Annotated in this window: 40 protein-coding genes, 1 pseudogene and 1 riboswitch (2 of these 42 running past the window's edge); of the genes and pseudogenes, 22 read left to right on the forward strand and 19 right to left on the reverse strand. The window is 69.7% G+C overall.

Features of this window, described 5'->3' with window-relative positions; all coding sequences use genetic code 11:
* Positions 1-191, reverse strand: the start of a protein-coding gene (locus GGR66_RS02560; protein ID WP_184447095.1) for a hypothetical protein. 1129 nt of this gene lie to the left of the window's left edge; the window shows 191 of its 1320 coding nt (coding positions 1-191); the start codon lies at positions 189-191; its stop codon lies off the left edge, out of view.
* A gap of 107 nt (positions 192-298) precedes the next feature.
* On the opposite strand from GGR66_RS02560, the pseudogene GGR66_RS02565 reads away from it, so the two are divergent.
* Positions 299-558: pseudogene (locus GGR66_RS02565) on the forward strand (DUF6434 domain-containing protein).
* Between the two features lie 209 nt (positions 559-767).
* Here GGR66_RS02565 and GGR66_RS02570 read toward each other — a convergent pair.
* Positions 768-1307 carry a hypothetical protein gene (locus GGR66_RS02570; RefSeq protein WP_237475246.1) on the reverse strand — a complete coding sequence of 180 codons (540 nt, stop codon included), beginning with the start codon at positions 1305-1307 and terminating at the stop codon, positions 768-770.
* Between the two features lie 255 nt (positions 1308-1562).
* Here GGR66_RS02570 and GGR66_RS02575 point away from each other — a divergent pair, with 255 nt between their 5' ends.
* The gene (locus GGR66_RS02575) at positions 1563-3590 is read left to right on the forward strand and encodes a sodium-translocating pyrophosphatase (RefSeq protein WP_160965314.1); all 2028 of its coding nucleotides are present in this window, start codon (positions 1563-1565) and stop codon (positions 3588-3590) included.
* Between the two features lie 56 nt (positions 3591-3646).
* Here the strand turns inward: GGR66_RS02575 and GGR66_RS02580 are convergent, their stop codons facing one another.
* Positions 3647-4135, reverse strand: coding sequence for a hypothetical protein (locus tag GGR66_RS02580; protein ID WP_184447096.1), 489 nt, complete (start codon positions 4133-4135; stop codon positions 3647-3649).
* 195 nt (positions 4136-4330) lie between these two features.
* Here GGR66_RS02580 and ppa point away from each other — a divergent pair, with 195 nt between their 5' ends.
* Positions 4331-4864 (forward strand): inorganic diphosphatase, encoded by a 534-nt coding sequence (gene ppa / locus GGR66_RS02585; RefSeq protein ID WP_160965310.1) that lies wholly within the window; start codon positions 4331-4333, stop codon positions 4862-4864.
* A 158-nt stretch (positions 4865-5022) separates the two neighbouring features.
* The gene (locus GGR66_RS02590; protein ID WP_184447097.1) at positions 5023-6138 is read left to right on the forward strand and encodes an HDOD domain-containing protein; all 1116 of its coding nucleotides are present in this window, start codon (positions 5023-5025) and stop codon (positions 6136-6138) included.
* A gap of 531 nt (positions 6139-6669) precedes the next feature.
* On the opposite strand, the gene GGR66_RS02595 is transcribed toward GGR66_RS02590, so the two are convergent.
* From GGR66_RS02595 to GGR66_RS02620, 6 genes are all read right to left on the reverse strand, one after another.
* The gene (locus GGR66_RS02595; RefSeq protein ID WP_184447098.1) at positions 6670-9525 is read right to left on the reverse strand and encodes a TonB-dependent receptor; all 2856 of its coding nucleotides are present in this window, start codon (positions 9523-9525) and stop codon (positions 6670-6672) included.
* Between the two features lie 49 nt (positions 9526-9574).
* Positions 9575-10471: a helix-turn-helix transcriptional regulator gene (locus GGR66_RS02600; protein WP_160965304.1), complete on the reverse strand. Its 897-nt coding sequence runs from the start codon at positions 10469-10471 to the stop codon at positions 9575-9577.
* A 120-nt stretch (positions 10472-10591) separates the two neighbouring features.
* Positions 10592-12907 (reverse strand): winged helix-turn-helix domain-containing protein, encoded by a 2316-nt coding sequence (locus GGR66_RS02605; protein ID WP_184447099.1) that lies wholly within the window; start codon positions 12905-12907, stop codon positions 10592-10594.
* 265 nt (positions 12908-13172) lie between these two features.
* Positions 13173-13838, reverse strand: a complete 666-nt coding sequence (locus tag GGR66_RS02610; RefSeq protein ID WP_184447100.1) for a two pore domain potassium channel family protein — start codon at positions 13836-13838, stop codon at positions 13173-13175.
* Between the two features lie 198 nt (positions 13839-14036).
* Complete coding sequence (gene thiC / locus GGR66_RS02615; protein ID WP_184447101.1) at positions 14037-15914, reverse strand: phosphomethylpyrimidine synthase ThiC; 1878 nt, start codon at positions 15912-15914, stop codon at positions 14037-14039.
* A gap of 111 nt (positions 15915-16025) precedes the next feature.
* A riboswitch (TPP riboswitch) is annotated at positions 16026-16126 on the reverse strand.
* Between the two features lie 215 nt (positions 16127-16341).
* Entirely contained in the window at positions 16342-18198 is a 1857-nt protein-coding gene (locus GGR66_RS02620; protein WP_160965296.1) for a methyl-accepting chemotaxis protein, read from the reverse strand.
* Between the two features lie 359 nt (positions 18199-18557).
* Here GGR66_RS02620 and GGR66_RS02625 point away from each other — a divergent pair, with 359 nt between their 5' ends.
* Complete coding sequence (locus GGR66_RS02625; RefSeq protein WP_184447102.1) at positions 18558-20135, forward strand: BCCT family transporter; 1578 nt, start codon at positions 18558-18560, stop codon at positions 20133-20135.
* Between the two features lie 58 nt (positions 20136-20193).
* Here the strand turns inward: GGR66_RS02625 and ggt are convergent, their stop codons facing one another.
* Positions 20194-21915: a gamma-glutamyltransferase gene (gene ggt, locus GGR66_RS02630; protein ID WP_160965292.1), complete on the reverse strand. Its 1722-nt coding sequence runs from the start codon at positions 21913-21915 to the stop codon at positions 20194-20196.
* Between the two features lie 492 nt (positions 21916-22407).
* Between ggt and ilvC the strand changes: the two genes are divergently transcribed.
* The 9 genes from ilvC (at position 22408) to leuB (ending at position 31593) form a co-directional block, all read left to right on the forward strand.
* Complete coding sequence (gene ilvC, locus GGR66_RS02635; RefSeq protein ID WP_184447103.1) at positions 22408-23415, forward strand: ketol-acid reductoisomerase; 1008 nt, start codon at positions 22408-22410, stop codon at positions 23413-23415.
* Between the two features lie 43 nt (positions 23416-23458).
* Positions 23459-25180 carry an acetolactate synthase 2 catalytic subunit gene (ilvG, locus tag GGR66_RS02640; protein WP_184447104.1) on the forward strand — a complete coding sequence of 574 codons (1722 nt, stop codon included), beginning with the start codon at positions 23459-23461 and terminating at the stop codon, positions 25178-25180.
* The gene (locus tag GGR66_RS02645; protein ID WP_184447105.1) at positions 25164-25412 is read left to right on the forward strand and encodes an ACT domain-containing protein; all 249 of its coding nucleotides are present in this window, start codon (positions 25164-25166) and stop codon (positions 25410-25412) included. The genes ilvG and GGR66_RS02645 overlap by 17 nt, the downstream gene beginning before the upstream one ends.
* Positions 25413-25607: 195 nt before the next feature.
* A complete protein-coding gene (locus tag GGR66_RS02650; protein ID WP_160965286.1) occupies positions 25608-26717 on the forward strand; it encodes a threonine dehydratase in 1110 nt (369 codons plus the stop codon).
* Positions 26714-28273: a 2-isopropylmalate synthase gene (locus GGR66_RS02655; protein WP_160965284.1), complete on the forward strand. Its 1560-nt coding sequence runs from the start codon at positions 26714-26716 to the stop codon at positions 28271-28273. The genes GGR66_RS02650 and GGR66_RS02655 overlap by 4 nt, the downstream gene beginning before the upstream one ends.
* Before the next feature lie 84 nt (positions 28274-28357).
* Positions 28358-29785 (forward strand): 3-isopropylmalate dehydratase large subunit, encoded by a 1428-nt coding sequence (gene leuC / locus GGR66_RS02660; RefSeq protein WP_184447106.1) that lies wholly within the window; start codon positions 28358-28360, stop codon positions 29783-29785.
* Positions 29782-29964 (forward strand): hypothetical protein, encoded by a 183-nt coding sequence (locus GGR66_RS02665; protein ID WP_167088034.1) that lies wholly within the window; start codon positions 29782-29784, stop codon positions 29962-29964. The genes leuC and GGR66_RS02665 overlap by 4 nt, the downstream gene beginning before the upstream one ends.
* Positions 29964-30542 (forward strand): 3-isopropylmalate dehydratase small subunit, encoded by a 579-nt coding sequence (gene leuD / locus GGR66_RS02670; protein WP_184447107.1) that lies wholly within the window; start codon positions 29964-29966, stop codon positions 30540-30542. The genes GGR66_RS02665 and leuD overlap by 1 nt, the downstream gene beginning before the upstream one ends.
* Complete coding sequence (gene leuB / locus GGR66_RS02675; protein WP_184447108.1) at positions 30532-31593, forward strand: 3-isopropylmalate dehydrogenase; 1062 nt, start codon at positions 30532-30534, stop codon at positions 31591-31593. Before leuD ends, leuB begins: the two co-directional genes overlap by 11 nt.
* A 211-nt stretch (positions 31594-31804) precedes the next feature.
* Here the strand turns inward: leuB and GGR66_RS02680 are convergent, their stop codons facing one another.
* Entirely contained in the window at positions 31805-34744 is a 2940-nt protein-coding gene (locus GGR66_RS02680) for a ligand-binding sensor domain-containing diguanylate cyclase (RefSeq protein ID WP_255421555.1), read from the reverse strand.
* Positions 34745-35060: 316 nt separating this feature from the next.
* On the opposite strand from GGR66_RS02680, the gene GGR66_RS02685 reads away from it, so the two are divergent.
* From GGR66_RS02685 to GGR66_RS02695, 3 genes are all read left to right on the forward strand, one after another.
* Positions 35061-35723, forward strand: a complete 663-nt coding sequence (locus GGR66_RS02685; RefSeq protein WP_184447110.1) for a TetR/AcrR family transcriptional regulator — start codon at positions 35061-35063, stop codon at positions 35721-35723.
* A 134-nt stretch (positions 35724-35857) separates the two neighbouring features.
* Entirely contained in the window at positions 35858-36517 is a 660-nt protein-coding gene (locus GGR66_RS02690; protein WP_160965272.1) for a protein-L-isoaspartate O-methyltransferase, read from the forward strand.
* A gap of 18 nt (positions 36518-36535) precedes the next feature.
* Positions 36536-37903: a TolC family outer membrane protein gene (locus GGR66_RS02695; RefSeq protein ID WP_160965270.1), complete on the forward strand. Its 1368-nt coding sequence runs from the start codon at positions 36536-36538 to the stop codon at positions 37901-37903.
* Between the two features lie 522 nt (positions 37904-38425).
* Here the strand turns inward: GGR66_RS02695 and waaA are convergent.
* Entirely contained in the window at positions 38426-39745 is a 1320-nt protein-coding gene (gene waaA / locus GGR66_RS02700) for a lipid IV(A) 3-deoxy-D-manno-octulosonic acid transferase (protein WP_184447111.1), read from the reverse strand.
* A 102-nt stretch (positions 39746-39847) separates the two neighbouring features.
* Here waaA and GGR66_RS02705 point away from each other — a divergent pair, with 102 nt between their 5' ends.
* Positions 39848-40789: an LpxL/LpxP family Kdo(2)-lipid IV(A) lauroyl/palmitoleoyl acyltransferase gene (locus tag GGR66_RS02705; protein WP_184447112.1), complete on the forward strand. Its 942-nt coding sequence runs from the start codon at positions 39848-39850 to the stop codon at positions 40787-40789.
* 4 nt (positions 40790-40793) lie between these two features.
* Here GGR66_RS02705 and GGR66_RS02710 read toward each other — a convergent pair whose 3' ends face one another.
* Genes GGR66_RS02710 through GGR66_RS02720 form a run of 3 tightly spaced genes read right to left on the reverse strand, consistent with a single transcriptional unit; the run spans position 40794 to position 43450 of the window.
* Positions 40794-42149, reverse strand: a complete 1356-nt coding sequence (locus tag GGR66_RS02710) for an O-antigen ligase (protein WP_184447113.1) — start codon at positions 42147-42149, stop codon at positions 40794-40796.
* Positions 42130-43242, reverse strand: a complete 1113-nt coding sequence (locus GGR66_RS02715) for a glycosyltransferase family 4 protein (RefSeq protein WP_184447114.1) — start codon at positions 43240-43242, stop codon at positions 42130-42132. The genes GGR66_RS02710 and GGR66_RS02715 overlap by 20 nt, the downstream gene beginning before the upstream one ends.
* A gap of 10 nt (positions 43243-43252) precedes the next feature.
* Positions 43253-43450 carry a zinc-finger domain-containing protein gene (locus GGR66_RS02720; RefSeq protein WP_010344507.1) on the reverse strand — a complete coding sequence of 66 codons (198 nt, stop codon included), beginning with the start codon at positions 43448-43450 and terminating at the stop codon, positions 43253-43255.
* A 180-nt stretch (positions 43451-43630) separates the two neighbouring features.
* Here GGR66_RS02720 and GGR66_RS02725 point away from each other — a divergent pair, with 180 nt between their 5' ends.
* Positions 43631-43891, forward strand: a complete 261-nt coding sequence (locus tag GGR66_RS02725) for a helix-turn-helix transcriptional regulator (protein WP_225851569.1) — start codon at positions 43631-43633, stop codon at positions 43889-43891.
* A 461-nt stretch (positions 43892-44352) separates the two neighbouring features.
* Here the strand turns inward: GGR66_RS02725 and GGR66_RS02730 are convergent, their stop codons facing one another.
* Together GGR66_RS02730 and GGR66_RS02735 are read right to left on the reverse strand one after the other, a co-directional pair.
* Positions 44353-46638, reverse strand: coding sequence for an NADP-dependent malic enzyme (locus GGR66_RS02730; RefSeq protein ID WP_048490875.1), 2286 nt, complete (start codon positions 46636-46638; stop codon positions 44353-44355).
* Between the two features lie 148 nt (positions 46639-46786).
* A complete protein-coding gene (locus GGR66_RS02735; protein ID WP_160965258.1) occupies positions 46787-48151 on the reverse strand; it encodes a dicarboxylate/amino acid:cation symporter in 1365 nt (454 codons plus the stop codon).
* 445 nt (positions 48152-48596) lie between these two features.
* Between GGR66_RS02735 and GGR66_RS02740 the strand changes: the two genes are divergently transcribed.
* Together GGR66_RS02740 and GGR66_RS02745 are read left to right on the forward strand one after the other, a co-directional pair.
* Positions 48597-49769, forward strand: coding sequence for a porin (locus tag GGR66_RS02740; RefSeq protein ID WP_160965256.1), 1173 nt, complete (start codon positions 48597-48599; stop codon positions 49767-49769).
* 324 nt (positions 49770-50093) lie between these two features.
* Entirely contained in the window at positions 50094-52739 is a 2646-nt protein-coding gene (locus GGR66_RS02745) for a NahK/ErcS family hybrid sensor histidine kinase/response regulator (RefSeq protein ID WP_184447115.1), read from the forward strand.
* Between the two features lie 735 nt (positions 52740-53474).
* Here the strand turns inward: GGR66_RS02745 and GGR66_RS02750 are convergent.
* Both GGR66_RS02750 and GGR66_RS02755 read right to left on the reverse strand, forming a co-directional pair.
* On the reverse strand, positions 53475-53825 hold the full coding sequence (locus GGR66_RS02750; RefSeq protein WP_184447116.1) for a DUF5713 family protein: 351 nt from the start codon (positions 53823-53825) through the stop codon (positions 53475-53477).
* A gap of 95 nt (positions 53826-53920) precedes the next feature.
* Positions 53921-54559, reverse strand: a complete 639-nt coding sequence (locus GGR66_RS02755) for a response regulator transcription factor (RefSeq protein WP_048490880.1) — start codon at positions 54557-54559, stop codon at positions 53921-53923.
* A gap of 303 nt (positions 54560-54862) precedes the next feature.
* Between GGR66_RS02755 and GGR66_RS02760 the strand changes: the two genes are divergently transcribed.
* Positions 54863-57671 carry the 5' portion of a ligand-binding sensor domain-containing diguanylate cyclase gene (locus tag GGR66_RS02760; protein ID WP_184447117.1) on the forward strand. The gene runs 326 nt beyond the window's last position, so only the first 2809 of its 3135 coding nucleotides appear in the window; its start codon is at positions 54863-54865; its stop codon lies beyond the right edge, outside the window.

Raw genomic sequence — 57671 nt, forward strand, 5'->3', positions numbered from 1 at the left:
AGGCCGAACGAGGCATCCAGATAGCGGCCATGCATGGCATCCTGCACGGATTGGTCGTTGGCGGCTTGAACACGCTTCGCTTCATCGGCCTCATCCGCCGCCGGCGAGGCCGCCGCGGAAGGCATCGCGGCCATACTCGCGGCTGACGCCGTCATCAGGAGCAGGCTGCCGACGATCGATTGAAACCGCATAATGGATGCTCAGGCTTCTGGCGCGTTCGTCACTATTGCGGGGAACCTCGCGGAAGGCAAGAGCGAAAACGGCGCACACGATCGGCAGGAACCGAGAAGGCAGCAGAATGCGCTTCGATTGGCACAACGGCCCGATCACCCGCGCAACGCCGGTGGACGACAGCTATCGCACGACGCAGGCCATGCGCCGCTTCCTGGCGCATGCGTGGCCAACGTCAGGTTCGATCATGTCTTCATGGCGTGGATCGAGGACGGCGCGCCCAAGAACAGGGGCGAGGTCGCCGACGAATGGCTGCGCCGGCGGCAAACAGGATCCGAACCGACTCGATCAGTCTGCATGCAACTGCATGCTGCATACGTTCGATGAAACCCAGAGACGGCCCACGGCAACATGCATCAGCGGCTGAGACACCTACGTTCGGCGACGCCGCTAACGGCGCCGATGATGGCGACCGAGCGTGCAAGCGATCAAGCCGGTCAGGGAAACTCGCCCGACCAGCCGATGTCACTGCCCCGCATCGGCAACGCGGCATCCGCAGCGGCTGATTCCGCAAGGAATGTCGCTACGCATCCGGCTCAACGGCAGGCATTGCCTTCCAGCGTCATCTGCGCAGTGAACTCCGGGACCTGCGGGACCTTGCCGGCGGCCGCCTGCTGCTTGGCCTCTTCCAGATAGATCCGCGACTGGCCCTGACCATCGCGCTCGGTGTTCAGCGCGACCGGCTTGCGCCAGACCCGCACCACTGCCTGCTGCGAAGGACAGGCCGCGCTGGGCACGCGGATCAGATCGTTGAACTTCCAGCCGGTGGCCTCGCTGGGCTTGGCCTGATCGAACTCGACCAGCTTGGCGCGCGGCTGGCAGGTGGGACTGCTGCGCACCGCGGAGAAGCGGTAGGGCTGCGCCGCATCGCCGGTGTACTGGCCCTCGAAGCGCACGCAGGCCTCGGGGATCTGGCGGATGGTGTGCACCACGCCCACCGCCTGCGGCGCACTGGCCGGGCGCTGCAGTTCCGGGGTCGGGTCGGCGGCTGCGGCGGCCAGCGGCGCCAGCGCGCACAGGGTGAGGGCCAGGATCGAGGCGCGGCCGCACGGCCGCCGGGAAATCGTCGAGTGCATCGGATGGCTCCTGGGAAGCGATGCGCCACGCTGCCACGCGCAGACTGAACCGGACGCCAAAGTGCGACGCCCTGCCTGGTCGCTGGCGGCATCACGGAGTCAGGCGCATACTCGCCGCGTTCAGGCCAGTCGACATTGCGATACGCACCAGCGGCGCGCGTTGTGGCCGCGGAGTCGTTGCATGCTTCAGCTCCTCCGGTGTGATCCCACGGTATGTCCAGCGCTTGGGCGCCATCCACATCCTTGGGAGGGGTCATGCTGGAACGATATGCAGTCACCGTGGCACTGGCGTGCGCGGCTCTGGCGGTGCTCTACGGCATCGTCTCCACGCGCTGGATCCTGGCGCAGCCCGCCGGCAACGAACGCATGCGGCAGATCGCCGATGCGATCCAGGAAGGCGCCCGCGCCTACCTCAACCGCCAATACCTGACCATCGCCATCGCCGGCGTGGTCCTGCTGGTGCTGGTCGGGATATTCCTGAGTTGGTACACCGCTGGCGGCTTTGCGATCGGCGCGGTGCTGTCGGGGGTCGCCGGCTACATCGGCATGAACCTGTCGGTGCGCGCCAACGTGCGCACCGCCGAGGCGGCGCGGCGCGGGCTGGCGCCGGCGATGGCGGTGGCGTTCCGCGGCGGCGCGATCACCGGCATGCTGGTGGTGGGGCTGGGCCTGATCGGCGTGGCCGGCTACTACGGCCTGCTGCAATGGCTTGGACACAGCGTGGGCGACAGCCTGCATGCGCTGGTCGGCCTGGCCTTCGGCAGTTCGCTGATCTCGATCTTCGCGCGCCTGGGCGGCGGCATCTTCACCAAGGGCGCCGACGTCGGCGCGGACCTGGTCGGCAAGGTCGAGGCCGGCATCCCCGAGGACGACCCGCGCAACCCGGCGGTGATCGCCGACAATGTGGGCGACAACGTCGGCGACTGCGCCGGAATGGCCGCCGACCTGTTCGAGACCTACGCGGTCACTGTGATCGCCACGATGCTGCTGGGCGGGCTGATGGCCGCCGAGGCCGGGCGCAACGCGGTGCTGTATCCGCTGGTGCTGGGCGGGGTGTCGATCGTCGCCTCGATCGTCGGCACCTTCTTCGTACGCGTGCGCCCGGGCGGCTCGATCATGGGCGCGCTGTACAAGGGCGTGGTGGTCTCGGCGGTACTGGCGGCGCTGGCGTTCTGGCCGGTGACCCAGCAACTGATGGGCGACACCGCCGCCGGCGCCGGCAAGCTCTACGGCTGCGCGCTGATCGGGCTGGTGCTGACCGGCCTGATCGTCTGGATCACCGAGTACTACACCGGCACCCAGTACAAGCCGGTGCAGCACGTGGCCTCGGCCAGCACCACCGGCCACGGCACCAACATCATCGCCGGCCTGGGCATCTCGATGAAGTCCACCGCGCTGCCGGTGATCGCGGTGTGTGCGGCGATCTGGGGCGCGTTCGCACTGTCGGGCCTGTACGGCATCGCCATCGCCGCCACCGCGATGCTGTCGATGGCCGGCATGATCGTGGCACTGGATGCGTACGGCCCGATCACCGACAACGCCGGCGGCATCGCCGAAATGGCGGAGCTGCCGCCGGAGGTACGCGCGGTCACCGACCCGCTGGACGCGGTCGGCAACACCACCAAGGCGGTGACCAAGGGCTATGCGATCGGCTCGGCGGCGCTGGCGGCGCTGGTGCTGTTCGCCGACTACACCCACAACCTGCGCGCCGCGCACCCCACCGAAACCTTCGCCTTCGACCTGTCCGACCACACGGTGATCATCGGCCTGCTGATCGGCGGCCTGATCCCCTACCTGTTCGGCGCGATGGCGATGGAAGCGGTGGGCCGCGCCGCCGGCGCGGTGGTGGAGGAAGTGCGGCGGCAGTTCCGCGAGATCCCCGGGATCATGCAGGGCACCGGCAAGCCGCAGTACGACCGCGCGGTGGACATGCTGACCCGCTCGGCGATCCGCGAAATGATCGTGCCTTCGCTGCTGCCGGTGGCGGTGCCGATCGTGGTCGGCCTGTTGCTGGGCCCGCGCGCGCTCGGCGGCCTGCTGATTGGCACCATCGTCACCGGCCTGTTCGTGGCCATTTCCATGACCACCGGCGGCGGCGCCTGGGACAACGCCAAGAAGTACATCGAGGACGGCCATTTCGGCGGCAAGGGCAGCGAGGCGCACAAGGCCGCGGTGACCGGCGACACCGTCGGCGACCCGTACAAGGACACCGCCGGCCCGGCGATCAACCCGCTGATCAAGATCATCAACATCGTCGCGCTGCTGCTGGTGCCGCTGCTGTAGCCACACGCGCAGTGGGCGCCGGCGACATACCGGCTCCCACTGCGCAGTTTCCGCCGCTACAGGCAGTCGATCAGCCCATCGTTGATGCTGCGTTCGCTGTGCGGCAGCGGCGCGAACAGCGGCCGCTCGCCCGACAGCGACGCGTACAGTGCGTGCAGCCGGGTCTGCGGCTGCAACGGCGTACGGCAGTGCCACAGCCGCGCATCGACCACGACCCGGCCGCTGTCCGGATCGACGCTGGCCTCGCTGGCGCCGAAGCTCCAGATGCACTCCCCGATCACCCCGTCGCGCTGGCGTACCGAACAGCGATAGCGCAGCGGCCGGTAGTCGCTGTAGTCGCCTTCGCAGAAGGTGTCGCCGCAGAGCTGGTCGAAGTCGTGCGCCAGCCGCCGCTCCAGGTCGGCGAACGCCTCCCAGCCCTCGCCGGGGGCGGGATAGTCCATCGCATCCACGTACGTCGGTTGCACCTGTTGCGCCTGCGCAGCGCCGCAGGCCAGGACCAGCACCGCCAGCAGCGGCAGCATTGATCGCCGGATTCCGTTCATCGCCTTGCTCCTTGGGGGACAGTGACCACAGGATCGCCGCCGCCCGATACCGGCACTATCGGAATGCGCCCCATGCGGGCAGGTATGGAGCCCGAAACCGCTGTAGGAATCCTCCGAACCGCCATGCGCTGCATTGCAACAGCCAAGCGACTAGAATGCCTGCCTCTTTAGAAGCCACTCCACTGGAGCTAGCGCATGGGTCTGGAACTGGTCACCTCCGGCAAGAACCTGCCGGAAGAAATCAACGTCGTCATCGAAATCCCCAAGGATTCGGAGCCGGTCAAGTACGAAGTGGACAAGGCCAGCGGCGCCATCTTCGTCGACCGCATCCTCTCCACCCCGATGCGCTATCCCTGCAACTACGGCTACGTGCCCAACACCCTGTGCGGCGACGGCGACCCGGCCGACGTGCTGGTGGTGCTGCCGCTGCCGCTGGTGCCCGGCTGCGTGGTGCGCTGTCGCCCGGTCGGCGTGCTGAAGATGAGCGACGAGGCCGGCAGCGACGAGAAGATCCTGGCGGTGCCGGTGGCCAAGGTGTTCGAAGGCTACGGCCACATCGAGGACATCGCCCAGGTCTCGGGCCACTGGATGGAGCGCATCGGCCACTTCTTCGAGCACTACAAGGACCTGGAAAAGGGCAAGTGGGTCAAGCTCGACGGCTGGGGCAACGCCGAGGAAGCCAAGCGCATCCTGCGCGAGTCCGTGGCCCGTTACGAAGCCGGCGCCTGAGCCGCGCCGCCGTGGCGGGGCACTGCCCCCGCCACGGCTGATCCGTTTCACGTTTTTGGCGTTGCCGGGCGCCGTCCTTCGGGGTTTGCGGTACATTGCGCCATGGCATCACCGAGCCGGGTCCGTCCGCGACCCGGCTCTTCTTGGGGGACAGTCTCTTGCGCATCCTGTTCGTCGGCGACGAAGCCAGTCTTCCGTCCGAAGTCACTGAATACATTCGCGATCTTGGCGAGGACTGGCAGGTCCAGAGCGTCGCTGACGGCAATGCCGCCATCGCTGCGGCGGCCACGGTGCGCCTGGATGCGGTGATCGCCGCGCCGACGCTGCCGGACCTGACCACGGCCACCCTGCTCGGCCAGATCCGCACCCTGAGCCCGGAAACCATCCGCATCGCGCTGATCGAAGCCGAACAGAGCAACCGCGCGCCGCCGGCGCGGATCATCGGCGTGGCGCATCGGTTCCTGCCGCTGCCGCTGTCCCCGGAAATGCTGCTGGAGGCGGTCACCAGCCTGGAGGAACTGCAGGAACTGCTGGGCAACCCGCGCCTGCGTTCCAGCATCGGCCGCATCGAGAAGCTACCCTCGCCGCCGCATCTGTACCTGAGCCTGATGCACGCCCTGGAGCAGGACGAAGGCAGCAACGCCGCCGACCTGGCCAAGCTGGTCTCGGCCGATCCGGCGATCGCGGCCAAGGTGCTGCAGTTGTGCAATTCGGCGTTCTTCTCCAATGGCCGCACCATTTCCGACCTGCGCACCGCCGTGACCCGCCTGGGCACCGCCACCCTGCGCGACCTGGTCCTGGCCAGCGAAGTGTTCTCGGTGCAGGCGCTGTCCAACGCCGAGCGCAACGCGCTGCAGCAGCGCTCGCTGCTGGCGTCCAAGCTGGCCGCGAAGATGCTGCCGACCTCCAGCGTCGAGCTGGGTTCGACCGCGGCGCTGCTGGCCGACATCGGCCTGCTGCTGCCGGGCGTGCGCGACGAGCGCGAGCCGCCCACCGACGCCGACGACACCCGGCCGGGCCACGCCGAAGCCGGTGCCTACCTGCTCGGCCTGTGGGGCCTGCCGATGCCGATCATCGAGGCGGTAGCCTTCCATCGCCAGCCGCAGCGCTCCAGCACCCGCAGCTTCTGGGTCACCGGTGCGGTGCACGTGGCGATGGCGCTGGCCAGCGGCTCGGAGATCGACGAGGAGTACCTGGCCAAGACCGGCATGCTCAACAAGCTGCCGACCTGGCGCGAGCACGCCGAGAATCTGATGGGGCTGACTTCGGCGTAAGCCCATCGTGGTGCACGCGGCCCGTTGCCGCGTGCGCAGACCCTGGCAGGCGCCGTGCGGCGGCGTCACATCGTTTCCGCCACTGCGCCGAGCGCTCTCGGATCACGGCGCCTCGGCATGGTGCCGCTGTGGCTGCCGGTGGCCGCCCTCGCCACAGGACATGCCGGTGGGCGCCCGAACGGCCACGCCTACGCCATGCCAGGTCGCGGCTGAGCCGCTCCTACGACGAGCGCCCGGCGACGGATGCCGGGGCGGCTCTTGTGCCCCTTCTTAAGATCAACCTCTGCCGCAGGGCAGCGGATGCCCGGCGCATGCCGGCACGGCCGCTCACCTTCGCCCGATGCTAACCGGGGCGCCTTGCATACAGCGATCCACAGTCCTCTCGCTGCGTCGCCGCCGCATCGGCCGCAACCAATTGGCTGGGCTGACGGTTCCAGGGCTTGCACAACCCACAGCCACGCTCCAATCGACATAAGGCACAAAAAAAGACGGGCCTTGCGGCCCGTCTTCGTTTTACGCAGTACAGCTGGATCAGAAGCGCTGGGTGTACTTCATGTACACGTAGCGACCGATGTCGAAGCCGCCGTAGTAGGCGAAGCTGCTGTCCGGGGCCGAGTACATCAGCGGACCGCGGTGATCGAACACGTTGTTCGCACCGATGGCGATCGTCGCGTCCCACGGCGCCTTCCAGTTGACCTGCAGGTCGTGGAAGGTGTTTGAGCCGGTGTGACGCAGCGGATCGGCTTCGCCGTTGGCGAAGTGGTCCGGCGCATCGCAGTAGTCCGCGGCACGCGAGATGCAGCTTTCCTTCATGCCGGAGTAGTAGCGCAGGGTGTAGTTCACACCGAAGTCGCCCATCGTCCAGTTCACGCCCAGGTTGGAACGCACGCGGAAGATGCCCGGCTCGCCAACGCGGCCGATCGTGATGTTGTCACCCGCCTGGTTCTGGCCGGCTTCGTCGTACTTGCTGACGTAGCTGGTCTGCCAGTCGATCATGATCTTGCCGAACGCCATTTCCGGCAGACGATAGCGGATGCCCAGATCGTAGCCTTCGGTCTCCATCTGGCCGAGGTTGGCCACGCCGTAGGTCATCGCCGAGATGTGGCCGTCGGCGGCACGGGTCACGCCGGCGCAGCGCTCGGCATTGCCCAGCACATAGCAGTCGCGCAGGATGCGGTCGACGCTATCGGCGATGATCATGTCCTTGATCTCGTAGCGGTACCAATCCAGCGAGATGTCCAGGCCCTGCACCCAACGCGGGCTCCACACCAGACCGGCGGTCTTGCTGGTGGAGGTTTCCGGCTTCAGGTTCGGGTTGGAGCCGCTGATGAACTCGTCCGGGGTCTGGCAAGGAAGGGTCGAACACGGCACATAGCCCTGGCCCACCTGGGTGTAGCCGACCGGCACACCGGCCGCAGAACACGCCGCATTGCCGTTGACGCTGTTCGGCGCGCCCACGCCGCACGGATCGACGTACGACTCGAAGCTGCTGTTCAGGCCGCCGTACAGATCGCTGATGGTCGGCGCGCGGAAGCCCTCGGCGTAGGTGCCGCGGACCAGCAGTTCGTCGATCGGCTTCCAGGTGAAGCCGAACTTGGAGTTCACCGTGTCGCCGAAGTTGCTGTAATCCGAATAGCGGCTGGCCAGGTTCAGGGTCAGCTGCTTGGCGAACGCCATGTCGGCCAGGATCGGCACGTTCAACTCGAGGTAGAACTCATCCAGATCGTAGTTGCCGGCGGTGGTCTTGGCGCCCAGGCCGGTGCTCTCACCCGACTGCGCGAAGGCGTCCGGCGCGAAGCGGCCTTCTTCCTTGCGGTGCTCGTAGCCGACCGCGATGCCGAGGTCGCCCGCCGGCAGCGTCGCCAGCGTGCCGCTCAGGTTGGCGGTGTAGCTGGTGGTCTTGGTCAAGCCGGTATCGGTGAAATCCGGGAACAGGAAGGTCTGGGTGTCCGCATCGGCCAGCGAGCCCGGGCCTGCCACGCCGTACGGCAGCAGCGGGTTCCACGGACGGCAGGCGCTCAGCGGCACCGGCGCGGCGGCGGTGCCGCACTGGGCGACGCCGCTGGCGTTGATGAAGGACGAGCCCAGCGCCTGGCGCGAGGCGATCAGGCTCATGTCGCCGTGACCGGTCTTGGTGCTCTCGTTGCGGTTCCATAGCGCACCGACGTCCCAGTCCCAGGTCTTGTCGGCGAACTCGAAGGAGCCGCTGATGGTCGGCGCGAAGCGCGTGGTCTTCAGCTTGCTCTCGGTGGTGCGCGGCACTTCCCACAGGCGGCGGCGGAAGTCGATGTCCTGGCCGATCGGGTTGAACGCGCTGTCGCCGGCCAGCGGCGTGCCGAACGCGGCGGACTGGTACGGATAGCCGGCGATCTGCTGATCGGTGGTGCGCTCGTTGTAGAGCACGTCGGCGTTGAAGACGATGGAATCGGTCAAATCGTAGTTCGCGTTGGCGAACACCGACTTACGCTCGATGCCGGTCTGCACCATCATCTGCTGGTTGGAGTTGGAATACTCGGCAGGGGTCAGCGGATGGTAGTCAGCCGGGTTGTTCGGGTTGCCGCCCTGGTTCAGCGTCTGCCACACCGCGACTTCCGGATCCGAGCAATCCACGGCCAGCGGGTTGCACCAGCTGCCGTTCTGGCTGATCGGGCTCCAGCCGCTCGGCGTGGAGTTCGGGCCACGGCTGCCATCGCGACTGAACCAACGGTTCTTGGCGAACACCGGATCCTGCTTGGAGTACTCGGCAGTCAGCGCCACGCCACCGCGCTCGCCCTGCGTGCCGATGGTGAAGGAGTACTGCGAGGTCTTGCCGTCACCTTCGCCGAACTGGCCGAACTCGGCCGAGACTTCCGCGCCGTCGAAGCGCTTGCGGGTGATGATGTTGACCACGCCGGCGATCGCGTCGGAACCGTAGATCGACGAGGCGCCGTCCTTCAGCACTTCGATGCGCTCGATCGCCGCCATCGGGACCTGGCTCAGATCCTGCAGGCCGGCGGTGGTCGCGCCCAGGCGCTTGCCGTTCAGCAGCACCAGGGTGCGCTCGGCACCGAGGTTGCGCAGGTCGACGTAGTAGCCACCGACGTTTTCGCCGGACGCCAGCGCGTCGGCGCGCGAGATGGCCGGGGAGCCGGCCGAGGTCAGGTTCTGCAGCACGTCGGCGACCGAGGTATAGCCCTGGCGCTCCAGCGCCTGGCGGTCCAGGGTCAGGATCGGCTGCTGGGTCTCGACGTCGGCGCTGCGGATGCGCGAACCGGTGATTTCGATCCGGTCCAGCGTGGTGGTGGACGAGGCGGCGGCTTCTTGCGCGCCGGCAATTGCCGGCGTCAACGCGATCGCGATGCTGGCGGGCAGCAAGCCCAGCCGCACTGCGGAAGTGCGAAGGTTCATCAATCTCTCCAGGGTAACGTTAGGGGCGTGTTAAGACGCCCTGGGCACGTTACGTTCCGGTGAGCGCGGCTGCTTTGCCGCTGTCGCCCGCAGACTTTGCCGATCCTGGCGGCACCGCCCTGCCATGGCGATATTGCGAGGCGGAGACACCGAAGCGCGCGCGGAATGCCCGCGCGAAGCTGCAGCAGTTGTCGAATCCGCTGGCGGCGGCCACCTCACCGATCATCATCGTGGTGTCGCGCAGCAGGTCCGCCGCGCGCTCCAGGCGCAGGCGCGCCGACAGCGCCTGCGGACTTTCCTCGTACAGACTCTGGAACGTCTTGGACAGATACCAACCGGAGAAGTTGGTCAGCTCGGCCAGTTCGCTGATCCGCACCACGCGGTCGCGATGGCCGTCCAGGTACAGCCGCGCGCGCTGCATGCGCCCGAACACCTGGCGCTTGCGCATCCGCGAGCGCCCGGGACAGCGTTGCACGCGGCGCGACAACTCGCCCTGCATGGAAGCCAGGTGCAGCAGTACCGGCCGCATCGCCAACGCATCGCCGGGCCGCGCCGCCGCCTGCCGCCACAGGCGCAGGGCGGTGCGCGTCTCGCGCAAGGACAACTCGCCGCGCCCCGCATACAAGGTCTCGTCGGCCATCCGGCCCAAAGCCTTCAGCGCCTCGCCGTCCAGGCTCAGGCCGATGCACAGCCCATCGCGGTCGGTCTGCAACAGCGGTCGCGAATCGCGTTCGAAGGCCAGCCACTGGCCGCGGCGCAGCACGAACCGCCCCTCCTTGGCCTCGATCCAGGCGCTGCCGCGCAACTGCAGCCAGACCGTGAAGGCGTTGCCCGACGCCTGCACGCTGGCTAGGCGCGCCGCGCCCAGACAGGCGGGACCCGCGGGCGCGTCGTCGGCGTCCAGCACCAGTTGTTGTCCATGATCGACCAGGAAAGATTGCCGCATCCGAGCACCTGCTTGACGTAAACCGGCGCGCAGTCTTTGCCGAATCTGGCGGCAGGTCAGGAAGGCTCGGCGATATTTGTCCGAAATCGCCACGATGCTCTTACGAACAACTTACGAAACCTATTTCTCTTTTTTGATCAACCAGTTGTGCGAGATCGTCGAGAACCATTCCGGCTGCTCGTGCATGCGGATGAAACCGATTTCACTGCCGTCCTCGACCGCCAGTGCCACATAGGCGTCGCCACTGCGCGGGTCGATGCTGAAACCGTTGATCGCGCTGAAATGATCGCGGTCCAGGCACACGCTGACGTCAGGGTCGCCGTCGATCCGCGCCATCCGGCTGGCGCATTCGCCGGTCTGGAACAGGTAATGCACCGCGCCATCGGGGCCCAGCGCCCAGCTGCGGTAGCGCCACAACGACGGCAGGCTGGCATCCACGGCCCGCACGCTGGCCAGGTCCAGGCTGGCGTCGGCGCGCCACAGGCCGCTGCGCGCGAGCCGGGTGAACAGGATCTGCCCATTGGCCGGATCGGTGCGGACCTGGGATACGTCCGGCAAGGTCGCCAAGGGCCGCCACGGCACCGCGCGCCGGTCGTACAACTGCAGGCGGGTACGCCCGTTCTCGCCCAGCAGCACCAGCAACTGCCCGGGATCGGCGGTGTACAGCGCCTGCAACGGCTCGCCGGCCGGCACCGGCAACGCTGCCACACTGCCGGACTGCGGCCGCACCTCATAGATCGCCGAACCGCCCTGCGCGTCGCGGCCGCTGACCAGCAGCGCCTGGCTGTCGGCCGACCACGCCAGCGGTTGCCGGGTCTCCGGCCGCACGCCCTCGATCAGCCGCAGCGAGGCCGGCTGGGTCACGTCGCCCCACCACAGCGCATAGCTGCCGTCGCGATCGGAGGTAAAGGCGAGCTGGCGCCCGTCGGGGGCGATGCTCGGCTGCCCATCGCGGCCGGTGGACGCGAACAGCCGCTGGCGCTCGCGCGGCGCGTCCGCCGCGCCAGCAGGGATGCGGTACACGGCGAATTGGGGACGCCGGTGCACGAACGCCAGGCTGCCGCCATCGCGGGCCAGCCGCGGCGCCTGCGCGTCGCTCAGGCCGAGGTCGCGCAGGCGCCGGGTCTGGGTGTCCAGCCGGTACAGCCGGGTCTCGCCATCGACCCGGCGCCCGAACACGATGCCCTGCCCGTCGCGCGCCCAGTCCCAGCCGCGGATCTCGGCGAATTCATGGGTCAGCGGCTCGGCGGTGCCGCCGGCGGCCGGCACCCGCCACAGCCCGCCCATCTGCGGATTGCGCACGAAGGCGATCCATTTGCCGTCCGGCGAATAGCGCGGTGCGTAATCGAAATCGCCGACGGCGACCGGATAGTCCAACGCCGTCCAGCGCCCGCTGCCCAGATCCAGCACGCGGATGCCACGCGCCGCCAGTCGCCCGCTCATGCTGCCGAACACCAGGCCACGGCCGTCCGGCGTCCAGTCGAAGCTGAGCAATTCGCTGTCGTCGCAGCGCGCGACCTCGCGCGCGGGCGCGTGCCCATCCACCTGCACCAGCATGATCCGGCACTGCCGCTCCGCACCGAGCCGGACGAACGCGATGCGCGTGCCGTCCGGCGACCAGGCCGGCAGGCGGTCGGACTCGCCTCGGGCGGGGACACCCAGCGAGCGCGGGGCGGTACTGCCGGCGGCACCGCTGGTCGGCTGCACCAACAATTGCGTGCCGTCGCTGCCGGTGGTGCGTGCGGCATAGGCCACCTGCGCGCCGTCCGGAGACAGCGCCGGCTCCAGCTTGAACCCGGACAGCGCGGTGATCAGCCGATAAGGCCGCTTGGGGCTGCCCAGCACACGCTCCTGTTCGGCGCTGTCGGCGGGCGCGGCCGGATCGCGCGCGAACCACCACCAGCAGGCCAGCGCCAGGACCAGCATGGCGGCCGCACCGGCGGCAGCGGCCAGCCACGACGGCGGACGCCGCCGCGCCGCCGTGACGCCGGCCGGGGCGACGATGGCGGTCGTCTCCGCTGCCGCGTCCGTTTCGACGGATGAGGCCGACGCCGCGCCCGCCTCGGCCTCGACATCGGGCAAGGCCTGCACCGGCGCCACCAGGCGGTAGCCGGTCTTGGCCAGGGTCTCGATGTACACCGGCGCCTCGCCGCGCACGCCGGCCGCAAAGGCCTTGCGCAACTGGGTGATGGCTTGGGTCACCACGTCGTTGGTCGGCTGCGTGTCCGGCCAGACCTGCGCCAGCAATGCCTCGCGTTCCACCACTTGGCCCGGTTGCGCCAGCAACACCCGCAGCACGCCCATCGCCTTGGGCGTGAGCCGTTGCGGCCGGCGCGCGCGCGGCGCGTGCACTTCCCGCAAGGACAGCAGTACCAGGCACTCGCCAACCTGCATCCGCTGCGGAAGCGTCGGTGTGGCGGACGATGAAAAAGACATGTTGGACAACGAAGAAAACGCCGTGACGGAAGTGTCGCAGATGCGGCGGCGACGCAACCGCGTGTGGCCCCGCAGCAGGAGCCAACGAGCAAACTCGGCAAAGCGAGGCAGCGGATGCCGCCAAGCGCTGCATGTCACCTGATTCTACTCTAGTCGTCGCCGCCGCCAACCGCGACGACGCATTCAGGCCCTCTCTCCGCCGACGAAACTCACATAATCGCTTCATGATTGCGCGTCTTCTGGCGCGCTTTTTTTTGAGAGCGCCTCACACTTTCATGTTGCGCGTCACGCTGAGCCCAATCAGCCGCGACACCACCAAGGCGATGTACATCACGCCGGCGAACTGTTCGATCATCACCAGCGCGCGCGCGAACGGCTGCACCGGCACCACGTCGCTCAGGCCCACGCCCGAGAGCACGCTGAAGCTCAGGTACAGCAATTCCATCCAGGTCCGCGGCGAGGTCGGGTCCACGGCCGCGGTGAAGCTGCCCGGCAGCCATTGCTGGCACACCGCGAACACGAACGCGAAGGCCCAGGCCAGCAACGTGAAGGTGGCGCCGGCCGCGTAGAGTTCGTCGCGGGTGACCACGTGGTCCTGCAGCATGTAGGCGATCAGGCTGGCGGCGGTATAGAAGTACAGCAGGCTTTCCAGCAGTTGCGCCCAGGCGGTCATCGCCGGATTGCCGAGCAGGGCAGCGGCGATCGACAACGCCACCGACGGCAGCGCCAGGCAACAGGCGATCCATAGCGCCGAGGGTCCGCGGTTGACCACCCACAGCGCCAGCGCCAGTACCACGATGCCGAAGGCACCGAACAGCGCACGTCCGGCCGCGGTGTCCTCCATCCAGGGATACAGCAGCACGCCCAGCAGTTGCACCGCAAGCAACAGCGCGGACGGATGGCGACGCAGCGCGAACGCATAGCGCAGCATGAGACATTCCCTGTGGCGACCCAACGCGCATCATAGACGTGCGTGCGCATGGCGCCGTCGTGATGGCCTCGCACGCCGGCAGCACCTGCGTCGCGTTCGCCTTGGCGGCAGGTGCCGCATCGCACCGCACAAGCGCGCGCGCTGCTAACTCCACGTCGGCAGTGGCGGTCGGCGCCCTGCGCGCCGACCGCCATCCGCTCACTCGGCGCGGTACACCTGCGCGCCGGCCGCCAGGAACTGCGCCGACTTTTCCTCCATGCCGGCCTGCAAGGCCGTTTCCGCATCGACCCCATGCTCGGCGGCGTAGTCGCGCACGTCCTGGGTGATCTTCATCGAACAGAAATGCGGTCCGCACATGGAACAGAAGTGCGCCAGCTTGTGCGCATCCTTGGGCAGGGTCTCGTCGTGGAACTCGCGCGCCTTCTCCGGATCCAGGCCCAGATGGAACTGGTCGTCCCAACGGAACTCGAAGCGCGCCTTGGACAGGGCGTTGTCGCGCACCTGCGCGCCGGGGTGGCCCTTGGCCAGATCCGCGGCGTGCGCAGCGATCTTGTAGGCCATGATGCCGTCGCGCACGTCGGCGCGGTTGGGCAGGCCCAGATGCTCCTTCGGCGTGACGTAGCACAGCATCGCGGTGCCGAACCAGCCGATCATCGCCGCGCCGATCGCCGAGGTGATGTGGTCGTAGCCCGGCGCGATGTCGGTGGTCAGCGGCCCCAGCGTGTAGAACGGCGCCTCCCCGCACTCGCGCAACTGCTTGTCCATGTTCTCCTTGATCAGGTGCATCGGCACGTGACCGGGACCTTCGATCATGGTCTGCACGTCGTGCTTCCAGGCGATCCTGGTCAACTCGCCCAGCGTCTCCAGTTCGCCGAACTGGGCGGCGTCGTTGGCGTCGGCGATGCAGCCCGGGCGCAGCCCGTCGCCCAACGAGAAGGCCACGTCGTAGGCCTTCATGATCTCGCAGATGTCCTCGAAGTGGGTGTAGAGGAAGTTCTCGCGATGGTGCGCCAGGCACCACTTGGCCAGAATCGAACCGCCGCGCGAGACGATGCCGGTGACGCGCTTGGCGGTCAGCGGCACGTAGCGCAGCAGCACGCCGGCATGGATGGTGAAGTAGTCCACGCCCTGTTCGGCCTGCTCGATCAGGGTGTCGCGGAAGATCTCCCAGGTCAGCTCCTCGGCGCGACCGTCCACCTTCTCCAGCGCCTGGTAGATCGGCACGGTGCCGATCGGTACCGGCGAGTTGCGCACGATCCACTCGCGGGTCTCGTGGATGTGCTTGCCGGTGGACAGGTCCATCACCGTGTCCCCGCCCCAGCGGATCGCCCACACCAGCTTCTCCACTTCCTCGGCGATGCCGGAGCTGACCGCGCTGTTGCCGATGTTGGCATTGATCTTGGTGAGGAAGTTGCGGCCGATGATCATTGGCTCGCTTTCGGGATGGTTGATGTTGCACGGCAGGATGGCGCGGCCGCGGGCAATCTCGTCGCGCACGAACTCCGGCGTGATCACGGACGGAATCGCGGCGCCGAAGGCCTCGCCGGGATGCTGCGCGCGCAGTTGCGCATCGCGCAGCTCCTGCAGCCGCTGGTTCTCGCGGATCGCCACGAACTCCATCTCCGGCGTGACGATGCCACGCCGCGCGTAATGCATCTGGGTGACGTTGGCGCCATCGCGGGCACGCCGCGGCAGGCGCCGCGCCGGAAAGCGCACCGCCTGCAGGCGTGCGTCGTCCTCGCGCGAACGGCCGAACTGCGAACTGAGCCCGGCCAGCGCCACGCTGTCGCCGCGTTCGGCGATCCAGGCGGCGCGCAGCGGCGCCAGGCCGGCACCGAGATCGATGCGTGCCTGCGGATCGGTGTACGGCCCGGAGGTGTCGTAGACGGTGATCGGCGCGTTCTCCTCGCCGCCGAACACGGTGGGCGTGCGGGTCAGCGCGATCTCGCGCATCGGCACCTGCAGGTCGGCGCGCGCGCCCTGCACGAAGATCTTGCGCGAGCCGGGGATCGGGCGGGTCACCGCCGCGGACAAGGTATCGGTCTGCTGCTGCAGCGGATTGGGTACGGCGTTCATCGGCGTTCGTCCTGGTTCAAGTGACCCGCGGCAAAGGCGGGACGGGTGCGAGCGGACTCGCATCTCGGACGAAGCGGCGGCGCGGGCCCGCCACGGACGCACAGGCGCCCGCGGCGGACTTGCGAAGCTTCCCTACGCCGGTATCAACCGGATCAGGTTCGAAGGGACTGTCTCAACCGCAGCCTGCGCCAACGGTACCCCCGCTTCTGCGGCTATTAGACCCGTTTCCGCCGCTGGCCGCCAACCGACGCGGCTGAACGCCGGCACAGCCGCCGTGCGCATGTGGCGACGCCGCCACACGCCGCGCCGCCGGCGACACACCGCGACCACGTGACCGGCCTAGCCTGGACGCACAAGAATCAGAGCTCTCTCCCTCATCGCCGTCGGCACTGTCGACGGCATTTTTTTGCCCGCGTGCCGCGCTCGCTCACTCGAGCACGTAGGCCACGCGCAAGCCGCCCCAGTGGCGTCCGCGCACCTGCACGGGCACCGACAGGTCGAACAGGATCTGCCCGGTATCGCGTCGGTACACCTGCAGCAGGTACGGTTCGGTGTGACGGCCGACATTGCGGCCGACCCGGTCGCTGAAGATACGCTTGGTGCGGTTGCCGACCAGATCGCGTGCGCGGTCGCCGCTCAGCGGCTGGCTGAAGCGCAGGTTGTGGGTCGGCACGTAGCCGTCGACGTTCGCGCAGATCGCGAACACGATCCACGGATGCGCGGCCAGCAGCGGCTCCTGCAGCGGCGGCAACAGCTCGTCGCACAACGCGTCGAAGGCGGTGCGGTACTTGGGCGGGTCGATGCCCGGGATCGGGACGTAGTCGGTGGCGAACAGCGCGTCCTCGGCAATGCGCCCGCGCGCGAGCGCGGCCTCGAACGCCAGGCCGATGCTGGTCGCGGCTGCCTTGGCCAGATCGCGCACCCGCGCATGCCGCGGCTGCCGCATCGGATCGGCGGGCAAGCGGAACAGGTTCACGCAGTCGTGCAGGGTGTCGCTGCCGGCCGCCAGGTCGGCGCTGCGTTGCACCACGCGCGCGGCGTGCTCAAGATTACTGCGGCTGAGCCCGACCACGTGCTCGACGGCGCGGTCGATGCCGCCGATCTCCCCGCTCTGGGTGGCGATGCGGCCAGCCACCGCGTCCATCGCCGCGCTGGCGCGGCCGAGCAGTTCGCCGATGCCGCCCAATACCTGTTCGGTGCGCTGCGCCGAGGCCGCGCTGTCCTGCAGGGCCGCACCGGTCTCGCCGATGATACCGCGCACGTCGCGCGCCGCGGTGGCGGCGCGTTCGGCCAGCTGCCGGATTTCGGTGGCGACCACCGCGAAGCCGCGCCCGGCCGGGCCGGCGTGTACCGCCTCGATGCTGGCGTTGATCGAGAGGATATTGGTCTGGAACGCGACCGCATCGATCACCTCGATGACCTGGTTGGCGCGCGCCGAACGTCGCGCCACCTCCTGCATCGCCTGGCCGAGCGTGCGCGCCGCCTCCACGCCCTGGCGGGCGCTGTCGTCGGCGCTGGCCGCCACCGCGATCACCGCGCGCAGGTCGCGATCCATCTCGTGCAGGCCCTGCAACAGTTGCCGGGTGGTGGCGAGCACCGTCTGCAGCGCTTCCAGCTGGGTCTGCGACTGCCGCGCCAGTTCATCGTTCTCGGCGACCACGTGCGGCACGTCGGCGGCGATCTGCAGCGACAGCGCTACCGCCTGGCGGATCGCCTCAGCCAGGTTGCCGAACCCAGCCGACAGGCGTCGCCCCGGCATCGCTTCGGTGTCCTCCACCGACAGCGGCGTATGCAATCCCAGATCCAGATCGCAGCCGGTCAGCCGCTCGCCGACCCGATCCAACAGCGCCTGCGCGGCCGTGCCCTCGTGGACCCGTTGCGCCAGCGCCTGCAGCGCTGGACTGATGGCGCCCTGCGCCTGGCCGGCACTCAGCAGCGCCACATCGCGCAGCAGCGCCGCGGTTTCCGGATGCGGCAGCGACAGCAGCCAGCCCTGGCCGCCGCGATCGCGGTCGCGCTGGTAGCGCACGCGGCGCGAGGGATCGGCACCGGGCGCCTGCCAACTGCCCTCGGCGTCGACCAGGGCGGTCAGCGGCAGACCCCAGACCGCCTCGCTGGCGGCGCCGAGCAGGCTCTGCGCCGTCACCCCCAGCAAATCCAGGGCGGCGCGGTTGGCGGCGCTGACGCGGCCATCCTGCTCCAGCCGCAACAAGGCGATCGGGGCATCGGGCAAGCCGGCAGCGGGCGCGGCATCGGCTTCCGGACTGCGTGAGAACAAGGCCATCGTCGTCTCCCTCGGTGCTGCACCCATGGTATCGGCTCCCACCCTGCACTCGCAGTTGCGGCCAACGCAACCGGAATCGCCATCCATCCCGGCGGGGTGTCTGGCAGACACGATCACGACGCGGCCGTGACGCCGCCTTCGCGAAGATGCAGACCATTGCAAGGCGCAACCCGACCCCACATCGGGCGTCTGGGGGCCGGCGTGATGCCACCTCGCGTTGAGCTGGCACCCACGCCGCGGGCCACATTCGCAGCACGCCCGGTGCCGGCCTGATGCGCCGTCCTCCCTGCCCGCTTGCCCTGGATGCGTACCGCGACAGCCGGTGCCCCCTCTGATCCACGACTGGAGACGCTCCCCCCATGGTGTTCCGCATTTCCATCGCCCTGGTGGCGCTGCTGGTCCTGATCGCCGGCGTCGCCCCCGGCCCCTTCAATGCGGTGGTGCAGACGGCGCTGACGGACGTGATCCGCAGCGCCGGCTGGCTGTACCTGCTGATCGTGTTCCTCACCCTGACCTTCCTGCTGTACCTGGCGTTCGGCCGCTTCGGCAACCTGCGCATCGGTGGCGAAGACGCCGAACCGGACTTCTCCCGCGCCAGTTGGCTGTCGATGCTGTTCGCCGCGGGCATGGGCATCGGCCTGGTGTTCTGGGGCGCGGCCGAGCCGATCTCGCACTTCCTCAAGCCGCCGGAAGGGCTGGCGCCGGAAAGCATGCAGGCGGCCCGCGCCTCGATGCGCTACGCCTTCTTCCACTGGGGCCTGCACCCGTGGGCGGTGTATGCGCTGATCGGCCTGGCGATGGCCTGGTTCCAGTACAACCGCAATGGTCGCGGCCTGATCAGCGACATCCTGCAGCCGGTCATCGGCCGCCATCATCGCGGCTGGATCGGGCAGAGCGTGAACATCGCCGCAGTGGTCGCCACTGCGGTCGGCGTGGCGACGACGCTGGGTTTCGGCACCATCCAGATCGCCGCCGGCATACAGCGCGTGTTCGGCGTGCACGCGGGACTGCCATTGCAGATGACGGTGATCTGCGTGGCCTTCGTGCTGTACATGATCTCCACCAGCACCGGCGTGGAACGCGGCATCAAGTGGCTGTCCAACATCAACCTGGCGCTGGCGGCGCTGTTGCTGGCGACGGTGCTGGTGCTCGGCCCCACCGGCTTCATCTTCGATACCTTCACCACCACGCTGGGCACCTACCTCAACCAGCTGGTGACGATGAGCCTGCGCATGTCGCCGTTCTCCGGCGACCGTTGGGTCGCCGACTGGACCATCTTCTACTGGGCATGGTGGATCGCCTGGGCGCCGTTCGTCGGCGCGTTCATCGCCCGCGTCTCGCGCGGTCGCAGCGTGCGCGAATTCGTGGTCGGCGTGGTGCTGGCGCCGACCCTGCTTGGTTTCCTGTGGTTCTCGGTATTCGGCGGCACCGCGCTGTGGTCGCAGCTGTTCGGCCACGTCGACATGCTGCAGGCACTGCACAACGGCTACGAAACGGTGCTGTTCACCCTGTTCGACAGCCTGCCCGGATCGCTGCTGCTGTCGAGCGTGGCGCTGCTGTTGCTGATGATCTTCTTCGTCAGCTCCGCCGATTCGGCGGTGCTGGTGCTGGCCAGCATGTCCACCGACGAAGCCGGCGACCCGCCGCTGTCACGCAAGCTGGTGTGGGGCGTGGCGGTGGCACTGATCGCGGCGGTGCTGTTGCTGGCCGGTGGCCTGGACGCGCTGCAGGGCGTGATCACCATCGCCGCGCTGCCGTTCGCGCTGCTGATGGTGTTGGTGATCGTGTCGCTGTACCGCGTGCTCGATGCCGAGTCCAACCGCCAACGCCGCCAGGCGCAACGCGCGCGGCACATGATCGAGGCCTGGATCGCGCGCGAACAGGCGGCGCAGGACGCCACCGGCGATGAGGCGGCGAACGCGCCGAAGCCGCGCTGATCCAGCCACCACGGGCGGCCGCAGCAGTGCGCCGCCTGCGGCGGCGGGCCAGCCGGCCTCAGTAGCCGGCGGCCTGCCCGTCCTTGCGGCTTTCCGAGGCGCCGTAGTACACGCCGCTGTCCGGGTCGCGCGCGATCGCCTGGTAACCGCCGTAGGGGCCGTCGGCGAAGATCACCCGGTGGCCCTTGCGCATCAGTTCGCGGATGGTGTCGTAGGCAAAGCCGGTTTCCAGGTTCAGCTCGCCGCCGTCGCGCATCGCCGTGGCCTGCCCGGTCGGCTCGGTGGAGCCGTCGTGCTGGATCCGCGGCGCGTCGCCGGCCTCCTGCAGGTTCATGTGGAAATCGATCAGATTCATCAGGATCTGCACATGGCCCTGCGGCTGCATCGCCCCGCCCATCACCCCGAAGCTCAGCCACGGCTTGCCGTCCTTGGTCACGAACGCGGGAATGATGGTCTGGAACGGCCGCTTGCCCGGTGCGTAGCCATTGGGGTGGTCCTTCTGCAGCACGAACATCTCGCCGCGGTCCTGCAGGATGAAGCCCAGCCCCGGCGGCGCCATGCCGCTGCCCATGCCGCGGTAGTTGGACTGGATCAGCGACACCATCATGCCGTCGGCATCGGCCACGGTCAGGTAGATGGTGTCGCCCTCCTCCAGTTGCTTCGGCGTGCCCGGCTGCACTTCCTTGAGCGCGCGGTCCATCGAGATCAGCGCGCGCCGCTGTGCGGCGTAGTCCTTGGAGATCAGCCGCGCCAGCGGCGCCGGCTGGAACGCCGGGTCGGCATAGAACCGCGCGCGGTCGGCGAAGGCCAGCTTCTTGGCCTCGGTGAACAGGTGCACGTGCTCGGCCGAGCCGAACGGAATCTTGGAAAAATCGTAGCCTTCCAGGATGTTGAGCATCTGCAGCGCGGCGATGCCCTGACTGTTGGGCGGCAGTTCCCACACGTCGTAGCCGCGGTAGTTGGTGGACACCGGCTCGACCCATTCGCCGTGGTGGCTGGCCAGGTCCTCGTAGCGCAGGAAGCCGCCGTTGGCCTTGAAGTAGGCATCGATGGTGCGCGCGATCGGCCCCTTGTAGAACGCGTCGCGGCCGCCGTCGGCGATCTGCTGCAGGGTGTTGGCCAAGTTCGGGTTCTTCCACAGCTCGCCCTTGCGGGGGGCGTGGCCGTCGATGGTGAACTGCTCCTTGAAGCCGGGGTACTGCGACAGCCGCGGCACCGAGCGGTCCCAGTAGTAGGCGATGGTCTCGGCCACCGGATGGCCGTCGCGGGCGTAGCGAATCGCCGGTGCCAGGTTCTGCGCCATGGTCCTGCGGCCGAAACGCTCGTGCAGCGCGAACCAGCCATCGACCGCACCGGGCACCGACACCGGCAGCGGGCCGGTGGCCGGGATCTCCTTGAGTCCGCGGCGCTGGAATTCGGCCAGGGTCAGCGCCTTCGGCGAGCGCCCGGAGCCGTTGTAGCCGTAGAGCTTGTGCGTCTTCGGATCCCAGACGATGGCGAACAGGTCGCCGCCGACGCCGTTGCCGGTCGGCTCCATCAGTCCCAGCGCGGCGTTGGCGGCGATCGCCGCGTCCACCGCCGAGCCGCCGTCGCGCATCGTCTCCAGCGCGATCTGCGTGGCCAGCGGCTGCGAGGTGGCGGCCATGGCGTGCGGGGCGATCACTTCCGAGCGGGTCGCGAACGGCTGGCCGGTGATGCGGTCGGCGGCCTGCGCCGGCACCGACGTCGCCAGCGCCAGCGCGAGCGCCAGGCGCGCCAGGGAAGGAAGCGAAACGGACATGCGCGACTCTCCGGGGAACAGGGGAGGCCCACCGTACCCGAGTGCGGCCAATGCCGCCGCGCACGCGTGCACATCGCGTCATCGGCAGAGGCCGGATTTCCGCGCAATTGGCGATATTCGCCGCCTGCGCCGCCTCCGTTTCATGCGTAACCATGCAGCGCTGGCGCGGCTTTCGGCATATTCGCCGGTGCAGGCCCGCAACACAGTTGACAGTCGCGCAAAGCCCATGGTTATCTCGCTGCATGTTGCAGCGCCACACCCGCCCGAAGTCGACCTGCCAGCCCGCCGCGTTGCGCGCGGACGCTGCCGCGTCGCTCCTCGTACTCGTGCTTATTACCTCGCCCACAAGTGCGGGACGAACCGGCGTGTAAGCGACAAGCAGCCAGGATTCGATCAGACCCCGCACCGGCAACGGCGCGGGGTTTTTCGTTTCAGTGACCCGCAAATGCAAGAACCCCCTCCACTCCAACACCGTTCAAGGACATCCGCCCCATGACCAGTTCCGCCCAGCCCACCACCAAGATCGCCATCGTCGGTTACGGCAGCCAGGGCCGCGCGCACGCGCTGAACCTGCGCGAGTCCGGCTTCGACGTCACCGTCGGCCTGCGTGCCGGTGGCCCGACCGAAGCCAAGGCGCAGGCCGACGGCTTCGTGGTGAAGAGTCCAGCCGAGGCGGTCAAGGACGCCGACCTGGTCGCGGTGCTGACCCCGGACATGGTGCAGAAGAAGCTGTACGAGGAGGTACTGGCGCCGAACATGAAGCAGGGCGCGTGCCTGCTGTTCGCGCACGGCCTGAACGTGCACTTCGACATGATCAAGCCGCGCGCCGACCTGGACGTGGTGCTGGTCGCGCCGAAGGGCCCGGGCGCGCTGGTGCGTCGTGAATACGAGATCGGCCGTGGCGTGCCGTGCATCTGGGCGGTGTACCAGGACAAGAGCGGCAAGGCCGAGCAGTTCGCGCTGGAGTACGCCGCCGGCCTGGGCGGCGCGCGCGCCAACCTGATCAAGACCACCTTCAAGGAAGAGACCGAGACCGACCTGTTCGGCGAGCAGGCCGTGCTGTGCGGCGGCGCCTCGTCGCTGGTGCAGGCCGGCTTCGAAGTGCTGGTGGAAGCCGGCTACCAGCCGGAAATCGCCTACTACGAAGTGCTGCACGAACTGAAGCTGATCGTCGACCTGTTCTACGAAGGCGGCATCACCCGCATGCTCGAGTTCGTCTCCGAGACCGCGCAGTACGGCGACTACGTCAGCGGCCCGCGGGTGATCGACGCGGCGACCAAGGAGCGCATGCGCGACGTGCTGACCGACATCCAGAACGGCACCTTCACCAAGAACTGGGTGGCCGAATACGAAGCCGGCCTGCCGAACTACAAGAAGTTCAAGCAGGCCGACCTGGACCACCCCATCGAAACGGTCGGCAAGCAGCTGCGCGCCAAGATGGTGTGGCTCAACGGCGACGCCGCTGCCGCGCCGGCCGCCGGCGGCACCAAGGCCGCGTAATCCGCGGCTCCCCCACCCGCTTCCACCGAAAGGTCGCCACCGTATGAACACCTCCGCTCACGGCACGCCCCGCAACGGCGCGCGCTGGCTGACGCAGGCCCTGGAAGCCGAAGGCGTGGACACGCTGTTCGGCTATCCGGGCGGCACCATCATGCCGTTCTACGACGCGCTGGTAGACAGCCAGCTCAAGCACATCCTGGTCCGCCACGAGCAGGGCGCGGCGCTGGCCGCCAACGGCTACGCCCGCGCCAGCGGACGGGTCGGAGTGTGCGTCGCCACGTCCGGCCCGGGCGCGTCCAACCTGGTCACCGGCATCGCCGATGCGATGCTCGACTCGGTGCCGATGATCTGCCTGACCGGGCAGGTCGCCACGCCGCTGTTGGGCACCGACGCGTTCCAGGAACTGGACGTGTTCGGGCTGACCCTGCCGATCGTCAAGCACAGCTTCCTGGTGCGGCACGTGGACGACCTGCCGCAGGTGCTGCGCGACGCGTTCCGCATCGCCCGCGAAGGCCGTCCGGGCCCGGTGCTGATCGACCTGCCCAAGGACGTGCAGCTGGCCGATGCCTCGCATCTGCCCGCGCACGTGCCGGCCGCGGTGCCGACCCCGCCGGCGCCGCAGGACGCGGTGCTGGCCGAGGCGCTGGCGGCGATCGCCGGCGCCGAGAAGCCGGTGATCTACGGCGGCGGCGGCATCGCCCTGGGCGATGCGGTGGACGCGTTCCGCCACTTCGTCGAGGCCACCCGCATCCCCACCGTGCTGACCCTGCGCGGCCTGGGCGCACTGCCGCATGCACATCCGCATTACCTGGGCATGCTCGGCATGCACGGCACCCGCGCCGCCAACATGGCGGTGCAGGAGTCGGACCTGCTGATCGTGGTCGGCGCCCGCTTCGACGACCGCGCCACCGGCAAGCTGGCCGAGTTCGCACCGTTCGCGCGGGTCATCCACCTGGACGCCGACGCCTGCGAGATCTCCAAGCTGCGCCAGGCCGACATCGCCGTGCCCGGCGACGTGGCGCAGGCGCTGCGCGCGCTGGCCGCGGCGACCAGCACCTGCGAGGCCTGGCACGCGCGCTGCGTCGGCCATCGCGAGAAGTTCGGCGCGCGCTACGACGCGCCCGGGCAGGACATCTACGCACCCGGCCTGCTGAAGCGGCTGAGCGAACTGGCCCCGGCCGACACGGTGATCGCCTGCGACGTCGGCCAGCACCAGATGTGGGTCGCCCAGCACTGCCGCTTCAACCACCCGCGCAACCACCTGACCAGCGGCGCGCTGGGCACCATGGGCTTCGGCCTGCCGGCGGCGATGGGCGCGCAGTTCGCCTGCCCGGACCGCACGGTGGTGCTGGTCAGCGGCGACGGCAGCTTCATGATGAACGTGCAGGAGCTGGTGACCATCGCCCGCTGCAAGCTGCCGGTGAAGATCGTGCTGCTGGACAACAGTTCGCTGGGCATGGTGAGGCAGTGGCAGGAACTGTTCTTCGCCGAGCGCTACAGCGAGATCGACCTGTCCGACAACCCGGATTTCGCCGCGCTGGCGCAGGTGTTCGGCATCCCGGCCAAGCGCATCACCGCGCGCGGCCAGGTCGAGGACGCGCTGGCGGAACTGCTGGCGCAGCCGGGCCCGGCGCTGCTGCACGTGGCCATCGACGCCCGCGCCAACGTGTGGCCGCTGGTGCCGCCGAACACCGCCAACAGCACCATGCTGGAAAGCAATCCCGCTGCCCAGCGCCAGGAGACGACACATGCGTTACCAGCTTGACCTGGTGCTGAAACCGATCGACGGCGCACTGCTGCGCGCGATCGGCATGGCCGAACGCCGCGGTTTCGCGCCGATCTCGATCAGCGGCGCGCCGGTGGCCGAGGACGCCGGCCGCTGGCACCTGCAAATGGTCGTGGACGGCAACCGTCCCGGCGAGACCCTGCGCCTGCAGATGGAAAAGGTCTACGACTGCGAATCGGTGCGCGTGACCGCGCTGGATGGCGTAGCGTGATGGCGCCGGGATTCGGGATTGGGGAGTCGGGATTGGGCGCGCCCCCCAACGTCCCGGCGTGCGCGGCAGCCCTGCCGCGCCAGCGCCGTACCGCCATGCGGAGGCATCTTCTTCCACGGAGGTCGCTTCTTCGCGTCAGCCCACCGGATTCCCGCCACGAATCCCGACTCCCCAATCCCCACTCCCGGCTCCACCATGTCTGATGCCGGCCGCCCCGCTGCCCCGCAGGAGCCGGATGTAGGCCACGTCGCCGTCAGCGTAGCCGACGTCCTGGCCGCGCAGGCGCGGCTGCGCCGCTATCTCTCGCCGACGCCGGTGCATTACGCCGAGCGCTTCGGCGTCTGGCTGAAGCTGGAAAACCTGCAGCGCACCGGCTCCTACAAGGTCCGCGGCGCGCTCAACGCGCTGCTGGCCGGGCTGGAACGCGGCGACGAGCGGGCGGTGATCTGCGCCTCCGCCGGCAACCATGCGCAGGGCGTGGCCTGGGCCGCGCACCGCCTGGGCGTGCAGGCGATCACGGTGATGCCGCACGGCGCGCCGCAGACCAAGATCGCCGGCGTCGCCCACTGGGGCGCCACCGTGCGCCAGCACGGCAACAGCTACGACGAGGCCTTCGCCTTCGCCCGAGACCTGGCCGAGCAGAACGGCTACCGCTTCCTGTCCGCCTTCGACGACCCGGACGTGATCGCCGGCCAGGGCACCGTCGGCATCGAGCTGGCCGCGCACGCCCCGGACGTGGTGATCGTGCCGATCGGCGGCGGCGGCCTGGCCTCCGGCGTGGCCCTGGCGCTGCGCTCGCAGGGCGTGCGCGTGGTCGGCGCCCAGGTCGAGGGCGTGGATTCGATGGCGCGGGCGATCCGCGGCGACGTCCGCGCCGTGGATCCGGTGCCCACCCTGGCCGACGGCGTCAAGGTTAAAATCCCCGGGTTCATCACCCGCCGGCTGTGCGCCAGCCTGCTCGACGACGTGGTGATCGTGCGCGAGGCGGAACTGCGCGAAACGCTGGTCCGCCTGGCGCTGGAGGAGCACGTCATCGCCGAGGGCGCCGGCGCGCTGGCCCTGGCGGCCGGGCGCCGCGTCGCCGGCAAGCGCAAGTGCGCGGTGGTGTCCGGCGGCAACATCGACGCCGGCGTGCTGGCGACGCTGCTGTCGGAGGTGCGCCCGCGCCCGCCGCGCAAGCCGCGCCGCCGCAGCGCCGAGCGACTTCGCAGCCAACGTCCCGCCCCACCCGCTCCTGCCCGCACCATCTCGCCCACGCATCCCCATCCGCAAGCCACCGCCGCCGTAGAGGAACCCATCTGGTGAACACTTCCGTTTCTTCCCAGACCCCCCGCATCCGCATTTTCGACACCACCCTGCGCGACGGCGAGCAATCCCCCGGCTGCAGCATGACCCCGCCGCAGAAGCTGGTGATGGCGCGCGCCCTGGCCGAGCTGGGCGTGGACATCATCGAGACCGGCTTCCCGGCCAGCTCGCAGTCCGACCGCGAGGCGATGGCATTGATCGGCCGCGAGCTGCGCACGCCGACCCTGGCGGTGCTGTCGCGTTGCCTGACCGCCGACATCGAGACCTCGGCCCGGGCGCTGGAAGCGGCGGCCAATCCGCGCCTGCACGTGTTCCTGTCGACCAGCCCGCTGCACCGCGAGCACAAGCTGCGGATGAGCCGCGAGCAGGTGCTGGAGTCCGTGCGCAAGCACGTGTCGCTGGCGCGCCAGTACGTGGACGACGTGGAGTTCTCGGCCGAGGACGCCACCCGCACCGAGGAGGATTTCCTGGCCGAGGTCGCCAGCGTGGCGATCGCTGCCGGCGCCACCACCATCAACCTGCCCGACACGGTCGGCTTCACCACCCCGGAAGAGATCCGCGGCATGTTCTCTCGGATCATCGCCAGCGTCCCCGGCGCCGACCGGGTGGTGTTCAGCGCGCACTGCCACAACGACCTGGGCCTGGCCGTGGCCAACTCGCTGGCCGCGGTGGAAGGCGGCGCACGGCAGGTGGAATGCACCATCAACGGCGTCGGCGAGCGCGCCGGCAACTGCGCGCTGGAAGAGATCGCCATGGCACTGAAGGTGCGCAACGCGTTCTACGAACTGGACACCGCGATCAACACGCCGCGCATCGTCGCCACCTCGCAGTTGCTGCAGCGCCTGGTCGGCATGCCGGTACAGCGCAACAAGGCGATCGTCGGCGGCAACGCCTTCGCCCACGAATCGGGCATCCACCAGCACGGCATGCTGCGTCACCGCGGCACCTACGAGATCATGCGCCCGGAAGACGTGGGCTGGGAGTCCTCGCAGATGGTGCTGGGCCGCCACAGCGGCCGCGCCGCGGTCGAGCAGCGCCTGCGCGCGCTGGGCTACGTGCTGGACGAGGCCGAACTGAACATCGCCTTCGACGCCTTCAAGGCGCTGTGCGAACAGCAGCGCGTGGTCAACGACGCCGACCTGCAGGCGATGATGCAGGACGCACCGGAGAGCCAGGGCTACCGGCTGTCGTCGATGACCGTCAGCGATCGCGGCCAGCGCGCCAGCGCGCAGGTCGAACTGTCCGATCCGGACGGCCAGCGGGTCAGCGAGCGCGCCGAGGGCGACGGCCCGGTGGACGCGCTGTTCGCCGCGCTGTCGGCCGCCACCGGCGTGCAACTGGTGCTGGACAGCTACCAGGTGCACAGCGTCGGCATCGGCGCCGACGCGCGCGGCGAGGCCAATCTCAGCGTGCGCCACGGCGACATCGAATACGACGGCACCGGCACCAGCCGCGACATCATCGAGGCCAGCGCGCTGGCCTGGCTGGACGTGGCCAACCGCGTGCTGCGCCAGCGCCAGGGCGCGCCGGTCGGCGCCGCCGACGCACTGGCCTGAGCCGCCACGCCGCGGTCATCGTCGTCGTGCACGCTCGCCTTCGCTCCCCTTCCCCGCCCAGCTTTCCTGCCAGGTAGTTCCGCAATGTCCGCCACTCCCCGCACCCTGTACGACAAGCTGTGGGACGCGCACGTCGTCGTCCCCGAAAGCGCCGCCGCCCCGGCGGTGCTGTACATCGACCTGCACCTGATCCACGAAGTGACCTCGCCGCAGGCGTTCACCGAGCTCAAGGCGCGCGGCCTGAAACCGCGCCGGCCGGACCGCACCAAGGCGACGATGGACCACTCCACGCCGACCCTGCCGCGCGGCGCCGACGGCAAGCTGCCGTACTACACCCCGGCCTCCGAGGCGCAGGTGGACATGCTCGCGCGCAACTGCGCCGACTACGGCATCGAACTGTTCGACATGGGCTCGGACAACCGCGGCATCGTCCACGTGATCGCGCCGGAGCAGGGCTTCACCCAGCCCGGCATGACCATCGTCTGCGGCGACAGCCACACCTCCACGCATGGCGCGTTCGGCGCGCTGGCGTTCGGCATCGGCACCAGCGAGGTCGGCCACGTGCTGGCCACGCAGTGCCTGCTGCAGCGCAAGGCCAGGACCATGGCGATCACCGTCGACGGGCCGCTGGCGCCGGGCGTCGGCGCCAAGGACGTGATCCTGCACATCATCGGCGTGATCGGGGTCAACGGCGGCACCGGTCACGTGCTGGAGTACCGCGGTTCGACCATCGAAGCGATGGACATGGAACAGCGCATGACCCTGTGCAACATGTCGATCGAGGCCGGCGCGCGCGCCGGCATGGTCGCGCCGGACCAGGTCACCTTCGACTGGGTCGCCAAGACCCCGCGCGGGCCCAAGGGGGCCGACTTCGACGCCGCCGTGCAGCGCTGGTCGCAGCTGCGCAGCGATCCCGACGCGCGCTTCGACGCCGAGGTGCGCATCGACGCGCGCGACATCCGCCCGACCCTGACCTGGGGCACCCACCCCGGCACCGCGATCGCGGTGGACGTGCCGATCCCGGCCGCGCAGGATCCGGCGGCGCAGAAGGGCCTGAACTACATGCACCTGGAAGCCGGGCACGCGCTGATCGGCACGCCGGTGGACGTGGTGTTCGTCGGTTCCTGCACCAACGGCCGGCTCAGCGACATGCGCGCCGTGGCGCAGGTGCTGCGCGGCCGCAAGGTGGCGCCGCACGTGCGCATGCTGGTGGTGCCGGGCTCGGAGATCGTCAAGCGCCAGGCCGAGGCCGAGGGCATCCATGAAGTGGTGCGCGCGGCCGGTGCGGAATGGCGCGAGTCCGGCTGCTCGATGTGCATCGCCATGAATGGCGACCTGGTGGCACCGGGGCAACTGGCGGTGAGCACCAGCAACCGCAACTTCGAGGGCCGCCAGGGCCCGGGCTCGCGCACCCTGCTCGCCTCGCCGCTGACCGCAGCCTGGGCCGCAGTGAACGGCCAGGTCAGCGATCCGCGCGCGCTGTTCGCCGGCGCGGTGGAGAGCGCGGCATGACCTCGCACATCGGCGCGTTCGCCGCCACCCTGACCTTCATCGCCGCCACCACCCGCGCCTTCGCGCACCGCCACAAGCCGCTGCTGCCGCCGCACGCGCCCCCCGCGGCACTGCCGCCGGCGGCCGACGCCGCGGCGGCGCCCGCCCCCGACTCCGTCGCTTCCCAGGAGACCCCGTGATGGCCGGCTTCGCCACCCTCACCTCGCGCAGCGTGGTGCTGCGCCAGACCAACATCGACACCGACCAGATCATCCCGGCGCGGTTCCTGTCCACCACCGAACGCGCCGGCCTCGGCCGCCACGCCTTCAACGACTGGCGCTGGCAGGCCGACGGCACGCCGAACCCGGAGTTCGCCTTCAACCAGGCGCACAACGCCGGCCGCCAGATCCTGCTGGCCGGGCGCAACTTCGGCTGCGGCTCCTCGCGCGAGCACGCGCCGTGGGCGCTGACCGACCTGGGCCTGCGCGCCATCGTCAGCAGCGAGATCGCCGACATCTTCCGCAACAACAGCCTCAAGAACGGCCTGGTGCCGATCGTGCTGGCCGAGGACGACGTGCAGACGCTGATGCAGCGGCCGGACGACGAATTGACCGTGGACGTGGCCGCGCGCGAGCTGCGCACGCCCGACGGCCGCGTCTACGCCTTCCCGCTCGATGCGTTCTCGCAGACCTGCCTGCTCGAGGGCGTGGACGAGATGGGCTATCTGTTGCTGCGTCAACCCGACATCGAACGCTACGAGGCCACCCATGCACGCTGACATCGTCGTCCTGCCCGGCGACGGCATCGGTCCGGAAGTCGCCGCCGCCGCGGTCGCGGTGCTGCGCGCCGTCGCTGCGCGCCACGGCCACGACTTCCAGTTCCACGAACACGACATCGGCGGCATCGCCATCGACCGCCACGGCGAACCGCTGCCGGCAGCCACGCTGACCGCCTGCCAGGGCGCCGACGCGGTGCTGCTGGGCGCGGTCGGCGGGCCGAAGTGGTCCGATCCCAACGCCAAGGGGCGCCCCGAGCAGGGCCTGCTGGCGATCCGCCGCGGCCTGGGCCTGTTCGCCAACCTGCGTCCGGTCAAGCCGCATCCGGCGGCGCTGGACGCATCGCCGATCAAGCCGCACCTGCTGCAGGGCGTGGACATCGTGGTGGTGCGCGAACTGACCGGCGGCATCTATTTCGGCGACAAGACCCGCAGCCCCAGCGACGCCAGCGACCTGTGCCGCTACACCGTCGCGGAGATCGAGCGGGTGCTGCGCAGCGCGTTCCGGCTGGCCCAGCAGCGCCGCAACCACGTCGTCTCGGTGGACAAGGCCAACGTGCTGGAGACCTCGCGGCTGTGGCGCGACGTCGCCGCGCGGATCGGCCGCGAGGAATTCCCGGACGTGCGCCTGGAACACCAACTGGTCGATTCGATGGCCATGCACCTGCTGGCCAAGCCGCGCGAGTACGACGTGATCGTCACCGAGAACATGTTCGGCGACATCCTCACCGACGAAGCGTCGATGCTGGCCGGCTCGCTGGGGCTGCTGCCGTCGGCCTCGCTGGGCGAAGGCCGCATCGGCCTGTACGAGCCCATCCACGGCTCGGCGCCGGACATCGCCGGCAAGGGCATCGCCAATCCCTACGCGACCATCCTCAGCGCGGCGCTGCTGCTGCGTCACTCGCTGGGCCTGGAAGCCGAAGCGGCGGCGATCGAGCAGGCCGTCAATGCCGCACTCGACGCAAAGGCGTTCACCGCCGATCTCGCCGCGCCCGGCCAGGGCATCTCCACCGAGGCCGCTACCCAGGCGGTGTTGCAGCACCTGCAAGGCTGATCCGCGGCGGAGCACCGGCGCCGACCACCTCCTGCCCGCCGCAACGATGCGGCGGGTGCGGAATGCCCCTCTGTTCGCCGCGCCTGCTTGGCGCCTGCGCCTTCACTCCACACGCAGGTCTGCGCAGTCGCATGGCCGACCGCCGCGTCTGCTCGTTGCCGCAGCGGCACAACGCGCGGACGACGTGCGGCGTCTGTGCCGCTGCAGCGACCTAGCCGATCACCCGATCGCGCCCCTCGCGCTTGGCCTGGTACAGGCGCTTGTCGGCCTGCACCAGCAGGTCGCGGCGGGTGCGCAGGGTCGGCGACAGGCAGGCGAAGCCGATGCTGGCGGTGAAGCACACCGCGCTTCCGTCGTCGTCGTGCAGCACCAGCTCGGCCAGGTGCGCGCGCAGCGCGTCCAGGCGCGCGCGTGCCTGTTCCTGATCCAGGCCCGGCAGCACCAGCAGGAACTCCTCGCCGCCGTGGCGCGCGGCAAAGGCCTGCTCGCCGAGGCTGGCGCGCAGTGCCTCGCCGACCCGGCGCAGTACCTCGTCGCCGATCTCGTGGCCGTAGGCGTCGTTGATCTTCTTGAAGTGGTCGATGTCCAGCAGCGCCACGCACAACGGCGAGCGCGTGGCCAACGCCCGCTCCAGCGCCGAGTTGAGATAGGGATCGCCGGTGCGCCGGTTGGGCAGGCCGGTGAGCGCGTCGTGTCCGGCCTGGTAGGCGAGCTTGCGCACCAGGTCCTCGCGTTCGAGGTTGGCCAGCTTCAACGCCAGATTCTTCGCCTTCAGTTCGTGGGTGCGCTCGGCGATGATGGTGTTGAGCCGGCGCTGGCGGCGCCGGTAGCGATAGCTGCGGCCGCGGTACCACCACAGGAGCAGGCCGGTCACGCACAGCGCCACCAGCATCACGAACGGCCAGCGTTCCCAGAACGGCGGCACCAGTTGCAGGCGCAGCGAGGCGCTGCCGATGCGTTCGCTGCGCGACCAGTCCAGCGGGCTGCTCATCGCCTGCACGTCCAGGCGGTAACTGCCCGAAGGCAGGTTGGTGTAGACCGCTTCCTCGCTGCTGCCGGCGTCGACCCACTGCCGATCGAATCCCTGCAGGCGGTAGCGGTAGCGCACCTTGTCCGGCGAGCGGAAGCTCAGCCCGGCATAGCCGATCGCGAGCCGGGCGACGCCGCCGGGCAGGCGATAATCGCCGCGCAGCGGCTGCGCCACACCATCCACCTGCACACGGGAGATCACCAGCGGCGGCGCACGCACATTGCGCCGGCTCGGCAGCGCCGGATCGATCAGCGCCAGCCCGGCCGAAGTGGGGATCAACAGCACCCCGTCGCGGCTGCGCCAGCCGGCCGGCGCGCTGCTGCCGTTGCCCTGGCCGCCGGGCATGCCGTCGCTGCGGTCGACCACGTCCACCGCCAGCGTGCTGCGCTGGCCGGCGTCCAGTTCCGCCAGGCGCGCGCGCGCGATGCGCAGCACGCCGCGATTACTGTTCGCCCACAGGTTGCCGTTGCCGTCGTCGAGCAGCCGGAACAGCTTGTCGCGCGGCAAGCCGACGCTGTGGTCGTAGATGCGCCATTGCCCGTCGCGCAGCCGCAGCAGGCCGCGGTCGCTGGCGACCCACAGGGTGCCGTCGGCATCTTCGAGAAAGTCGAAGGCGTTCTGCGCCGGAAAGCCATGCCCGCTCGGCCGCGCCTGCAACGTGCCGTCGGCCGCGAGCGTGGCGATGCCCTGGTTGGTGCCGATCCACAACACGCCGGTGTGATCGCGGTACAGCGTCTGTACCTGCCGCCCGGGCAGGCCGTCGGCGGTGCCGTAGGTCCGCGTGCGATCGCCCTTGCGATACAGCAGTCCTTCGTTGCCGCCGATCCACAGGCCGCCGTCGGCATCGGCCAGCAGCGCGCGCACCATGCTCCGCGGCACGCCCGCAGCCACGCCCAGGCGTTGCCGGATCGTGCCATCCGCCGCCAGCAGCAGCACGCCCTGGTCGTAGGTGCCCACCCACATGCCGCCGTCGCGGGCCGCAGCCAACGCCAGCACCGACGGATCGCGGCCCGGGCGCTCGCTCAGCCGCAGCGGGCGGATGCGGCCGCCCTGCCAGCGATCCAGGCCGGCGGCATGGCCGATCCAGATCGTGCCGTCGGCGTTCTGCTGGACCACGCGCACATAGTCGCTGCCGAGTCCGTCCTGGCGGGTCAGGCCGCCGGCGTCGCCCTTGGCGACACGGAACAGGCCGTCGGTGCTGCCGGCCCACACCAGGCCCTCGCGGTCCTCGATCAGCGCCGGGCTGACCACGCCGGAGATCGACAGCACCTCCTCGCTGGCGCCGTTGGAGTCGCGCCGCAGCAGTTGCCCGCTGGACAGGCTCATCCACAGCTGGCCGTCCTGGTCCTGCAGCGCCGCATCGACGCGCTGGCCGCGCCGCAGCCATTGCAGGCCGCCGTTGCCGCCGAGCCAGAACACGCCCTCGTCGCTGGCCACCAGCAGGCCGCCATGGCGGTCGGGGGTCAGGCGCCGGATCGACGCCGTGCGCATCGCCGCCGCGCCCCAACGCTGCGCCCGCGTGGCGTGCGCGGTCAGCCGGAACAGTCCCTGCGGGGTGCCCACCAACACCGCATCGCGGTAACGCAGCAGCGCGGCGATACGGGTCCTGCCCAGCCCCGCGGCGGCGCCGGCGTCGACCAGGCGGCCGTCGGCCTCGATCCGGAACAGGCCGTCCTCGCTACCCACCCACAGCCCGCCGTCGGCATCGCGCAGCATCGTGGTGACCCGCAGCCGCTGCGCGCGCGCATCGCCCAGATGCTCCCAGCGCCCGGCGGCGTAGCGGAACACGCCGTCGTAGGCGGTGCCGACCAGCATGCCGCCATCGGCTTCGGCGAGCAGCGCGAACACCCCCGACAGCTCCATGCCGGGAGTATTCTGACGATCGAACACGGTGAAGGCGCGGCCGTCGAAGCGCGCCACGCCCTCCCAGGTGCCGACCCAGATCATGCCGTCGCGGTCCTGCGCCAGCGCGTGCACCAGGTTGTGCGGCAGCCCCTCTTCCATGGTCCAGCGCGCGATCACCGGGCGGTCGAGCACGGTGCGCTCGGTCAGCGGCGCGGCCGGCTCGGCGGCGCGCGTGGCGGTGCTGGCGCAACACAGCGCCAGTAACAGGCACAACATCACACCCACGCGGTGACGCAGCGCATGCGCACCGTCGCGACTACCGTGACGCCGATCCCCCTGTTCCATCCCTTTCCGAATCACACCGGCTACGGCGCGCGGCACCCCCTGTGGGCAGTTGACTAATCTATCACCGCCTGTTCGCTGCCGATGTCAGGGACTTCCTGACGGCTTGGAGTCGTCCAGGCCAGGCGCGCGAGGCCACCGAGCGCACGCATCACCTGGCCCCTGCGCGACGCCGGCCGGACGCACCGTCACAATAATGAACCCATGGGTCTAGTATAAATATCGAACCGACTGGTCTAGTATTGCCGCCATGGTCAGCAAATCGCCCGCCGTCTCCGCCAAATCCTCCTCGCGTCCCGCCGGGCCCGGCCGCCCCAAGGACATGGGCAAACGCGCCGCGATCCTGGAGGCGGCACGGGAGATGTTCACCGAACTGGGCTTCGGCGGCGTCAGCATGGACGGCATCGCCGCCCGCGCCGGCGTCTCCAAGCTCACCGTCTACAGCCACTACGGCGACAAGGAAACCCTGTTCGCCGAGGCGGTGCGCGCGCAATGCCAGGCGCTGCTGCCCGACGACCTGTTCGGGCACGCGCTGAAAGGGCCGCTGCGCACGCAGCTGGTGGAGATCGGCCTGGCCTTCTTCGCCATGATCAGCAGCGAGGCGGCGATGGCCACCCACCGCATGATGCTGACCCCCGGCACCGGCGACGACCACGTCCGCGAGATGTTCTGGAACGCCGGCCCCAAGCGCACCCAGCAGGACCTGGCGACGTTGTTGCAGGCCCACGTCGCCGCCGGCGAACTGGACATCGCCGACCTGAACCTGGCCGCCTCGCAGTTCTTCTGCCTGGTCAAGGGCGAGCTGTACTCGCTGATGATGTGCGGCCTGTGCCGCGATGCCGACCAGGACCGGATCCGCGCCCATGTCGAGGCCAGCATCGACTTCTTCCTGCGCGCCTATGCGCCGCGCTAGCCCGGCCGCGGCGCCGTCCGCCTACCCCGATGACTTCCGGCACTGCGCGCCGGGGCGCCCGGCAGCGATGCTGCGGCATACGCCCGGCCTCCGTGCCGGCTAAAATGCCCGGCCCTCCGCGTTGGATGCCCGAAATGACGATCGACTACTCCCAAGCCCGCGAAAAGATGGTGGAACAGCAGGTCCGTCCCTGGGACGTGCTGGACCTGCGCGTGCTCGACGTGCTGTCGCGGCTGCCGCGCGAGACCTTCGTGCCGCCGGCCCACCGCGCCGTGGCCTACGCCGACCTGGAAATTCCGCTGGGCCACGGCCAGTACATGATGAAGCCGGTCATCGAAGGCCGCATGCTGCAGGCCCTGGACCTGCAGCCGGGCGAGGACGTGCTGGAGATCGGCACCGGCAGCGGCTTCGTCAGCGCCTGCCTGGGCGAGCTCGGCCGCGAAGTGGTCAGCCTGGAGATCGAACCGGCCCTGGCCGCCGCTGCGCGCGCCAACCTGGATGCCGCCGGCCTGGGCAGCAACGTTCGCATCGAGACCGCCGACGCCTTCGCCTGGAACAGCGAGCGCCGCTTCGACGTGGTCTGCGTCACCGCCGCGGTCACCGAGATCCCGGCCCAGTTCCTGGCCTGGCTGCGCCCCGGCGGTCGCCTGTTCGCGATCCGCGGCCGCGCGCCGGTCATGGACGCGGTGCTGGTGCATGCCGAGGCCGGCGCGCCGCGCACGGAATCGCTGTTCGAAACCGACCTGGCGTACTACCTGCGAGGCGCAGCGCCAGTCCCCCAGTTCACATTCTGATCCATCAAGGAAGCCGCAATGATCCGCCGATCCCTCGTCCTGGCGCTGGCCGCCGCGCTGTCTCCGCTGGCTGCTAACGCCACGGACCTGCTGCAAGTCTACGAAATGGCCCGCAACAGCGACCCGCAGTTGGCCACCGCGGAATCGACCCGGCTGTACGACAAGGAAGGCGAGGTGCAGGCGCGCGCCGCCCTGCTGCCGCAGATCAACGGCAGCGCGTCGCTGCAGCGCAACCATAGCGAAGTCGAGCGCGGCGGCGGCGAACTGGCCGGCACCGGCAAGAGCCGCAGCTATGCCGTGCAGGGCCAGCAGACCCTGGTCAACTTCGCGCAGTTCTCCAACCTGCGTGCGCAGAAGGCGCGCAGCCTGGCCGCCGACTACACCCTGGACTCGGCCAACGACGACCTGATCGTGCGCACCTCGGCGGCCTACTTCAACGTGCTGGTGGCGATCGAATCGCTGGTCGCCGCCGAGACCAACGAAGCCGCCGCCAAGAAGCAGTTCGACTACGCCGACAAGCGCCTGGAAGTGGGCCTGGCGCCGATCACCGACGTGCACGAAGCGCGCGCCGAGTACGACCAGGCCCGCGCCGACACGATCACCGCGCGCAACTCGCTGCAGGACCTGTACCAGGCCTTGACCGAGATCACCGGTCAGCCGGTGCGCGACCTGCGCGGCCTGCCGGAGGACTTCCGCCCGCAGCTGCCGGCCACCGGCGGCGACATCGACAGCCTGATCGCCTCGGCGCTGGACAAGAACCCGTCGCTGCGTTCCTACCAGTACCAGGTGCAGGCAGCCGAAGCCAGCGTGTCGGCGGCGCGCGCCGGGCACCTGCCGACGCTGAGCCTGTCGGCCAGCGCCGGCCGCGACGCGAACTGGGGCGACAGCGTCTCCGGCAGCGGCAGCACGCCGCGCGCCGACAGCAACACCATCGGCCTGACCTTGAACATCCCGATCTTCGCCGGCGGCGCCACCCAGTCGGGCGTGCGCCAGGCCCTGGCGCAACGCGACATCGCCCAGGACACCTACGAACTGCAGAAGCGCGCGCTCGACCGCAACACCCGCAACGCCTACCAGACGGTGGTGGCCGGGATCAGCGAGATCGAGGCGCGGCGCCTGGCGGTGGTCTCGGCGCAGGCCGCGTTCGACGCCTCGCAGGTCGGCCTGGAAGTGGGCACCCGCACCGTGCTGGACGTGGTGCAGAACCAGCGCACCCTGTACCAGGCGCAGCTGGCCTACGCACAGGCGCGCTACAACTTCCTGCAGAACCGCCTGCTGCTGAGCCAGGCGCTCGGCTCGCTGGACGTGGCCGAGGTGCAGTCGATCAACGCGCTGCTGACCCAGAGCGCCGAATCCAAGCTCAACTCGGCCAACAGCACGCAGTAAGCGCACGCACACGCGCTTGCCGCCAGAACGGCGGGCCTTCGGGTCCGCCGTTTTTGTTTTGGGTAAGGCTTCGCGGAAGCTCCCCTGTGGGAGGGACTTCAGTCCCGACGCGCTGCGCGATGGGATGAGAGGGGCGGCGAGTGCCATGCGTCGCAACTTGAAGAGCACTTCGAGTAACGACGCATGTCATTCGTAGGAGCGGCTTCAGCCGCGACGAAGCGCTACCGCTAACGCCTCGTCGCGGCTGAAGCCGCTCCTACACCTGTGCGCATTGCACTGCGATATGCGCCATGCTGCGTCGAACCATCCTATGTGGCGCAGCGAACGCCATCCTGTGCAATGGCGCAATGATCCGGACGCTCCCAGTGGGAGTGACTTCAGTCCCGACGCGCTGCGCGGTGGACTGGACGGAATGGGCCCACGCAAAGTGTCATGCGTCGCGACTGAAGTCGCTCCCACAAGGGGGCTTCTGCCCGTCTGCAGGCACTCCTCCAGGCACGCACACCTCGACGCGCCGGTGCGCTACTCCTGCACACTCACGTCGTCCGCCAACGGCGGCAGATGCGGCGCGATCAGCTGCAGGGTCCGCTGCAATGCGCCGCGGCCGTTGGCGACCAGCGCGCAGCCGGCCTCGGCCATGCGCTTGCGCGCCTCGGCGTCGGCCAGCAGGCTCTGCAGCGCCGCGCACACGGCGCCGGCGTCCTCGCAGATGGCCACCGCGCCGGCTTCGCGCATGCGCCGCGAGATCTCGGAGAAGTTGTGCAGGTGCGGACCGGTAACCGACGGCGTACCGACCGCGGCCGGCTCCAGCAGATTGTGCCCGCCGATCGGCTGCAGGCTGCCACCGACGAAGGCCACCTGGGCGCAGGCGTAGAAGCCCATCAGCTCGCCCAGCGTGTCGATCACGAATACCGCATCGTCGGCGCCCGGCCACTGCTGCTGGCGGCGCGTGGCCACGCGCCAGCCCTGGTCGCGCGCCAGCGCCTCGACCTTGGCGAAGCGCTCCGGATGCCGCGGCGCCCACAGCAGCAGCAGGTCCGGCCACTGCCGACGCAGTTGCCGGTGCATCTCGATCACCGCCGCTTCCTCGCCATCGTGGGTGCTGGCGGCGATCCACACCGGACGCGTCGCCGGCACGCGCTCGCGGAACGCCGCGACAACGTCGGGCAGGTGCGCAGGCGCGGCGATATCGAACTTCAGGTTGCCCAGCGCACGCACCTGCTCGGCGCGCGCGCCCAGCGCCACGAAGCGCTCGGCATCCTCCTGCGATTGCGCCGCCACGCAGGTGACGGTGCGCAAGGCGCGCCCGATCAACGGCCGCAGCACCCGGTAGCCGCGCAGCGAACGCGCCGACAGCCGCGCATTGAGCACGTACACCGGAATGCCACGGTCGCGGCAGCCGAACAGCATGTTCGGCCACAGCTCGGTCTCCAGGATCAGCGCCAGGCTGGGGCGAAAATGCTGCAGGAAGCGGCCGACGCTGCCGGGCACGTCGTAGGGCAGATACACATGGTCCAGGGCGTCGCCCCACAGCGCGCGCACCCGCTCCGAGCCGGTCGGGGTGATGGTGGTGATCACCCAACGGATGTCCGGGCGCTGCGCGCGCAGCGCATTGACCACCGGCGCGGCGACGTTGACCTCGCCCACCGAGACCGCATGCAGCCACACCCGCGGGCGGCCGCACGCCTGCGCATACGAGGCGTAGCGCTCGTCCCAGCGCTGGAAGTACTGGCGCACGCGGAAACCGCGCCAGACCAGGTGGTAGACGGTGACCGGCAGCAGCAGATAGAGCACGGCCGAGTACAGGCCGCGCAGCAGCCGCTCGATGAAATCGTTGCGCATCCAGACAGCATAGCCGGTTGCACGCGGGCGGCGGCAGACGATCGGCATGCGCGCCACGGAAGCACCGACGCGGTCGTGCGCGTGCCCGGCTAAACTTGGCGCATGTCTGCCGCCCCTACTCCGCCCGCATCCGCCACCCGGGCCGCACCGCCACCGCGCTCGCCCCGCCACTGGCTCACCTGGCTGCTGCTCGGCCTGGCGGTGATCGCCGCGCGTCTGCCCTGGCTGTTGCAGCGCGCCCTGGGCCGCGGCATCGGCTGGCTGGCGCTGCGCCTGGCCGGTACCCGCCGCCATGCCGCCGAGGTGAACCTGAAACTGTGCTTCCCGGAGCAGAGCGAGGCCTGGCGCGAACGCCTGCTGCGCGACAGCTTCGATGCGCTGGGCGTGGGCGTGTTCGAGTTCGCCCGCGCCTGGTGGGGCGGGATCGGCGCGATTCGCCGGCGCACCCGCATCGAGGGCCTGGAACACCTGCAGGCGCTGCAGGCGCAGGGCCGTGGCGTGCTGCTGGTGTCCGGCCACTTCATGACCCTGGAGATCTGCGGCCGGCTGCTGTGCCAGTACGTGCCGCTGGCCGGGATGTACCGACGCCACCGCAATCCGGTGTTCGAATGGGCGGTCAAGCGCGGCCGCCTGCGCTACGCCACCGCCATGTTCGCCAACGAAGACCTGCGCGGCAGCGTGCGCCATCTCAAGCGCGGCGGCTTCCTGTGGTACGCCCCGGACCAGGACATGCGCGGCAAGGACACGGTGTTCGTGCCGTTCTTCGGCATGCCCGCGGCCACCATCACCGCCACCCATCAGTTGGCGCGGCTGACCGGCTGCGCGGTGGTGCCGTATTTCCACCGTCGCGAAGGCGCCGACTACGTGCTGCGCATCGCGCCGCCGCTGGAGCAGTTCCCGTCGGAGGACATGGTCGCCGACACCGCACGGGTCAACGCCGCCATCGAAGCGATGGTGCGCGAGGCGCCGGCGCAGTATCTTTGGATCCACCGCCGCTTCAAGCGCCAGCCCGGCGGCCGCAGCGACTTCTACGAGCGCAACTGAGCGCTCAGCGCGGCGCCGCGGCGTCGGCGCGTTCGCCCGGTTCTGGATCGTTTGCCAACAGGGCGCCGGCGTACAGGCCGATCAGCAGCATGGTCAGCCCGCCCCAGAACGACGAGTAGAAGGCCAGGTGGGTGTTGAACGGGAACACGGTGATCAACAAGGCCTGCATCGCCGGACGCGCCCGCTCGCGCGCCTGCGCCGACGCGTAGCGCCAGGCGCGCCATGCCTGTGCGGCACCGGCCAGCCACAGCAGCAGCCCGATCACCCCGGTCTCGGCGAGCACCTCGAGCACGATCTGGTGGGCATGGAAGGCCGGCTCGCGCCCCCATTCCCCGGCGTGAGTCGGATCCGGGTCACAACTGGCGTAGGCCTCGCGGAAGCCGCGCACGCCGACGCCGTTGACCGGATGCTGGCGGATCATGCACCAGGCCGCGGTCCAGATCTGTGCGCGCCCGGTCAGCGCCGCGTTGAGGTCGGCCGGATGTCCGCTGAGCACGCGCGCGGTGCGCTCAAAACGGTCGTGCACCTGCGGCGACACCACGCCCAGCACCCCGGCCACCAGCAGCGCGGCCACGCCCAGCGCGAGCAGCTTGCGCGCGCCGAGCAGGCGCCAGCCCGACAGCACCAGCAGCACCGCATAGGTGACCCATGACGCGCGCGAGCCCGCCAGCACCAGCACCACGCCCACTGCGCCCGCCGCGAGCAGCCAGCCCCAGGCGCCGCCGCGGCGCGCGGCCAGCCACAGCAGGAACGGCGACACGCTGGCCAGGACCTGGCCGAACTTCAGGTTGCACGGGCCGAACACGCCGCTGAGGCGATCGGCCAGGGCGATCTCCTGCGGCGTGCACAGGCCGTGGTGGCTGATCGCCCACTTCAGTTGGTCCATCGACCAGAACAGCGGGCTGGTACCGCACAGCGCCTGCGCCAGCGCATCCACCGTCCAGATCGCGGCGATCACCGCCAGGCCGTTGAAGGTGGTGCGGCGCCCGCGCGGCGTCGCCACCGCCATCGCCACCAGCCACAGGAACGGCAGGAAACGCAGGTCCACCGCCGATTCGCGCAGGGCCAGCGGCACGTCCACCGCGCCCAGCGCCGACAGCGGCTGCGGCAGCCAGTAGGTGAGGAACAGCAGCGTGGTCAGCGCCCAGGCCGGACCGCTGAGCAGGCGCGCGCCGCCGCGGAAGCGGCTGTGCAGCAGGCGTGCCAGGGTGACCAGGGCGCCCAGTGCCAGCACCCCGGCGGCCAGGCCCGGCGCCGGCCACAGCGCGACGAACACCAGCACCCAGACCGGCGCCCAGCGTTCGCGGACCTCGGGCAGGGGGGAAGCGGACAGGGAACCGTCAGGGCCGGAGTTCGTCATAGATCGCCAGAGTGCTGCGCTGCATCGTCTGCAGCGTATAGGGAAGCGTCGCCAGCGGCGCCGGCGGCTGCGCCAGCAGCGCGCGCGCGGTCGCCAGCAGGGCCGTGGCATCGAAGGTCGCCACTGCGCCGGCAGGCTGCAGTTGCGCCAGCAGTTCGCCGACCCCGCCGTGCGCCCAGCCCAGGACCGGCCGCCCCACCGCCAGCGCCTCGACCACGGTGCGGCCGAACGCCTCGGGCTTGCGCGAGAGCTGCAGCACCAGGTCGCTGGCGGCGTAGGCCTCGGCGATGCGCGCAGTCGGCGGCGTGAACGCCACCGCGTCGGCCACGCCAAGCGTCGCCGCCTCGGCTTCCAGTTCGCGGATGTAGGCCTCGCGCCCGGCCTCGCGCGCGCCGGGCAGCCACAGCCGCGCGTCGCTGCCCTCGCCGCGCAGCGACGCCAGCAGGCGCAGCGCGTCGGCGTGGCCCTTCAGGCGGGTGCCGCGCCCCGGCAGCAACAGCAGCGGCCCGTTCCCGGCCAGCACCGGCGCCTGGCTGGCCGCCCAGGCCCGCGCCTGCGCATCGGGCCAGGGACGGCGCGGGAACTGCGCCGGATCGATACCGCGCGGCACCACCCGCAGGCGCGCCGGGTCGGTCTGCGGATAGTGCTGCAGCACGTAGTCGCGCACGGTCTCGGACACGCAGATGACCCGCTCGCCGCGGGTCATCACCGCGCTGTAGCGGCTGGGCGAATTGAGCCCGTGCACGGTGGTGACCAGACGCGGGCGCTGCGCCGCCGGCATGCCCTGCAGCGCGCGCCAGCCCAACCAGGCCGGCAGCCGCGAGCGCGCGTGCACGATGTCGGCGCGCTCGCGCGCGAACAGGCGCCGCAGCGCCGGCACGTGGCGCAGGGTCAACAAGGATTTGCGGCCGATGTCCAGGGCGATGTGCTCGGCGCCGGTGGCGGCCAGCGCCGGCAGCAGCCGGCCGCCGGCCGAAACGACCACGGCGCGATGCCCGGCGTCGACCAGGGCCTGGGCGATTTCCAGCGTGGACCGCTCGACGCCGCCGGACTCCAGCGCCGGCAGCAGCTGCACCACGGTCAGGCGGTGCATCGAACCCGGATCAGTCGACCAGCACGAAGACCGCGCCGCAATACGGGCACTTGGCTTCCAGGCCCGGCTCGTCTTCGATCGGCAGGTAGACCCGCGGATGCGAGTTCCACAGCGCCATCTCCGGCGTCGGGCAGCTCAGCGGCAGGTCGGCGCGGCGCACCTCATAGCGCGTCTGGGCATTGGCGGGCGCGGTGGCGGTATGGCTCATGGCGGTGGGGACACGGCGAAAAGGACAGGCGATTCTAGCAGCCCGTCCCGGGCCAGGCGCAGGTCCCGGAGGCGACGGCAGCGGCGCCCTTTCACGCGCCTTTCTTATTCGCTTGATGCAGGGCGAACGCAGCACTATGCTGGTATCACGCGGCGCCAACATGCCGCTTTGAGGTGTCTCGTGGATATAGGTGTGCGTTTGATGCAGGCGCGGCGAAATGCCGGTTTCACACTGCGCGAGCTTGCCGCCTTGCTGGGCGTGGCGCATAGCACCCTGGGCCATTGGGAGAACAACCGTTCGGTCCCCAATGCCCGGCATTTGCTGAAGATCGCCGAACTTACCGGCGTCGATGCCTATGTGCTGCTGACTGGCAAGCCGTCCAAGCTGAACCAGACCGACAGCGACAGCCTGCCGTTGCCGGTAGGCAAGCGCATGGCCTGAGCGCGGCGCGGCGCCGTTGGCGCCGTCCCCGTGCGCGGCTCGACCCTGCGCAGCCCGCATGCCGGCTGCGCGTGATGACGCGAATGGCACTGCGTAACTTCCTGTCGCCCGCGTATGAAACCGTTTCCAGCCCCAACCTTTCGCTGACCCTGCCGCAAGCGGCGCGCCCGTTCCGCCACCCAGGCCGCTTTTGGCGCGGCTCCCCGCACTGACCCTTGCGCGATCGCCGCCCTTCCCTGCCGGCCATCCTGTCTGCTGCGACACCACGCCTTTCAGGCACAGCGCCGAACACGACCTCGCACCTCAGGATTGCGCGCAGCGCGTGACCGCCCTTCATCCGGGACATCGGGGTGGCAGCCTTTGCCGTCTGTGCCGTCTGCACGCTCCGGCAGTGCCGCGTAGCACGCGCAGCAACACCGGCGCCGCGGTCGCGCGGGCCGGTGCGGAAGCCGCGTGGCGGCTTACTTCTCCGCTTCGAGCTGCTTGCGGATCTGCGCGTCGACCGCGGCGATCGCGGTCATGTTCATCACCCGGCGCGAAGTGGCGCTGGTGGTGAGGATGTGCACCGCCTTGGAGATGCCCATCAGGATCGGGCCGATCGCCACGCCGTCGGTGAACACGCGCACCAGGTTGTAGGCGATGTTGGCCGCTTCCAGGTTCGGCAGCACGAACAGGTTGGCGCGGCCCTTCAGCGTGCTGTTGGGCATGATCTGCTTGCGCAGCGCCTCGTCCCACGCGGTGTCGCCCTGCATCTCGCCATCGATGTTGAGCTCGGGCTTGCGCTTGAGCAGCGCCTCGCGCACCTGGCGCATCTTCAGCGCATCGCGCGAATCGTGGCTGCCGAAATTGGAATGCGACAGCAGCGCGATGTTCGGCTCGATGCCGAACAGCTTCAGGCGATAGGCGGCCTGCAGCGTGGCTTCGACGATCTGCTCCACGCTCGGATCTTCCTGCACGTGGGTGTCGACGAAGAAGAACGCGCCCTGCTGGTTGATCACGCCGGTCATCGCCGAGGTCGAGCTGACCTTCGGCTCCAGCGGAATCACGCTGCGCGCGTAGCCGAGTTTCTTGTGGAAGCGGCCGACCACGCCGGTGAGCAGCGCATCGGCTTCGCCGCGCGCGACCATCACCGCCGCGATCAACGTCGGCCGCGAACGCATCAGCTCCTTGGCCGCGGTGACGGTGACGCCACGGCGCTCGGTCAGCGCGTGGTAGTACTGCCAGTAGTCGTTGAAGCGCGGATCGTCGTGGATGTTGGTGATCTCGAAATCCACGCCGGCGGTGATGCGCAGGCCCAGGCGCTGGATGCGCGCCTCGATCACGTCGGGGCGGCCGATCAGGATCGGGAACGCCAGGCCCTCGTCGATCACGCTCTGCACCGCGCGCAGCACCACTTCCTCTTCGCCCTCGGCGTAGACCACGCGCTGCTTGTCGGCACGCGCACGGTCGTACACCGGCTTCATCATCAGGCTGGTGCGGTAGACGAACTGGCTGAGCTTGTCGCGGTAGGCGGCCATGTCGGCGATCGGCCGGGTGGCCACGCCCGAATCCATCGCCGCCTGCGCCACCGCCGAGGACAGCTCGACCAGCAGGCGCGGATCCAGCGGCCGCGGGATCAGGTAGTCGGGACCGAAGCTCGGCGTCTCGCCGCCGTAGGCCGCACCGAGGTCGGAGGCCTCGCGCCGTGCCATCGCCGCGATCGCCTTGACGCAGGCGATCTTCATCTCCTCGTTGATGCCGGTGGCGCCGACGTCGATGGCGCCACGGAACAGGTAGGGGAAGCACAGCACGTTGTTGATCTGGTTCGGATAGTCCGAACGGCCGGTGCCGATGATCGCGTCCGGACGCACCGCCTTGGCCGCCTCCGGGGTGATCTCCGGATTCGGATTGGCCAGGGCGAAGATCACCGGCTGCGGCGCCATCGTCGCCACCATCTCCGGCTTGAGGATGCCGGCGGCCGACAGGCCGAGGAAGATGTCCGCGCCCTCGACGATCTCGGCCAGGGTGCGCTTGTCGGTGTCGCGGGCGTAGCGCGCCTTGTCCGGATCCAGGTCGGTACGTCCGGTGTGGATCACGCCGTCGCGGTCCAGCGCCAGGATGTTCTCCGGCTTCAGGCCCAGCGAGACCAGCATGTTGACGCAGGAGATGCCGGCCGCGCCCATGCCGGTGGTGGCCAGCTTGACCTCTTCGATCTTCTTGCCGGTGACCACCAGCGCGTTGAGCACGGCCGCGCCGACGATGATCGCGGTGCCGTGCTGGTCGTCGTGGAACACCGGGATGTTCATGCGCTCGCGCAGCTTGCGCTCGACGATGAAGCACTCCGGCGCCTTGATGTCTTCCAGGTTGATGCCGCCGAAGGTCGGCTCGAGGCTGGCGATGATGTCGACCAGCTTGTCCGGATCGTTCTCGTTGATCTCGATGTCGAACACGTCGATGCCGGCGAACTTCTGGAACAGCACGCCCTTGCCTTCCATCACCGGCTTGGACGCCAGCGGGCCGATGTTGCCCAGGCCCAGCACCGCGGTGCCGTTGCTGATCACCGCGACCAGATTGCCGCGCGCGGTCAGTTCGCTGGCCTGTTTCGGGTCGGCGACGATGGCTTCGCAGGCGAAGGCCACGCCCGGCGAATAGGCCAGGGAGAGGTCGCGCTGGGTCAGCATCGGCTTGGTCGCGGAGACCTTGATCTTGCCCGGCGGCTGCTGGCGGTGATAGTCGAGGGCGGCCTGTTTGAAATCGTCGTTTGACATCGAGGGCTTCTTTTGTCGAAAGGCGCGGAGGCCCGGAATTCTACCCCCAGCAGCAGGAGCGGTCCTGTCTGGCGGCTGTCGCGAGCGCCTTGGGCGCAGGGAAAATGCAACGCGCCGGCTGGGCCGGCGCGTCGTGTGGTGCAAGGGATCAGCGCGTGGCGAGCGGTTCGGCCGCCACCGCCGGCAGCGGCACGGGCTCGCCATCCAGTGCCAGGCGCAGGCGATCGCGATCGAGCGCATTCTCCCAGCGCGAGACCACCACGGTGGCCACTGCATTGCCCATGAAGTTGGTCAGCGAGCGGCACTCGCTCATGAAACGGTCCACGCCCAGGATCAGCGCCATGCCGGCCACCGGCACTTCCGGCACCACCGCCAGCGTCGCCGCCAGGGTGATGAAGCCGGCGCCGGTCACGCCGGCCGCGCCCTTGGAGCTGAGCATCGCCACCAGCAGCAGCGTGATCTGGTGGCCGAGGGTCAGCTCGGTGTTGGTGGCCTGGGCGATGAACAGCGCCGCCAGGGTCATGTAGATGTTGGTGCCGTCGAGGTTGAACGAGTAACCGGTGGGCACCACCAGGCCGACCACCGACTTTTCGCAACCGGCGCGCTCCATCTTCTCCATCAGCGACGGCAACGCCGATTCCGACGAGGACGTGCCCAGCACCAGCAACAATTCCGTCTTGAGGTAGCGGATCAGCTTGAAGATCGAAAAGCCGCACAGGTACGCCACGGCGCCGAGGATCACCACCACGAACAGCAACGAGGTGACGTAAAACGAACCCACCAGCCAGGCCAGCTGCACCAGCGAGTGCAGGCCGTGTTCGCCGATGGTGTAGGCGATCGCGCCGAGCGCGCCGATCGGCGCGGCCTTCATCAGGATGTGCACCAGCTTGAACACCGGCGCGATCAGCGCTTCCAGGAAGTTCAGCACCGGCTTGCCGCGCTCGCCGACCATGGCCAGCGACACGCCGAACAGCACGGCGACGAACAGCACCTGCAGCACGTTGGTACCGACCAGCTTGCCGTTGACCACCTGGTCGCCGGTGAACGCGCCGACCAGCGAGTTGGGGATGATGTCCATCAGGAAACCGACCAGGGTCAGTTCGTGCGACTTCTGCACGTAGCTGGCGACCTTGCTCTGGTCCAGCGTCGCCAGATTGACGTTCATGCCCGCGCCGGGCTGCACCACGTGCGCGACGATCATGCCCACCACCAGCGCCAGGGTGGAGAAGAACAGGAAGTACACCATCGCCTTGCCGAACACCCTACCCACTGTCTTCAGGTGGGTCATGCCGGCGATGCCGGTGACGATGGTCAGGAAGATCACCGGCGCGATGATCATCTTCACCAACTTGATGAAGGCGTCGGCCAGCGGCTTGAGCTGGGTGGCGAACTGCGGCTCCAGATGGCCGAGCACGGCGCCGATGACGATGGCCACCAGCACCTGGACGTAGGTATGCCGGTAGAACGGCACAGGCCGCGGCGCAGGCGTAGCCGGGGAAGTTGAGATGTGCATCGAAGACGCTCCGGGACGGTCCGCCCACCCGACGCGGGTCGCGGAATGCTGCCTTTGTACGCGGCGCCGGCGCCGAAGCAGATAACCTATTGGTACTAGGCCCGGTCGGCGGCCCCGGCGAGGCGGTTACAGTGTCCCCGCAGGCTCAGGGAAGGGCTGCGCGCAGCGCTGCATCTGATGGCCGCCCAGGCGGCCCGGAGCAGTGCCGCCGCTATCGCAGCGCGGTCTTCAGGGGGAGCCGCCGCCGCAGGACTGCAACATCGCCGTAAAGAACGGCCGGGCGCGTCCGCTATTGCATGCAGGGGGCATCACGTTCGGCACCGTGTCCGCACCGCAGCGGCGTCGCCGTTCGCGTGCGGCCCGCCACCGCACTGCCCGCGCCATCGCACCACCAAGCCCGGCCGGGGACTGCCGCGCCTTCATTCCTTACCGAGACGACTCCATCATGCGCCACACTCTTCTCTTCGCCGCGCTGGGCCTGACCGCTGCCGCTCCCGCCGTCGCTGCCAACAGCTTCGACGACTGGCCGACCAAGGTCGCCTTCAACGACGGTACCGAACTGGCCGTGACCGGCAACTACGCCTACGACTGGAACAACTTCTCCAACGACGACGGCCGCCTGGAGGACGACAACGCGTTCCGGCGCAAGGAGTTCGGCGCCACGCTGAAGAAGAAGGGCGTGTACGACGCGATGGTGTACTTCGACTTCGAGTCCAAGCTGTGGCTGGACGTGTTCTTCCGCTTCGAGACCAAGGCGCTGTTCGGCGCCGACTACGGCAAAGTGCGCCTGGGCTACATCAAGGTGCCGGTGGGCCTGGAAGGCGTGACCAGCTCGCGTGCGGACAGCTTCATGGAAGTCGCGCTGCCGGTGCAGGCGATCTACCAGGGCCGCCGCACCGGCGTGGAGTGGACCTTCGAGCGTCCGCAGTACCTGCTGCAGGCCGGCGCCTACGGCGGCAAGGACCTGCAGGGCGACAACCCCGGCACCACCCAGGCGGTGCGCGGCGTGTGGACCCCGTTCAAGGCCGACGGCGACGTGCTGCACCTGGGCCTGGCGTACTCGCAGGAAAATCCGCGCGGCTACCACAACGGCCTGGACGTGAGCTTCAGCCCGCGCGCGCGCTTCCGCGCGCGTCCGGAAGCCGGCCTGACCGACGTGCGCCTGATCGATTCGGGCACGCTGGTCGACGTCGACCAGGTGCGTCGCACCGGTCTGGAGGCGATCTGGATCAAGGGTCCGTTCTCGATGCAGGGCGAGGCGCTGCGCGCCGACGTGACCCGCGACAACGGCCGCCCCGACTACACCGCCGACGGCCAGTACGTGTTCGCCAGCTACGTGCTGACCGGCGAATCGCGGCCGTACAGCGCCGGCAACGTCGGCAACATCAAGCCGGCCAACGCCTATGGCGCGGTCGAACTGCTGGCGCGCTACAGCCGCCTGGACCTGGACGACGGCACGGTGCTCGGCGGCCGTCAGCACGACTGGACCCTGGGCGCCAACTGGTACCTGACCAGCCACTTCAAGTTCCAGGTCAACTACGTGCGCGCCGATGCCGAGCGCGCCGGCGTGCGCCTGAAGCCGAACTCGCTGGATGTCCGCGCCCAGGTCCAGTTCTGAGCCGGCGCACGTCGGCCGATCCAACGCGATCGGCCGGCATGCGTCCTGCGGTACCCGCCGCAGGGGCTGATCAACAAATCGCAACATGGGTCGTCGGCGATGCCGACGGCCCTTTTGCGATCTGACCTCGCCGCCCCGCAACATGCCCGCGGCACATCCACGGCGGCACGCACTGACGCGATCGCCAGCCAAGCCTGACCAGGCCGCTCCCTCCCGTTGGCGATCCGCAACATCGACCATCGCCGCCGCATGCCGCATGCCGCATGCCGCAAACGGCATCGCACCCTCTAAGCTGATGCGGCCCTAGTCGCCGCGTTCTTCCGCATGCCTTCGCTCCTGCGCCATCGCCGCCTTGTCCTGCTAGTGATCGTCATCGTCGGCGGCATGGTGCTGGCGATGCTGTCGGCGCAGCATGTCGCCGAACAGCGCGCGCTGCGCGCCGAGAGCGTGCAACTGCGCCAGCAGTTGGAGTTGTATGCGCAGACCCTGCAGCAGCGCATCGACCGCTACCGTACCCTGCCGCAGGTGCTGGCGCTGGATCCCGAACTGCGCGACGCCCTGACCCGCCCGCTCGACCCGGCGACGCAGCGGCAGTTGAACCTGAAGCTGGAGCGCGCCAACGACGTCACCCGCTCCTCGACCCTGACCCTGATCGACGCCGAGGGCGTGGCCCTGGCCGCCAGCAACTGGCGCCTGCGCAGCAGCAACGTCGGCGCCGACTACAGCTTCCGGCCCTATGTGAAACAGGCGCTGGCGCAGGGCAAGGGCCGCTTCTACGGCATCGGCGTGACCACCGGCGTGCCCGGCTACTTCCTGTCGGAGGCGATCGTGGATGCGCGCGGGCGCCCGCTCGGCGTGATCGCGATCAAGATCGAACTGGCCGCGCTGGAGCACGAATGGCTGCGCGTGCCCGACGTGGTGCTGGTCAGCGACGGCCACGGCGTGGTGTTCCTGGCCAGCCGCGACGTGTGGCGCTACCGCCAACTGCAGCCGCTCAGCGCGCACGAACGCGACGAACTGCTGGCTACCCGCCAGTACGCACAGCAGACGTTGCTGCCGGCGCGGCGGCGGGTGCTGAAAACGCTGGACGACGGCGGCCAGGTCATGCGCATCGACGCGCCGGCGCAGCCGGCACCGCTGCTGTGGCAGAGCATGGCGCTGCCGGAGAGCGGCTGGCGTCTGCACCTGCTGCACGACGTCGGCGGCAGCCGCGCGGCCGGCCGCGCCGCCGCGCTGGCCGCGGCCGGTATCTGGCTGGCGCTGTCGTTCCTGGGCCTGCTGTTCCAGCAGCGCCAGCGCCTGGCGCGGCTGCGCCAGCGCAGCCGGCGCGAACTGGAGTCGCTGCTGCAACAGCATGCGCAGGAACTGCGCACCGCCCAGGACGGCATCGTGCAGGCCGCGCAGCAGGCCGACACCGGCCTCAGCCGCAGCCTGGAGCACCTGCCGCAGGGTGTGGTGATCATCGATGCGCAATTGCGCCTTGTCGCCTGGAATTCGCGCTATCTGGAGATCTTCCGCTTCCCCCCGGAACTGATCCGGGTCGGCCGCCCGATCGAGGACGTGTTCCGCTACAACGCGCGCCGCGGCCTGCTCGGCCCCGGCCCGGTGGAAGCGGCGATCCAGCGCCGCCTGGATCACCTGCGTAGCGGCCGCCCGCACATGCGCGAGAGCGAGAAGGACGACGGCACGGTGCTGGAAATCCGCGGCAATCCGCTACCCGACGGCGGCTTCGTCACCAGCTACGCCGACATCACCAGCTACAAGAACGCCGCGCGCGAACTGCGCTCGCTGGCCGACGCGCTGGAGCACCGCGTCGCCGAACGCACCCGCGACCTGGCCGAGGCCAAGCGCGAGGCCGAAAACGCCAACCGCTACAAGACCCGCTTCGTGGCCTCGGCGGTGCACGACCTGCTGCAGCCGCTCAACGCCGCGCGCATGTTCGTCTCGGCGCTGCGCGGCAAGCTGCACGACGCCGACGCGCGGCAGATCGCCGATCACGTCGACAACGCGCTGGCGGCGCAGGACGCGATCCTCAACAGCCTGCTGGACATTTCGCGACTGGAGGCGGGCACGCTGAAGACGCAGGTGCAGGACCTGGCGCTGGACCCGCTGCTGCAGACCCTGGCGCGCGAGTTCGGCATCGTCGCCGAAGGCCGCGGGCTACGTCTGGACTACGTGCCGACCCACGCCACGGTGCGCAGCGATGCGACCCTGCTGCGGCGCATCCTGCAGAACTTCCTGTCCAATGCGGTGCGCTACACCCCGCGCGGGCGCGTGCTGCTGGGCTGCCGACGCGATGGCGCGCAGCTGCGCATCGAGGTCCACGACCAGGGGCCGGGCATTCCCGACGCCCTGCAGCAGGAGATTTTCGAGGAGTTCCGCCGGCTTGGCGACGGCGTCGCCAACGACCGCGGCGCCGGCCTCGGCCTGGCGATCGTGGAGCGTATCGGCCGTCTGCTCGGCCATCGCATCGGCCTGCGCTCGCAGTTGGGCCGCGGCAGCGTGTTCTCGGTGACCGTGCCGCTGGGCGATGCCGCCGCCGCGCAACGCCAGGCACCGGCGGCGATGGCCAGCGACAACGGCGACGACCCGATCCTGCACGGCTGCCGGGTGTGGTGCATCGACGACGACCCGCGGGTCTGCGAGGCCAGCCGCACCCTGCTGACGCGCTGGGCCTGCCAGGTGGAACTGGCCGCCGGCCCGGAACAGGCGCTGGCCGCCGCGCAGCCGGCGCAGGCACCGGAACTGGTGCTGCTGGACGTGCGCATGGGCGACAGCGACGGCCCGACCCTGTTCGCGCAGCTGTGCGCACGCTGGCAGGCCGAGCCGCGGGTGATCCTGATCACCGCCGAACCCGATCCGGCGCTGCGCAGCCTGGCGCAGGAACGCGACTGGGGCTTCCTGGCCAAACCGGTACGGCCCCCGGCCCTGCGCGCGCTGATGACGCAGATGCTGCTGCGGCGGGGTTGAGGTTGAGCCCCTCTCACACCAGGAGAGGGGTTGGGGTGAGGGTCCGGGGCGCAGCGCCACGCAAGATCTCGTGCAAAGTTGGCGAACCAAGCTCACCACCGCCCTTGCAATGAGGGATCGCTAGCCGCCGTACCCTCATCCGCCCCTGCGGGGCACCTTCTCCCGAGGGGAGAAGGGAAGCGCGCTAGCCCCTCTCCCACCGGGAGAGGGGTTGGGGTGAGGGTCCGGGGGCGCGCAGCGCCACGCAAGATCTCGTGCAAAGTTGGCGACCAAGCTCACCACTGCCCTTGCAATGCGGCAGCGCTAGCCGCCGTACCCTCATCCGCCCCTGCGGGGCACCTTCTCCCGGCGGGAGAAGGGAACAACCGGAGCCCCTCTCCCACCGGGAGAGGGGTTGGGGTGAGGGTACGGGGCGCGCAGCGCCACGCAAGACCTCATGCGCCATTGGCAACCAACCCCTTCACTGCCCTTGCAATGCGGCAGCGCTGGGCGCCGTACCCTCATCCGCCCCTGCGGGGCACCTTCTCCCGAGGGGAGAAGGGAAGCGCGCAAGCCCCTCTCCCCTCGGGAGAGGGGTTGGGGTGAGGGTACGGGGCGCGCAGCGCCACGCAAGACCTCATGCGCAGCTGGCGAACCAAGCTCATCACTGCCCTTGCAATGAGGCAGCACTGGCCGCCGCACCCTCATCCGCCCCTGCGGGGCACCTTCTCCCGAAGGGAGAAGGAAAAGCCGATTTCACCACTCGCGCGGAGCGATCAGTTCTTCGACGTCGGCGTCGGCAAAGCCATAGGCCCTGGCGATGTGCAGGAAATCCACGCCGATGTTCGCGCTTGCAGCGGTCTCGATCTCGCTGTCGTGGGCCTCGAACTCCAGCGCCAGCTTGTTGAACTCCTCGGTGGCGGCATGGGTCAGCCGGTATAGCGCCGGCAGGTCCGCCGGTGCCTGCGCCTCGATCGCCTCGCACAACCGCAGCAGGATCTTCTGCCCCTTGCCGACCAGCGACGGGGGAAAGTAGTCGTCGTCCAGCATCTCCTGCAGGAACGGATAGTAGGCGGTCTGCTCGTTGCGGATGGTCGTGGTGGGCATGGTCCGGTGGTCTCCGCCCGCAGGGGGCGCGGGCATCGGCGCATAGCATCGCGTATCCGGGCGCCGCGGAAAACGCCCCCCGCCGGCGCCCCGGTTCAGGCTTCGCCTTCCGGCTCCAGCGCCTTCACCAGGACCGCCGCCTGGGTGCGGCTGTGGCATTCGAGCTTCTTCAGGATCGCGGTCACGTGGACCTTGACGGTGTTCTCGGCCAGGCCCAGCTCATAGGCGATCTGCTTGTTGAGCAGGCCGTCGGCCAGGCACAGCAGCACGCGGAACTGCTGCGGGGTCAGTTGCGCCAGGCGCGCGGCCAGTTGCGCGTCGGCCTCCGAACGCGCCGCGGTCAGCGGCGGGAACCAGGTGCCGCCGTCGAGCACCGCCGCCACCGCGATGCCGATGGTCTCGGCCGGCGAGGACTTGGGAATGAACCCGGCCGCGCCGAACTGCTGCGCGCGGCGGATCACCCGCGGGTGGTCGTTGGAGGAGATCACCACCACCGGCACGTCCGGGCGCTCGCCGCGCACGTGCAGCAGGGCCGAGAATCCGCGGGCACCGGGCATGGCCAGGTCCAGCAGGATCAGGTCGGCATCGGCCTGCGCGGCCAGTGCGGCGTCCAGGGTCGCGGCGCTGGCCGCCTCCACCACCAGGGCGCGCGGCAAGGCCTGGCGCAGCGCGTGCAGCACGGCGGCGCGGAACAGCGGGTGGTCGTCGGCGACCAGGATCGTCGGGGCATCCATGGGCGTGAGGCGGCTGGCAGGACGCCGCGAGGCGTCGTCGGGTGGGCGCGGACAGCGCGCAGGACATGCAGTGTACGTGCGGCGCGGTTGGATGCCGAGCGTGCGCGCGCCGGGCCGCGTCGGTGGCGCGGCGATTGGCGGGCCAGCCTCGGCGTGCCGGTTGTCGCTGGCGGCACGTGCCACGTGGCGGAGCTCGGCATGCTCCGCACGGAACAACGCGCCGCGCCTTACCTGCCGCAGCCAGCGACGAGGCACCGCCCGCCGTGCATTCAAGGCCGGCCCCACCATGGCCGATAACACGGCGTGACCGTCTCGCTCTCCAACTTGCTGGACCGCCTGCCGCTGGCCGCGTCCTGCCTCATCCTGTGCCTGGTGCTGACCCCGGCTGCGTCCGCGGCCGCGACGGTCGACGACACCGACCTGCCCAGCAGCCTGGAACACTTCGGCCTGGACGACGGCTTGTCGCAACTGTCGATCAACGCCCTGCAGAGCGACGACCAGGGCTTCCTGTGGGTGGGTACGCAGGAAGGCCTGAACCGCTTCGACGGGCATCTGTTCCGCGCCTACCGGCACGAACTCGGCAACGACAGCCGGCAAAGCCTGCTCAGCAGCAGCATCGACAGCATCGGCTTCGAGCCGCGCGGCACCCGCCTGTGGCTGGGCACCAACGATGCCGGCCTGGAAGTGATCGAGCTGGCCACCTGGCAACACCACCGCCTTGGCGCGAAGCAGGGGCTGTCGCACAACCGCATCACCCAGATCCTGATCGATCCGCAGGGCGGCGCGTGGCTAGGCACCGAACGCGGGGCGGACCGTGTCGACGCCGACCTGCAGCGGGCACGGCCGCTGGGCGCCGATGCGCCGGTGGTAGGCCTGACCTGGATGCCGGACGGCAAGCAGCCGGTGGCGCTGGACCGGCAATGCCGGCTGTGGCGGCTGGGCCGCGAGGCGCGCGAGGAACTGCCGGCGCCGCGCGGCATCGACGAATGCGTGGGCCTGCAATCCGGGCCGGAAGGGCTGTGGCTGGCCTCGGCGCGGGGCGGACTGTTCCAGCTCGATGCGCATGGCGCGGTGCTGGCGCACTGGACGCCGGCGCAACTGCTGACCGGCGGCAGCGACCTCAGCGCGCTGATCCGGCTGCACGATGGCCGCGTGCTGATCGGCACCACCAACGCCACGGTGACGCAACTGGACAGCGCGCGGCATGTGCCGCAGCAGCTGAGTTTCGACATGCCGCCGAACAGCGCCATCATCCGCTTCTACCAGGCGCCCGACGGCACCTGGTGGATCGGCACCTACACCGGCGGCCTGTACCGGGTACGGCCGCTGTCGGCGGTGATCCGCAACGACGAAGAGCGCGTCAGCGACATCCACGCCTGGCCCAGCAGCAGCGTGCGCAGCATCTGGCGCGACGGCGAGCGCATGCTGATCGGCACCGACCAGGGCCTGTTGCTGCGCGACGGCAGCCACACCGCCTGGCATGTGGTGCCGGGACTGGCCAGCCAGGCGATCCGCAGCATCGCCGCCGACCGCGACGGCTGGTGGCTGGGCACGCGCCAGGGGCTGTGGCATCTGGACCGGGGCGGCGCACTGCGGCGCCTGGGCGGGCTGGCCGACGAGCACATCAACGACCTGATGCTGGAAGGCTACACGCTGTGGGTGGCCACCCGCCGCGGCCTGACCCGCGTGGTCGGCGGACGCGTGCACGACGATCCGCGCTGGGCGCCACTGAACGGACACACCCTGACCCGGATCTACCGCGACAGCGAGGACACGCTGTGGATCGGCTGCAACGACTGCGGCCTGTGGCGCATGCGCAGCGACCGTCCCGTCGAGCCGTACCGCCCGCGTGGCAGCCCGCTCTACGCCTCGGTGTGGTCGCTGTACGAACGCGATGGCGTGCTGTGGGTGGGCACCTTCTCCGGCGGCCTTTTCCGGGTCGACCTCAAGCGCGACGTGGCACTGCGCTACAGCGACCGCGAGGGACTCAGCAGCAACGTGATCTACACCATCCTGCCGGACCCGCAGGGACGGCTGTGGCTGAGCACCAACAACGGCCTGAGCGTGCTCGATCCGCGCACCCGCATCGTGCAGAGCCTGGGCCGCCGCGACGGCCTGCAGAACCAGGAATACAACAGCGGCCGCGGCTATCGCGACGCGCGCGGCCTGCTGTACTTCGGCGGCACCCAGGGCGTCGACGTGATCGACCCCACGCGCCTGCCGCTGCGCAGCCCGCAGGCACGCGCGGTGCTCACCGACCTGCGCATCCTCAATGCCGGCGAGGACCGCAACGGCGGCGAGAACCAGGCCGAGAGCGACGTGGTCTACGCGCAGCGCATCGTCCTGGACCACCGCGACAACGTGTTCACCATCGGCATGACCGCGATCGACTTCGCCGCCCCGGGCACCGCGCGCCTGCGTTATCGCGTGGACGGGCTGCAGAAGGGCTGGGTGTACCCGCAGACCGCGCACAGCGACTTTTCGGTCAGCCACCTGCCGCCGGACCGCTACACGCTGGTGGTGGAAGCGGCCGGCCGCGACGGCCAGTTCGGCGCCGCGCGACGGCTGCAGATCGAGGTGCTGCCGCCGCCGTGGCGGCACCCGCTGGCCTACGCCGGTTACGTGGTGCTGTGCCTGGCACTGCTCGGCCTGGCGTTGCAGCGGGTGCGGCGTACGGTCAGTCGCGAGCGCGACATGGTGGAACTGCTGAACCTGACCGTGGCCGAGCGCACCCGCCAGCTCGAGCGCGCCAACCAGCAACTGCTGCAGAGCAATGCGCGGCTGCAGGCGGCCACGCGCCTGGATCCACTGACCCAGGTCGCCAACCGCCGCGAACTGCAGGACTGGCTGGCACGCGAATGCCCGGCCCTGCTGGCCGCGCTGGACGCGGGCAGCAGCGCCGATGCGCTGTACTTCTTCATGATCGACGTGGACAACTTCAAGCGCATCAACGACGACTACGGCCACCAGGCCGGCGACGCCGCGCTGGTGCACTGCGCCGACCGCCTGCGCGGGCTGTGCGGCGAGCGCGACCTGCTGGTGCGCTGGGGCGGCGAGGAGTTCCTGCTGGTCACGCGCCTGCCGCGCGAGGACGCCGCCAGCGACCTGGCCG

Origin of the sequence: Xanthomonas sp. 3498 (genome assembly GCF_014199795.1) — a bacterium.
Lineage (GTDB): Bacteria > Pseudomonadota > Gammaproteobacteria > Xanthomonadales > Xanthomonadaceae > Xanthomonas_A > Xanthomonas_A rydalmerensis.

Excerpts from the sequence above, each read along its gene's own strand:
- GGR66_RS02680 (WP_255421555.1), bottom strand. The coding sequence starts at position 34,744 with ATGTTGTGCCTGTTACTGGCGCTGTGTTGCGCCAGCACCGCCACGCGC.
- GGR66_RS02750 (WP_184447116.1), bottom strand. The coding sequence starts at position 53,825 with ATGCCCACCACGACCATCCGCAACGAGCAGACCGCCTACTATCCGTTC.
- thiC (WP_184447101.1), bottom strand. The coding sequence starts at position 15,914 with ATGAACGCCGTACCCAATCCGCTGCAGCAGCAGACCGATACCTTGTCC.
- GGR66_RS02620 (WP_160965296.1), bottom strand. The coding sequence starts at position 18,198 with ATGGCCTTGTTCTCACGCAGTCCGGAAGCCGATGCCGCGCCCGCTGCC.
- GGR66_RS02580 (WP_184447096.1), bottom strand. The coding sequence starts at position 4,135 with ATGAACGGAATCCGGCGATCAATGCTGCCGCTGCTGGCGGTGCTGGTC.
- GGR66_RS02650 (WP_160965286.1), top strand. The coding sequence starts at position 25,608 with ATGTCTGATGCCGGCCGCCCCGCTGCCCCGCAGGAGCCGGATGTAGGC.
- GGR66_RS02755 (WP_048490880.1), bottom strand. The coding sequence starts at position 54,559 with ATGGATGCCCCGACGATCCTGGTCGCCGACGACCACCCGCTGTTCCGC.
- GGR66_RS02710 (WP_184447113.1), bottom strand. The coding sequence starts at position 42,149 with ATGACGAACTCCGGCCCTGACGGTTCCCTGTCCGCTTCCCCCCTGCCC.
- GGR66_RS02735 (WP_160965258.1), bottom strand. The coding sequence starts at position 48,151 with ATGCACATCTCAACTTCCCCGGCTACGCCTGCGCCGCGGCCTGTGCCG.
- leuD (WP_184447107.1), top strand. The coding sequence starts at position 29,964 with ATGGCCGGCTTCGCCACCCTCACCTCGCGCAGCGTGGTGCTGCGCCAG.
- GGR66_RS02665 (WP_167088034.1), top strand. The coding sequence starts at position 29,782 with ATGACCTCGCACATCGGCGCGTTCGCCGCCACCCTGACCTTCATCGCC.
- GGR66_RS02715 (WP_184447114.1), bottom strand. The coding sequence starts at position 43,242 with ATGCACCGCCTGACCGTGGTGCAGCTGCTGCCGGCGCTGGAGTCCGGC.
- leuB (WP_184447108.1), top strand. The coding sequence starts at position 30,532 with ATGCACGCTGACATCGTCGTCCTGCCCGGCGACGGCATCGGTCCGGAA.
- GGR66_RS02705 (WP_184447112.1), top strand. The coding sequence starts at position 39,848 with ATGTCTGCCGCCCCTACTCCGCCCGCATCCGCCACCCGGGCCGCACCG.
- GGR66_RS02575 (WP_160965314.1), top strand. The coding sequence starts at position 1,563 with ATGCTGGAACGATATGCAGTCACCGTGGCACTGGCGTGCGCGGCTCTG.
- leuC (WP_184447106.1), top strand. The coding sequence starts at position 28,358 with ATGTCCGCCACTCCCCGCACCCTGTACGACAAGCTGTGGGACGCGCAC.
- GGR66_RS02625 (WP_184447102.1), top strand. The coding sequence starts at position 18,558 with ATGGTGTTCCGCATTTCCATCGCCCTGGTGGCGCTGCTGGTCCTGATC.
- GGR66_RS02745 (WP_184447115.1), top strand. The coding sequence starts at position 50,094 with ATGCCTTCGCTCCTGCGCCATCGCCGCCTTGTCCTGCTAGTGATCGTC.
- GGR66_RS02695 (WP_160965270.1), top strand. The coding sequence starts at position 36,536 with ATGATCCGCCGATCCCTCGTCCTGGCGCTGGCCGCCGCGCTGTCTCCG.
- GGR66_RS02720 (WP_010344507.1), bottom strand. The coding sequence starts at position 43,450 with ATGAGCCATACCGCCACCGCGCCCGCCAATGCCCAGACGCGCTATGAG.
- waaA (WP_184447111.1), bottom strand. The coding sequence starts at position 39,745 with ATGCGCAACGATTTCATCGAGCGGCTGCTGCGCGGCCTGTACTCGGCC.
- ggt (WP_160965292.1), bottom strand. The coding sequence starts at position 21,915 with ATGTCCGTTTCGCTTCCTTCCCTGGCGCGCCTGGCGCTCGCGCTGGCG.
- ppa (WP_160965310.1), top strand. The coding sequence starts at position 4,331 with ATGGGTCTGGAACTGGTCACCTCCGGCAAGAACCTGCCGGAAGAAATC.
- GGR66_RS02595 (WP_184447098.1), bottom strand. The coding sequence starts at position 9,525 with ATGAACCTTCGCACTTCCGCAGTGCGGCTGGGCTTGCTGCCCGCCAGC.
- GGR66_RS02600 (WP_160965304.1), bottom strand. The coding sequence starts at position 10,471 with ATGCGGCAATCTTTCCTGGTCGATCATGGACAACAACTGGTGCTGGAC.
- ilvC (WP_184447103.1), top strand. The coding sequence starts at position 22,408 with ATGACCAGTTCCGCCCAGCCCACCACCAAGATCGCCATCGTCGGTTAC.
- GGR66_RS02685 (WP_184447110.1), top strand. The coding sequence starts at position 35,061 with ATGGTCAGCAAATCGCCCGCCGTCTCCGCCAAATCCTCCTCGCGTCCC.
- GGR66_RS02730 (WP_048490875.1), bottom strand. The coding sequence starts at position 46,638 with ATGTCAAACGACGATTTCAAACAGGCCGCCCTCGACTATCACCGCCAG.
- GGR66_RS02610 (WP_184447100.1), bottom strand. The coding sequence starts at position 13,838 with ATGCTGCGCTATGCGTTCGCGCTGCGTCGCCATCCGTCCGCGCTGTTG.
- GGR66_RS02570 (WP_237475246.1), bottom strand. The coding sequence starts at position 1,307 with ATGCACTCGACGATTTCCCGGCGGCCGTGCGGCCGCGCCTCGATCCTG.
- GGR66_RS02605 (WP_184447099.1), bottom strand. The coding sequence starts at position 12,907 with ATGTCTTTTTCATCGTCCGCCACACCGACGCTTCCGCAGCGGATGCAG.
- GGR66_RS02690 (WP_160965272.1), top strand. The coding sequence starts at position 35,858 with ATGACGATCGACTACTCCCAAGCCCGCGAAAAGATGGTGGAACAGCAG.
- GGR66_RS02645 (WP_184447105.1), top strand. The coding sequence starts at position 25,164 with ATGCGTTACCAGCTTGACCTGGTGCTGAAACCGATCGACGGCGCACTG.
- ilvG (WP_184447104.1), top strand. The coding sequence starts at position 23,459 with ATGAACACCTCCGCTCACGGCACGCCCCGCAACGGCGCGCGCTGGCTG.
- GGR66_RS02740 (WP_160965256.1), top strand. The coding sequence starts at position 48,597 with ATGCGCCACACTCTTCTCTTCGCCGCGCTGGGCCTGACCGCTGCCGCT.